Genomic DNA, 57,469 nt, shown 5'->3' on the forward strand with positions numbered 1-57,469 from the left:
GGCTTGGTCACGAGCCCGAAGGGCGCGCCGGTCGAGAGGCCGAGCCACAGGCGGTCGTTCAGCTGGTACGAGGTCGCGCCCGCCGGCACGAGGGCGCCCTGACCGAGCTCGCCCGAGCCGCCCAGCCGCGCGAAGCCCGAATTGGTGCCCGGCGCCGGGCGGATCTCCGAGGACAGGCCGATATAGGTGAAGTTCTGCTCCGCGACGAAGCCCGGGTTCATCGTGATGGTCGCGGGGTTCCAGAACATCGACGACACGCCGCCCGATCCCGAGGCCGCACCCGCAAACGCCAGCCCCTGCGCCTGCGTGCTCTGCTCCCGCAGACCGAACGCCCCAGCCTGAACCTCGGCAATCGTGGCGACAGACGCACAGAGTGACGCCGTTCCGGCGGCCACCAGAAACCGAAATCTCATCACGATCCTCCCCAAGGTTTACCGCGCATCCACTTCCGGTTTCGGGCGGATGTCATGTTTTCTGAGTTTTGTGCCGCCAGAACCATCGGCGACACCGACACTTTGCGCGGCCGCCACTATCACGATACTGCCGGTACGCGCAGGCATTACCCCTTCCCAATAGGTCAGGACGCTGCCGAAAGCGGCAAGAAAATGCAAGCGCGAAGCGGTGCGCTGATGAACTCCGGCGTCCGGCCGGCGCAGGGAAGGCGCTGGTGTGACAAATCGGTTTCACGCCGCGACGCGGAGGCGCTGGATGGCGAGCGGCGGACCGCGTCGAGGACGCCGATGGGCCGCCTTGTACGGCACAGGGCTTCGGGTGCGGCGGCGCGAATACAAAGCTTCGCCGAGTGTCACAGCGGCCCTCGCGACATCGTCTAACCCGCTTGCGACCGGCTGACGCTTTGGGATAGAAGCTAACCTATACGTCAATCCTGGCCCGGCCAATCACGCACGCTCCGCGAGAGAGCGAGGCCGGTGAAGGGAGGGGAAGGTGGGAACCCAGCAGGGCATAAGGAAATGGGCCGGCGAAGCCGACGCTCAGGGTCCGCGCCATCGACGGACGCTTTGCGACGACGCTCCGGAGACGCTTCCGGCGATGGGCGATCGAGATCCGCACGACCCTGCCCAAGACCGGGGTCGGCAGGCTGTCGGAGACGGAGCGCGTGGCGGACGAGCGCCGGCGGGCCGATGCGGGGCCCATCAACATCCGAGTATCGGCACGACGTTGACCGCTCGCGCGCACCGGGAATACGGTGAATTCTCCGAAGAGAAGGTCACCTGTGTCCGATACGCTGTACACCGTGACCCAGCTCGCCAAGGACCTGGGGGTGACGGCGAGAACGGTCCGCTTCTACGAGGACAAGGGTCTCCTGACGCCTCAGCGGGCCGGGAACACGCGGGTCTATACGCATCGCGACCGGGCGCGACTGATCCTGATCCTGCGCGGCAAGCGGCTCGGGTTCTCACTGCGCGAGATCAAGGAATATCTCGACCTCTACGACGCCGATCCGACCCAGCAGGAACAGCTGCGCGCCCTGCTGAAGCGGATCCAGACCCGGATCGGCAGCCTCGTCGATCAGGAGCAAGCCCTCGTCGAGACGCTGGCCGAGCTGCGCGCCATCGAGCAGCAGGCCCAGGACGCCCTCGCGGCTCTGGCCTCATCCGAGGCGCCGGCGAAATCACGCCGCGCCCGCTAGGGCATACCGCGTCGTCAGGGCGACCGGTTCCGCGGGCCGAGGCCGCGCGGCCGGAATCGGCCCGCGCGTCTCACAATCGCCTTCCCCGTTCTCGTGCGTGCTCCCACGCCGGACTTGTGCGCGCCGGGTCAGGGCACGTCCGGGTCGGCGGGCCGCCCGTGTCGCAGATCCTTCGTGATCGTTCCGAGAGGACAGCATGACCAACGCGGTTATCGTGGGCTACGCCCGCTCGCCCTTCACCCTCGCCAAGAAGGGCGCCCTGGCCCGGGTCCGCCCCGACGACCTCGCCGCGCAGGTCGTGCGCCGGCTCGTCGCCGAGGCCGGCATCTCGTCGAACATCATCGAGGACCTGATCGTCGGCTGTGCCTTCCCGGAGGGCGAGCAGGGGTTCAACGTGGCCCGCCTGATCGGCATGCTGGCCGATCTCGATCTCAGCGTCGGCGGCGTCACGGTGAACCGCTTCTGCGGCTCCTCGATGCAGTCGGTGCACATCGCCGCCGGGCAGATCCAGCTCGGCGCCGGCGAGGCCTTCATCTGCGCGGGCGTGGAGAGCATGAGCCGCGTGCCGATGATGGGCTTCAACCCGATGCCCAACCCCGCGCTCCATGCAGCGCACCCTGGTGCCTACATGGGCATGGGCGACACCGCCGAGAACGTGGCGCGCCGCTGGCAGATCAGCCGGGCCGACCAGGAGGCCTTCGCGGTGACGAGCCACCGCAAGGCCGCCGCGGCCCAGGCCGCCGGACGGCTCGCCGCCGAGATCGTCCCGATCGCCACGAAGGCCGGCACGGTCGAGACGGACGGCTGCATCCGGCCGGAGGCCAGCGCCGAGGGGCTCGCCGCCCTCAAGCCCGCCTTCCAGCAGGACGGCAGCGTCACGGCCGGCACCTCGTCGCCGCTGACGGACGGTGCCTCGGCGGTCCTCGTCTGCAGCGAGGCCTATGCCCACCGCCACGGGCTGAGGCCGCTCGCCCGGATCGCCGCGATCGGCGTCTCGGGCTGCGAGCCGGAGATCATGGGCATCGGTCCGGTGGCCGCGTCCCGGAAGGCGCTGGCCCGCGCCGGCATCGCCGTCGACGCGGTGGGCGTCGTCGAGCTGAACGAGGCCTTCGCCAGCCAAGCGCTCGCCTGCATCCGGGAACTCGGCCTGCGCTCGGAGACGGTCAATATCGACGGCGGCGCGATCGCGCTCGGCCATCCGCTCGGTGCGACGGGGGCGCGCATCGTCGGCAAGGCAGCGGCGCTGCTCGACCGCGAGGGCGCCCGCTTCGCGCTGGCGACCCAGTGCATCGGCGGCGGCCAGGGCATCGCCACCCTTCTGGAGCGTGTCTGATGAGCGGGATCCGCAAAGTCGCCGTCATCGGCGCCGGAGTGATGGGCTCCGGCATCGCCGCCCATGTGGCCAATGCCGGAGTGCCGGTCCTGCTCATGGACATCGTGCCGGAGGGCGCAACCGACCGGAACGGTCTTGCGGCGGCTGCCATCGCCCGGATGCTCAAGACCGAGCCGGCGGCGTTCATGACCCCGCGGGCTGCCAAGCGCGTCGAGGCCTGCAACGTCGAGGACCATCTCGGCCGCCTCGCCGAAGTCGACTGGATCATCGAGGTGGTCATCGAGCGCCTCGACGCGAAGCGGGCGCTCTATCGGCGGATCGACGCCGTGCGCCGGCCCGGCACGGCGGTCTCGTCGAACACCTCGACGATCCCGCTCGATGCGCTGGTCGACGGCATGCCCGAATCCTTCCGGCGCGACTTCCTGATCACCCACTTCTTCAACCCGCCGCGCTACATGCGGCTGCTCGAACTGGTGACCGGCCCGCAGACCGATCCGGCCCTCGCCGAGACGGTCGCCGACTTCGCCGACCGCCGGCTCGGCAAGAGCGTCGTGCGCTGCAAGGATCGGCCGGGCTTCATCGCCAACCGCCTGGGCATCACGTGGATCCAGAACGCCATCGCGGCCGCCGACGACCTCGGCGTCCCGGTCGAGGAGGCCGACGCCATCATGGGACGCCCCTTCGGCATCCCGAAGACCGGCGTGTTCGGCCTCGTCGATCTCGTCGGCCTCGACCTGATCCCGCACACCACCGCGAGCCTGCGCGCGGCGTTGCCGCCGGAGGACGCCTTCCACGACTCCTATCGCGAGATGCCGCTCGTCAGCCGGCTGATCGCCGCGGGCTTCACCGGGCGTAAGGGCAAGGGCGGATTTTACCGCCTGAACCGCACGGGCGGGCAGAAGACCAAGGAGGCCATCGATCTCGCGAGCGGCGCCTACCGGCCCACCCGGAAGGCGGACCTGCCGGAGCTGAAGGACGCGAAAGGCCCCCGCGCGGTACTCGACCTGCCCGGCCGGGCGGGCGCCTACGCGTGGCGCGTCATCGGCGCGACCCTGTCGTACGCCGCCGGGCTCGTCGGCGAGGCGAGCGACGACGTCGCGGCGATCGATGAGGCGATGCGCCTCGGCTACAATTGGACATGGGGACCGTTCGAGCTGATCGACCGGATCGGCGGCGCCTACTTGGCCGATCGCCTCGCCCGCGACGGTCGGCCGGTCCCGCCGCTCCTCGCGGGTCTCGACGGCCGCAGCTTCTACCGGGTCGAGAACGGCCGCCGGCAGGTGCTCCAGCCCGGGGGCGGCTACCGCGACATCATCCGACCCGACGGCGTGCTGCGGCTCGCAGACATCAAGCTCGGCCGAGAGCCGCTCCTGACGAACGGCACGGCGGCCCTGTGGGATATCGGCGACGGCGTGGTGTGCTTCGAGTTCACGTCGCAGAGCAACGCCCTGGACGAGCAGGTCATGATCCTGCTCGGCAAGACGATCAAGCTCGTGAAGGACCGCTACAAGGCGCTGGTCGTCTACAACGAGGGCACGAACTTCTCGGTCGGCGCCAATCTCGGGCTGGCCCTGTTCGCCGCCAATATCGCGGCGTGGGGGGAGATCGAGAAGCTGGTCCGTCTCGGCCAGCAGACCTATCGGCAGCTCAAATACGCGCCGTTTCCGGTGGTGAGCGCACCCTCCGGCATGGCGCTCGGCGGCGGCTGCGAGATCCTGCTGCACAGCGATGCCGTCCAGGCCCATGCGGAGAGCTATATCGGCCTCGTGGAGTGCGGCGTCGGCCTCGTGCCGGCCTGGGGCGGCTGCACGGAGATGCTGGGCCGCTGGCAGGCCTCCAGTACGCTGCCGAAGGGGCCGATGCCGGCCGTCGCCAGGGTGTTCGAGACGGTCTCGACCGCAACCGTGGCGAAGTCGGCCGAGGAGGCGCGGGACCTCCTGTTCCTGCGCCCGGACGACGGCATCACCATGAATCGCGACCGGCTTCTCGCCGATGCCAAGGCCAGGGCGCTGTCCCTGGTCGCAGACTATGCGCCGCCGAAGCCCGTGCCTCTGACCCTGCCGGGTTCCGCGGGCGGCCTCGCCCTGCGCATGGCCGCCGAGGGCTTCGCGCGGCGCGGCATCGCCACGAAGCACGATCTCGTGGTGGCGGGCGAACTCGCCTCCGTCCTGTCCGGAGGAGAGGCCGACATCCTCGATACCCTGGATGAGGATGCCATCTTGGAACTCGAGCGCGACAGCTTCATGCGCCTCGTCCGCACCGAGGCAACCCTCGACCGGTTCGAGAGCGTGCTCGAGACCGGCCGGCCGGTGAGGAACTGACGATCATGCAGACCTACAAGGCCCCGCTGCGCGACATGCGCTTCGTGCTCCACGAACTGCACGCCGATCCGGGTTCCGAGCCGCTGCCCGGCCTGGAGGAGATCACGCCCGACGTCGCCGACGCCATCCTCGAGGAGGCGGCGAAGTTCTGCACCGAGCGGCTCCTGCCGCTCAACGCCTCCGGCGACGCGGAGGGCTGCCGCCTGGAGAACGGCGTCGTCCGGACGCCGAAGGGTTTTCCCGAGGCCTACGCGGCGTTCCGCGCGGGCGGTTGGACCGCGATGGGCTCCGACCCCGCCTATGGGGGCCAGGGCCTGCCGGAGACGATCAACAAGCTCGTCGAGGAGATGATCTGCTCGACCAACCTGTCCTTCGGGCTCTATCCGGGCTTGAGCCACGGTGCCTACAAGGCGATCGCCGGTCATGCGTCGGAGGCGCTGAAGGCGGCTTATCTGCCCAAGATCGTCGACGGCACGTGGTCGGGCACCATGTGCCTGACCGAGGCCCATTGCGGCACGGATCTCGGCCTGCTGCGGACCCGCGCGGTGCCGCAGGACGACGGCTGCTACCGGATCACCGGCTCGAAGATCTTCATCTCGGCGGGCGATCACGACCTCACCGAGAACATCGTGCACCTCGTCCTCGCGCGGCTGCCCGATGCCCCCAAGGGCGTGAAGGGCATAAGCCTGTTCCTGGTGCCGAAATTCCTGCCCGCGCCGGACGGGACGCCGGGGGCGCGCAACGGCGTCACCTGCAGCGCCCTCGAGCATAAGATGGGCATCAAGGCCTCGGCCACCTGCCAGCTCTCCTTCGACGACGCCCTCGGCTGGCTCGTCGGCGAGCCGCACAAGGGCATGCGCGCGATGTTCACGATGATGAACAGCGAGCGCCTGTCGGTGGGAATCCAGGGGCTGGGCGCCGGCGAGGCGGCCTACCAGGGCGCCGTCGCCTATGCCCGCGAGCGCCTGCAGGGGCGCGCACTCTCCGGTGCCAAGCGGCCGGACCTGGCCGCAGACCCGATCATCGTACATCCGGACGTGCGGCGCATGCTGATGACGATCCGCGCCTACAACGAGGGCGCCCGGGCGCTCGGCGGCTGGGTCGCCCGGAGCCTCGACGTGATGGAGCGCCATCCCGATCCGGCCGAACGGCGGCGGGCGGAGGATTTCTCGGCCCTGATGACGCCGGTGGTGAAGGCGCTGTTCACCGATCTCGGCTTCGAGGCGGCCAGCATCGGCCTGCAGGTCTACGGCGGCCACGGCTTCATCCGAGACCACGGCATGGAGCAGTATGTCCGCGATGCCCGGATCTCGATGATCTACGAGGGCACCAACGGCGTGCAGGCCCTCGACCTCGTCGGCCGCAAGCTCCCGGCCCATGCCGGCCGGCTGCTGCGCGGCTTCTTCCACCCGGTCCTCGCCTTCCTCGACGCGGCGCTGGAGGACGATGCCCTGGCGCCCCTCGCCCTGCCCGTGTCCAAGGCGTTCGGTGCGCTCCAGCTCGCCACCGCCCACATCGCGCAACGGGGCCTCAAGGATCCGGACGAGGCCGGTGCCGCCGCGACCGATTACCTGCGGCTGTTCGGCCTGGTGGCGCTCGGCTTCATGTGGGTGCGCGCCGCCAAGGTGGCGCAGGCGGCGCTGGCCGACGGAACGCCGGAGCGGGACTTCTATGAGGCCAAGCTCGCCACCGCCCGCTTCTTCATCGAGCGCATCCTGCCCCAGGTGGCCGGCCTGCTGGCGGCGATCAAGTCCGGCAAGGGCGCGATGATGGCCCTCGACGAGGCGATGTTCTGACCGCCCCGGACCTCCGGGGAATCCTCATGCGACTGATGGAGTGGAACGGATGGCGGATCTCGGCTTGCTGGTCGACTCGATCGAGGAACGGTCGGGGGCCTTGAGCGCGCTCGGATATCGGGTGCGGTTCGACCTCACCGATGGCGGCGGCATCCTGCTCGACGCCACCGGCGGCACGGTCGCCGTGTCGATCGCCGAAGAGGGCGAGGCCGATGCCGTGATGCGCTTGAGTTCCGACAATCTGCTCAAGCTCGTGGAGGGCCGGCTCAGCCCGATGATGGCCTTCTCGACCGGCCGCCTGAAGGTGCAGGGCTCGCAGGGCGTGGCGCTGAAGCTCGCCGGTCTGCTCGATCAGTAGCCGTTCCTGCGGGTGCGCCCCCCTCATCCGCACCCGGCCATCGCGGGAGGCGCCACCGGAGGATCCGCGAGACCGTCCGAAGAATGAGCCGTGGCGGTGCAGGTGCCCGCCGTTTGGGTCGCGGTGGCGACATCGAGACCCGCGTGAAGGCCGGCGGCTCCGGGGGCCCATCGCCGACACGACGATGGCCATGCTCCCATTAAGGGGGAGCGCCGCCGAGCCGACCGGCGCCGGTCTGCGACCGCTACGAAACTTTCCGTCCGGCGCCCCCGTAAGGGCGGGTGCTACCCCTGCGTCGGGGTCGGATGGAAGGAAAAACGATGCCCACAGCGAACAGCCACCGCATGAAGGCGCTTGCTCTGGCCCTCGCGCTCGGTCTCGGAGCGAGCAGCGCAGCCTACGCCAAGAACCCGATGGTCGGCGGCGCGCCGATGTACGCCCAGAAGACCATCGTCGAGAACGCGGTCAATTCAAAGGATCACACCACGCTGGTCGCCGCCGTGAAGGCCGCCGGCCTGGTCGACACGCTGAACGGTCCGGGTCCGTTCACGGTGTTCGCCCCCACGAACGCCGCCTTCGCCAAGCTGCCGCCGGGCACGGTGGAGAACCTCGTCCAGCCGCAGAACAAGGCGACGCTGACGAAGATCCTGACCTACCACGTGGTCCCGGGTGTCTACACCGCCAAGGATCTGATGGCGCTCGCCAAGAAGGGCGGCGGACAGGGCACGCTCACCACGGTGGCGGGCGAGCCTCTCGCCGTCGAAGTGCAGGGCAAGAAGGTCTATGTGACCGACGTGAAGGGCAACACCGCTACGGTGACCATTCCGAACGTCATGCAATCGAACGGCGTCATCCACGTCGTCAATGCGGTGCTGATGCCCTGATCCACCCGGACGGTCCGGCGTCGGCGGCCCTGATCCGGCTGCCGACGCCGATTTCTCGCAAACGTTGACCGCTGCGGCTGCCGAGATCGCGTCAGTCCGCGATGAGTTTGCCGGTGTAGACCACCGGACCGGTCGGCTGGCCGGTGGGCGAGCCGCCGGGCGGCTCCACCGAGACCGCGATCACGCCATCCGGAGCGGCCCCCGCCGGCAGCCTCATCTGGCTCACCGCCGTGCCGACAAGGCCGAGCGGCCGCGGCCCCTGGGCACCGACATACCACACTTCCAGGCTTCGATCCGCGGGTGCCTCGGCGCTGACGGGCCTCACCATTGCGACGCCGGTGCGTGTGTCGACGCGCACGATCAGCGCCGGGAGCGTACCCCCGCCCTGCACCACGGCCAGATAGCGGCCATCCGACGGCCTCTGCCAGGTTCCGAGCGTCAGGACCAAAGCGAGGCCAGCCGCCAGCAGCCCGGCCCCGCCCGCGGCAACCCGCCACCGCCGAAGCTGGGAGCGCAGGGCTTCGATTTGATGCAACTCCGCGCGTCCCGCCGCCGGAAGCCTCCGCAAGAGTGCAGCGCGGACATGCAGCGGCGGTGTCTCGACGGGGATCACCATCGCGAGCGGGCCGAGGCGGCGTTCCCAAGCCTGGATCCGTGCCCGTGCGACCGGATCGCGCGCGGCCTCGCCCTCCATGGCCGCACGCTCCTGCGCGTCGAGCGTTCCGAGGACGTACTCGGCCGCACGCAGATCGGGATCGTCGGGGTCTGGCGCCCTCGTACCGCTCACGACACCGTCTCCAGGCAGGTCTTCAAGGCGGCGAGCGCCCGGTGGAGCCAGGTCTTGATCGTGTTCACGGGACGATCGAACCGTGCGGCCAGTTCCTCACGCGAGCGCCCCTCACAATAGGCCAGCACGACGCAATCCCGGTGCGACGGTTCGAGTCGGCCGAGACATGCCACGAGGGCATTGCGGTCTTGAAACGCGCCCGCCTCGTCGTGCGGATCGATCAGCAGGTCCACCCAATCCTCGCCGCTGTCCAATTCCGGCCCCTGCACCTCCGCCTTCCGGCGTACGCTATCGATGGCGCGGTTCCGTGCGATGGTAATAAGCCAGGGCAGCGGCGGCCCGGCTTCCGGCCGATAGCTGCCCGCTGCCTGCCAGATCCGCATGTAGACGTCCTGGAGTACGTCCTCGGCCAAGCCGCGGTCGCGTTGGATACGCAGGATCAGCCCGTAAAGTTTCGGGCTTGAGACATCGTAGAGTTCAGCGAGCCGGTCCGCCTCACCTCGAGCGATTCCTGCAAGCAGCCGGCGCAGCGTGGCGTCGTCGGCCAACATGGGCCCCCGCATAGTTCGAGGCGCCTGCCATCGGACGCCCTCCCGGATGATGCTCTTAGACCAAGCCTCGGGACTCTGACGATCCCCCTCGCATGCGGCCGGAGGGGGCGCCACAGACGGACGATCCGGCCGCCGGTCCAAGTCACAGGGCGTCGGCGTGCTTGTTCGCCCGCTGCCGGCGTGGCCACCCAGGGGCGGAGAGATATCGATCTTCGCTGAAGGCCGGTTCGCGGCGCAAATTCGCGCAAGCCTCGAATCGTCCCAAGACGCGGCGCGTGACACTGAGCCATGGCCCTCCCGGCATCGCCCGTGCGTCAATCCATATTTCGCGTTGTCTGAAGCACTGATCCATATAAAATCGAGATTGACCGGTTCGACTCATCAACGATCAGAGCCGCGCCTCCCCTCAGGTCGCTTCATGGCTATCGATATCGACAGCGGCGTCACCGCTGTGCCTCACCCCGCCGGCCCGCCCATTATCGGGGACGGCGCACCGAACTTCCGGGCCCGCACCACGATGGGCCCGCGCACGCTGTCGTCCTATCGGGGCCGCTGGCTGGTGTTCTTCTCGCATCCCGCGGACTTCACGCCGGTCTGCACCAGCGAGTTCGTGGCTTTCGCCCGGGCCCACGAGGCGTTCCAGGCCCTGGATTGCGACCTCCTCGCCCTCTCCGTCGACAGCCTGTCGTCGCACCTGGCGTGGCAACAGAGCATCGAGCAGCGTTTCGGTGTGCGGATGCCGTTCCCGATCGTCGAGGATCCGGCCATGGGCATCGCCCGTGCCTATGGCATGCTGCCGGCGGGAGCGGCGTCGAGCGCCACGGTACGCACCACGTTCGTCATCGATCCGGAGGGGATCGTGCGCGCCCTCGTGACCTACCCGCTGACGGTAGGGCGCAGCGTCGCCGAGATCCTGCGGCTTGTGAGGGCGCTTCAGGCCTCCGACGCGGCCGACGTCTCGACGCCCGAGGGATGGCAACCGGGCGAGCCGGTGCTGGCGAATCCACCGATGACGAGCGAAGAGATCGGCGGCTGCGGGACCGACTGGTATTACAGGTTGGAAAGCGTCTGATGGCACCCGGCACGGACGAGACCAAGGCGAGCGCGGCCGCCGAGTTGCTCAAGCTCGTCGCAAACCCCAACCGGCTGCGCATCCTCTACCTGCTGACGGACGGCGAGCGCTCGGTTTCGGAGATCGAGCAGCGCCTCGGCATCCGTCAGCCGACCCTGTCGCAGCAGCTCGGCGAATTGCGCAACGCCGGGACCGTCACCACACGGCGCGCGCACAAGGTCGTATTCTACAGCCTGACGGAGGCCCGCACGCGTGCGCTCCTCGATGCAATCGAGGATATCTTGATCGTCAACCGGCCGCAGCGGCGCCTGGCGGCGCGCGGCCCCGACGCGCGAGAACGGGCCCTCGGGCAGGCCGCGATGTTCGGCCAGATCGGAGACGCGCCATGAATGCCTTTCTCGCCCCCCTCGCCGGTGGTGCCCTGATCGGCGCCTCGGCGGCCCTGCTGCTCCTCGCCAATGGCCGCATCGCGGGGATCAGCGGCATCGTCGGCGGATTGCTCGGCCCGGCCTCTCGGGATTGGGCTTGGCGGGTGGCCTTTCTCGTGGGGCTCTTCGCCGGCCCTGCCCTGTTCAGAGCGACGGCGGGCCATTGGCCGCAAATCCGCATCGATGCCTCCTGGCCGATGCTCGTCGGGGCCGGGCTTCTGGTCGGGTTCGGGACGCGTCTGGGGTCGGGGTGCACCAGCGGCCACGGGGTCTGCGGCCTCGCGCGGCTCTCGCCGCGTTCCCTCGCAGCGGTCGCGACGTTCATGGCCGCCGCGATCATCACCGTCTTCCTCGTTCGGCACGGCCTGGTCCGATGAACACCCCGCGCCTCCTCGCAGCCTTCGCGAGCGGCCTGCTCTTCGGAGCGGGGCTCGCCCTTTCGGGCATGATGGACCCCGCACGCGTGCTGGGCTTCCTCGATGTCGCGGGGGCCTGGGATCCCAGCCTCGCCTTCGTCCTGGCCGGGGCCGTCGGCGTCTCGGCCCTCGGCTACGCGGTCAAGGCCCGGATGCCCCGGCCTGCCCTCGCGGACCGGTTCGAGATACCGGCGAACCGGAGCGTCGATGCCCGCCTGCTCGGGGGCGCCGTCCTGTTCGGAATCGGCTGGGGACTCGCCGGCTTCTGCCCCGGCCCGGCCCTGGCCGGTCTAACACTCGGCCTGCCGGAGGTCGCGCTGTTCGTTGCGGCCATGCTCGCGGGGATGCTGCTCTTTCGGTTCACCGCCCCGCGCTCGACGGGACCGATCACGGTGAGCCGCTGAGGGCGGAGGCGCCAGCCCGTAGGCGGGCACCGGCCTCCCCGATCAGGCGGTCCGTTCGGCTCGCTGCGGTTTCGCCATCCACTCTCGGCCCTTCAGCATAGCCTTCCAGTACAGCGGGGGCAGCATCCGTTCCTTGAGCAGCCACGCCACGCGGCTCGGCTTCGTGCCGTCGATCAGCCAAGCCGGGAAGCTCGGCATCAGCGTTCCGCCATATCCGAATTCCGCGAGCAGAATCTTACCGCGCTCAACCGTCAGGGGGCACGACCCGTAGCCGTCGTAGGCGACCTCGGCCCCGCGCAGATGCCCCATCTCGACGAGGAGATTGTGGGCTACGACCGGGGCCTGTTTGCGCGCGGCGGCGGCCGTCTTGGCATTGGAAGCGCCGATCGCATCGCCCAAGGCGTAGATCGCGGGAAAGCGCGCGTGGCGCAGGCTCGCGGGATCAACGGCGATCCAGCCGGCCGCGTCGGCGAGCGGGGACGCACGAATGAAATCGGGCGCCTGTTGCGGCGGCACGACGTGGATCATGTCGAAATCGGTCTCGATCGTCTCGCAGATGCCGATCTCGGTCTGGCGGGAGAACCACGCGCGCTTGGCGGGGCCGTCGATCCGCGTCAGCGTATGGCGAAAGTTCAGGCGCGCATCGTAACGATTCACATAAGTCATCAATGCGGGGACATAATCCTCGACGCCGAACAGCGCCGGACTGACCGTGTAGAATTCGACGTCGATATCTTTGAGCCGGCCCTGGCGTAGCCAGTGATCGGCCGAGAGATACATCGCCTTCTGCGGGGCGCCGGCGCATTTGATCGGCATGGGCGGCTGCGTGAACAGGGCGCGGCCGGCGCGCAGGGTCTGTACGAGTTCCCAGGTGTAGGGCGCCAGATCGTAGCGGTAATTGGAGGTGACGCCGTTCCGCCCGAGGGTTTCGGTCAACCCCGCGACACCGGCCCAATCGAGCGTCAGACCGGGCGCGACGACGAGTCGATCGTAGCGCACAGTTTGGTGCCCCTCCAGGATCACGGTGTTCCGATCCGGCTCGAAGGCAGCCACAGCGTCCTTGATCCAGCATACGCCTGTGGGAATCAGCGAGGCCATGGTCCTGGCTGTGACGGCGGGCGAAAAGATTCCGCCGCCGACCATGGTCCAGCCTGGCTGGTAATAGTGCACATCGGCGGGCTCGATCAGCGCGATGTCGAGATCGGGCTTGCGCGCCTTGAGACTGGCCGCCACGGCGATGCCGCCGGCCCCACCGCCGATGACGACCACGCTGTGGAACAGATCGGCCGATGCCTTCCGGATTCGGCCGCCCGCGGCGATGCGCCCGACAACGCCGGACAAGTCGTAGCCGGCTGCCTTCGCCGTTGACAGGATCTCCGGCAGAGGACGGCCGCGGGCCGCCTCGTCGAACGACCACAGCGTCGCCGAACGCATTCCCGTGCGGCAATAGGCGAGGAGAGGCTTGGGCAACGCCGCGCGCGCGACGCCGAATGCCGCCGCGTTCTCGTCGGAGACCTCGCCGGACACGACGGGCAGATCGTGGGCCTCGAGCCCCGCGGCGTGAGCAGCGGCCTCGATCTCCGCGAAATTCGGCTGATCCACGCCCTCTCCGTCCGGGCGATTGCAGATTACGGCCCGGAAGCCGGCCTGCGCGATATGCACGAGATCGGCAGGAAAGATCTGCCCCGCGACCGACAGATCCGGCGTCAGGCGCTTTGATTCCATCGTCGCATCCATCATTCTATATTATACTTATACGATAGGCTGAATCGATAAGATCACATATTGACAGCAGCGGCAACAGATCGTCATATGCGCGGAGAGACTAGGGCTCGGGCCTATCGATATATTCTTATGTTAAATGAACGACGGCTCAGGGCGTGTCCTGCCCTGCCGCCCGCCAGATGTCGGTCTAGCGGAAGATCGGAGAGACACTGCCGATGAGCGCCCTTCCTGCTGTTCTTTCCGGCGCAGGGGTCGGATTTACGCTCGGGCTGATCGGCGGCGGCGGCTCGATCCTGGCAACGCCGCTGCTGCTTTACGTGGTGGGCATTGCCCAACCGCACCTCGCCATCGGGACAGGAGCGCTCGCGGTCGCAGCCAACGCGTTCCTGACGCTCATCGGGCACACCAGGGCCGGCAACGTGCGCTGGCGCTGCGCCCTTGTCTTCGCCCTCGTCGGTATCCTGGGCGCCCTCGTCGGGTCATCCCTGGGCAAGGTCGTGGACGGACAGCGCCTGCTGTTCCTCTTTGCGCTTCTGATGGTGATCGTCGGCATCCACATGCTGCGGGGCCGGACACGACAGGGGGGCTCGGCCGAGCCGGTCGGCTGCGGCCCGACACCGAGCGGAAGAGTGGTGGCCGTCGCCTTTGCGGTCGGCATGCTATCGGGATTCTTCGGGATCGGAGGCGGGTTTCTGATCGTGCCGGGCCTCGTCTTCGCGACCGGCATGCCCCTCATCACAGCGGTCGGCACCTCGCTGCTCGCGGTCGGCGCCTTCGGCCTCGCGACCGCGCTGAATTACGCCCTGTCGGGCCTGGTCGATTGGGCGGTCGCGGGCGAGTTCATAGCCGGTGGCCTTGCCGGCGGCGTCCTCGGCATGCGCCTTGCCAACCGACTCGCCGGCTACAAGGGCGCGCTGAATACAGTCTTTGCCACCGTGATCTTCGGCGTCGCCGGTTTCATGCTCTACCGCAATGGCAGTGCCTTGGCCGCAGCTCCGTGAGCGTTGCGGGCGCGGGACTTGCGCGGGGCCGGGCTGGCGGGCGCCAGCCCGGCCGCCACGTCCGCTGAGATCCGCATCTGCCGCAGCCAGATCCGCCACGCGTCAATCCCGGAACGCCCGACGCCGACAGGAGAGATCACATGACCGAACCCGTCATCCGCGCCTTCTTCGATGAGCCCACCAATACGGTGAGCTACATCGTGGCCGATCCCGAGACCAAACAGGCCGCCTTCATCGATCCCGTGCTCGACTACGACCACAATGGCGGCAGCGTCGACACGCGCTCCGTCACGGCGATGCTGAAGGCGGCCGAGGAGGCGGGCTTCTCGGTGGTCTGGACGCTGGAGACCCACGCCCATGCCGATCATCTGTCCGGCTCTCCCTTTGTGAAGGCGAAGACCGGCGCGCGGATCGGCATCGGCGAGCACATCAAGGACGTGCAGAAAATCTTCCGTCCGGTCTTCAATGCCACGGACCTGAAAACCGATGGCAGCGATTTCGATTGCCTCTTTGCCGACGGGGAAACCTTCCACATCGGCAATCTCGCCGTCGATGTTCTCTACACGCCCGGCCACACGCCGGCCGATATCTGCTATCGCATCGGCAGCCATATCTTCGTCGGCGACACGCTGTTCATGCCCGATTTCGGCACCGCGCGTGCGGATTTCCCCGGCGGCGACGTACACGCCCTCTACCGCTCGATCCGCAAGCTCCTCGCGCTGCCACCGGAGACGGTCTTGCATCTGTGCCACGACTACAAGGCACCCGGGCGCGACGTGTACGCCTGGGAGACCACGGTGGGCGAGCAGCGCGCACGCAATGTCCACGTGAAGGAGGGCGTGACCGAGGCGGAGTTCACCGCGATGCGAACCGCCCGCGACGCCACGCTTGCGGCGCCGCGCCTGCTGCTGCCGTCGATCCAAGTGAACATCCGCGCCGGCAAGTTCCCCCCGGCGGAGGCGAACGGCGTCCGCTACCTGACCATCCCGGTCAAGCTGAAGGGCGGGGCCGAGGCCGGGCTGTAACGGCACGCCGGGCTCGTGAGCCCGGACGGCCAACGGCCTCCGATGTCGCGATCCACGGAGCCGGCCGGAGCGGCCGCCGATCGGAGCTTCACGGAGAAACCCGGGTGACGGCGCGGTCGGCATTCACGCGTTGGGCCCAGCCTTTGGCGCTGGCCTCGCCCTTGAGGTCGATCAGTTTGGCGCCGCTGACATCGACGTTCTTGAAGTCCGCGCCGGCGACCGTGGCACCGGTCAGGTTCGCACCGGACAGGTCCGAGCCCATCAGCACCACGTCGGTCAGGTCGGCATCCTTGAGGTCGGCATATTCCAGGCGCGACCGGCCCAGGTCGGCCCCTTTGAGATTCGCCCCCGAGAGGTTCACCGAAGTGAACACCGCCCGCATCAGGCCCATGGACTGGTTCCTGATGTCGGCACCGCCTTTGAGGTCAACCAGCGTCGCACCGCTCATATTGGCGCCTTTGAAGTCGCCGATCGGCGTGGATCGGCTGAGATCGGCGCCGCTCAGGTTGGCATCCCGGGCGGTGATGCCGAACATCCTCGCGTCGGCGAGTTTCGCGCCGAAGAGATCGGCTTTCAGGAACCACGCCTGTTCGAGGTTCGCCCCGCTGAGATCCGCCCCGCGGAGATTGGTGCCGTTCAGGCGCGCCGTCCGCAGGTTGGCGCCCCGGAGGTCCAGCCCGGACAGGTCGAGGCCCGACAACGCCTTGTCGTGCAGGTCGAGGGGCTTGCCGTCCGAGGCCCTGATCATCGCCTCGATGTCGGCGCGGCCCATCTCGGCCTTCGTCATCGCGGGGGAGGCCATGTCGGCTCCGAGCAGCAGATCCTGTTCGGCCGCGGCAGGGCCGGCGGCAAGGGCAGCGATCATGAAGCTGAAGGCGAGACGGCGCATCGGTTCACTCCCGGCAGACGCCACGCAACGCTGGCGTCCATATCGTGTTCAGTGTGCCGCAATGCTATCCCGAGCCGCCGCGCCCGGTCGGTGACCCCGGTCACACAAGTCCGACGTGGCGGGAGAAACACGCACCACGTGCCGGACGATCAGCCCGTCGTCACGGCCGGAGAACGACGCCAGCCATGACGGACGCGCAGAAGCTCGAGCGCTGGATCGCGCGCTTTCCTCCGATTCAGGCGCTCAGTTCCGCGCATCTTCAGATCGCGCGGGGCACCGTGCAATTCCCGGTGCTCGAGGCCGGCGCGACGGCCTACGAACTCCATGGCGAGTGCGCCCACTACCTGATGTGTCTCGAAGGACGGACGCGTATCTTTCGCATGTCGGAGAGCGGGCGTGAGGTTCTGATCTACAAGGTCGGGCCGGGCGGCACCTGTGCGCTGACAACGCAGTGCCTCCTGTCCGGCGGCACTTTCCCGGCCCAGAGCGTGGCCGAGGAGAGAACCGAACTCGCAGCCCTTCCGGTTGGCACATTCCAACACCTGATGGGTGAAAGCGCAGCCTTCCGCAGCTTTGTTCTCGGCGACTACACCCGGCTGATGACCGGCCTGTTCACGCTGATCGACGAGGTCGCGTTCTCGCCGCTCAAACAGCGGCTGGCCCAGCGGCTTCTGTCCGAAGCCGGTCCGCAGGGCGTGGCCGCGGTAACCCACCAGAAGCTCGCGGACGACATCGGCAGCGTGCGCGAGGTGGTGAGCCGCATCCTGGCCCAATGGGCCGAGGCCGGTCTGATCGCGTTGCGACGGGGTGCCGTCGAGATCGTCGACCGAACCAGCTTGGCAGCGGCCGGCCGGCGGTGACCTGCCGGGCCATTCGGATCAGCCTGGCAGTCGGGCCCTGCGGGACGGACCGGCCGCTTCCAGTCCCATCCGATGACTTCCTCGCGCTGGCCCGGCACGGGATGTGACCGTCACGTGCCAACGCGTGGCGGGGCCTCGTATCGGCCAGTGCGATCATTGGCGCAGGTTGAACGTCGCACGCGCCTTGATCGCGACGGGCGGGACCGAGAAAAGGTGGATTGAAGACTTTATAATCGTCGCGACAGCTTGGCCCTGCTCGCATGTCTGCAAGCCCTGGGCGCGCACCGCCTCGTGGAACCGGATAAACACCTCTTGAGTATGCTCGTCCGTCCTGATAATATTTTAATGAAATCGCTTCGAACGGTGAAGCGTAAGGAAAAAATACTTTTGGAGGCGGATATGATTGTATTCGCTGGTATTTTTTCAGCCATGGCAGGCTTCGGCCTACTGCTGGGCCTCGGCGCGATCGAGTATCCTGTGGCGCCCCATATCAGCAGCTATGGCTGGGCCCTCTTCGTGAATGCAGCGGCGATATGTGGTTTGCTGCTGTTCAATCTCTATCATCGTCACAGTCAGCGCTTGCACTGATCCTGTGAGAGACACCCGAATTCGGGTCGCCGGACGAAGCTTGACCTTTGTCTCGCGACGGGCGGGCGTCACAATGCGATCGAACCGGCGCGCCGATCCGGGATCGCTATCGGCCACCCTTGGCCCAGGGCGGAGAGCGGCTTCCCGTCTCGAAGACCGGGCATCCGGCAAGGTCGGGCGGCCGAACGATCCCGTCGGTCGGGCCCCTGTTCCGGCTCGCGCCCTCGTCGCGCTGGAAATGGCTTGGTGGCCCCATCCCCGGGAGTTTCGACGGCGCGCCGCCCGACTTGACCCGTCAGGGAAGTTCCAGGCGCCGCGGATCTAGGCAGGTCCCTCCTTTCACCGACGGAGGACCTGTACGACCTGACGCGAATCCAGGTCGACGATGACCGCGCGATCATCGGGAGAGATGTAATAGCCGTAGTAGCCGACCGGGTTCAGGCCGGGCATCGCGACGTTCTGGAACGATCCGAGTTCCAGCCATCCCGGAATTTGACTGCCCCGGCCGACGCGCACACCGCTCGGATCGCTATAGCGCGGTCCCGTGTCGAAAAGCGTTTGGATCGTGCCGGGTTCGTTGCCGAACATGAGGACACCTTGCTGGGCCAGACGCGGATTGACCCTGACGATGAGCGGTTGGGCAGATGCCGGAAAGCAGGCGAAGCAGCTTACGGCCGCAAGCATGGCCCCGGACAAGGCCGACAGCGCAGGTGACCGACGAGCAATCATGACGCCCTCCGAAGCCTTGCAGCAAATGCCACGATCAGTACGAATGTTTACATAGAGAAAAGCCGAATTTGATGCTTGATGATTTGGGACAATCTTGATGTTTTGGTGTCGGCGCTCCCCAGGTAGCGCCCGGATGTTGCGGGGGCAAGACCGGTCCGCGGCGCCGTTCCGACAGGTTCAACGCACCCGTCAGACCCCGGCAACGCCTTGCCGAGCGGCGCTGCCGAACGCCGGGATGGCGCGGTCGAACCACATCGGCCGGCATACGATCGCGATCGGAGCCGGAAAGCAGACACGCCATGAATCGGGTGCTCCCTCGAATTCACGACGTCTCACCCGATCAAGCCGCCCACGCGAATGTCTGCAATCCTGAACAGGCTCGCGCTGCGTCAAATCCAACATGGGGCTTAGCCAATACCGCGGAGCGGCCAGACAGGAACCCTGTCGAAAATTGTCCGGCGGCTGTCGCATCCAGCCGCGCGTCCGTTCCGCGTCAGGCATAGATCGAGACGCGAGCCATCGGACGGGCTTCACCGTGAAACACCTTGAAAGGACGACACATCGCCCGAAGGCGCCGACAATAGCCTGACGCTCGGTCGCTGGATCGAACCATGATCACTTCACACCCTCGCATTTCGGAAGGCGATGCCGACGGATCAAATCATCCGAAATCCAACCGCCGCAATCGAATGAAAGGCATCGGAACAAGAATTTTAGCAGAACTAAAGAGTTTTATCGGTATATTTGTTTATTTATGGGTCATATTTGGCATTCTGATCCTGCACGAGCATGCCGTCCTGTCGCGTCACGGCATCGTCTATAGATTTTATGGGCTGGCCTTCCTCAATGCGTGGATCTTGGCGAAGATCATGCTGATTGCCGAGCATTTCGACACCCGGACAGCCGTTCGGAGCGGTCCACTGCTCTATCCGATCCTGACCCGGTCCGGCCTCTTCGCGTTGCTGATGGTCTGTTTCTACGCGCTTGAGGATATGGCAATCGGGCTCTGGCGGGGAAAGACGCTGGTCGATAGCGTGCCGATGATCGGCGGCGGGGGCGTCCTCGGCTGGGCGTCCGTCGTCCTGATCATGACCGTCGCCCTGATCCCATATTTCACGTTTCGAGAGCTTGGCCGCGTGCTCGGCCCTGGGCGGTTGCAGGCGCTCTTGTTTCGCGACGGGAGTCACCCGGACCTGCCGGATCAGGACAAGGCCGGACGGGGCTAAAGCGCCGGATGTCGCAGCAGCCGTCACGCGGCCAGCGCGCACGACCACGCTCACCCTGGCACGGGGCGTTTCATGCGGGAGCGTCGGTCACGGACCGAAACGCGCTGGGGGAGGCCGCAGCTTCGGCTCGGACGCGTCCTGCTCGATCAAGCGATCCCGCGGAAAGCTGCCAGAATACCACCCCGCAGCCGTGAGACGGTGCGGCAAGGCTTTGCGATGGTCCGCGTCCCCCTTCTCGTGCTGGTTGCCCTGCTGATCACCGGTCCCGGCCCCTCGGCGCGTGGCGAGGGAGAGCCCCCTGCCGCGCTGGCGGTCGGAACGGTGACGGCGCAGCGCAAGGCCTTGGACAGGGCGCTGGACTTCGTCGGCCGGGTCGAGGCGGTGGGGCGCGTCGAGGTGCGCGCCCGCGTGACCGGCTATCTCGAGGCGGTCCTGTTCAAGGAGGGCGATCCGGTGAAGGCAGGGGCCCCTCTGTACCGGATCGAGCGCGATCTGTTCGTAGCCGCCGTCAGGCAAGCCGAAGGCGCCCTGGAGCGCGGCAGGGCGGCGCAGGCTCTGGCCGCCATCCAACTGCAGAGGGCACAGGAGCTGCTCGACCGGAATTCGGGGACCGTCGTTGCCCGCGATCAAGCACGGGCCGCCCTCGATCAGGCGAAGGGCGCCGTGACGGGCGACGAGGCCAATCTCCAGACCGCCCGCATCAACCTCGGCTACACCGATATCACCGCCCCCATCGCCGGCCAGATCGGCCGAACGAGCGTGACGAAGGGCAACGTCGTCGGGCCCGACAGCGGCGTGCTGACCACGATCGTCAGCCAGGACCCGATCTACGTCACCTTCCCGGTGAGCCAGCGCGAGTTCCTGCGCTACCAGCAGGGCGCGAAAAGCCCCGACCGCAGCAAGGTCGGCATCCGGATCCGATTTCAGGACGGATCGGAATACGGTCAGGTGGGACGGGTCGATTTCGTCAACATCAGCGTCGACCGCACGACCGACACGGTCCTGGTGCGCGCCGTCATGCCGAACCCGGCGGGCGTGCTGCGCGACGGGCAGCTGGTCCAGGTCGCCCTTCAGATTGGGGAGCCCGAGCAGAAGATCGTCGTCCCGCAAGCGGCGCTCATCGCCGACCAGGGCGGGGTCTACGTCTTCGTCGTCGAGGATGGGCGGGCCGTGACCCGGCGCGTCAAACTCGGTTCCGCCGGTACCGGCCCGGATGCCGTCATCGACGAGGGCCTGTCGGCCGGGGAGCTCGTCATCGTCGACGGCCTGCAGCGGGTGCGGCCCGGAATCACCGTGCAGGCGAACCCGATCGCCCAGTCGGCCGGCAGGATCTGACGCCATGGTCTCGGCGATCTTCGTCGACCGGCCGCGCCTCTCGGTGGTGATCGCGATCGTCACGTCGATCGCCGGAGCGCTGGCGCTGTTCACCATCCCGGTGGCGCAATACCCCGACATCGTGCCACCCCAGGTCTCGGTGACGACGACCTATCCCGGCGCCTCCGCCGAGGTGGTGGAATCGACCGTCGCACAGCCCATCGAGTCTCAGGTCGTGGGCGTCGACAAGATGATCTACATGAAGAGCGTCAGCGGCAACGACGGCAGCTACACGCTCACCGGGTCCTTCGAACTCGGCACCGATCCGGACATCAACGCCGTCAACGTCAACAACCGGGTTCAGATCGCCTTGGCCAAGTTGCCCGAGGACGTCCGCAAGCAGGGCGTCACGGTCAAGAAGAAATCTTCCGCGCTGCTGGGCGTGCTGGCGGTCTACTCGCCCAAGGGCATGCAGGACCCGCTCTTCATCTCGAATTACGTGACGATCAACCTGCTCGACCGCATCAAGAGCACGCCCGGCGTCGGCGACGCGACCCTGTGGGGGCCGCAGGATTACGCGATGCGGGCCTGGGTGCGGACCGACCAGCTCACCGGTCTCAACCTGACCACGGGCGATGTCATCGCAGCGATCCGCACGCAGAACGTGCAGGCTCCCGTGGGCCGGATCGGCGCACGCCCGATTTCGGACGAGCAGCAGCTCCAGCTCAGCATCCAGACGCAGGGGCGCCTGAACTCCGCGGAGCAGTTCCGCAACGTCATCCTGCGCACGAATCCGGACGGGTCCGTGCTGCGGCTCGGGGACGTCGCCCGCATCGAGCTCGGCGCCGCCAATCTCGACCGCGAGACACGGCTGAACGGGAGCCCCGCCACGGTGGTGGCGATCTACCAGTCCCCCGGCGCGAACGCCCTCGCGACCCTGAAGGAAGTCCAGGCCCGGGTCGGCGCGCTGGCCAAGTCCTTCCCCGAGGGGCTCGCCTGGAAGGTCACCTACGACCCGACCACCTTCATCACCGAGACGGTGCGCGAGGTCCGCAAGACCCTGATCGAAGCCTTCGTGCTCGTCGTCGTGGTGGTGTTCCTGTTCCTCGGCAGCCTGCGCGCGACGCTCATCCCGACGCTCGCCGTGCCGGTGAGCCTGATCGGGACCTTCATCGCCCTGAAGGCGGTGGGCTACTCGGCGAACTCCGTCTCGCTCCTCGCCCTGGTGCTGGCCATCGGCATCGTCGTCGACGACGCCATCGTGGTCGTCGAGAACGTCGAGCGCGTGATGGAGGAGCATCCCGATCTCTCCCCGCGGGAGGCCACCAAGCGGGCGATGGCCGAGATCACGGCGCCGATCATCGCCATCACCCTGGTGCTGCTCTCGGTCTTCGTGCCGGTCGCCTTCGTCCCCGGCATCTCCGGCGAGCTCTTCCGACAATTCGCGGTCGCCGTCGCGGTCGCGATGCTGATCTCGGCCGTCAACGCGCTGACCCTGTCGCCGGCTTTGTGCGGCGTGCTTCTGCGGCCGCATCAGGGTCCCCGCCGCGGGATCATGGGCGTCGTCATGCGGGCGATCGACCGGGTGCGCGACGGCTACGGTGCCGTGGTGGCGCGGATCGTGCGCTTCTCGGTGATCGGGCTCGTACTCGCCGGCGCGGCCGCCTACGGCGCGCTGCAGCTGGCCAAGATGACGCCCACCGGCTTTCTGCCCGAGGACGATCAAGGCGCCTTCTTCGTCGTGGTGCAGCTGCCCGAGGGCGCCGCGGTGGGACGCACCGCCGAGGTGGTGGCGCATGCCGAGGCGATCCTGCGGCAGGAGCACGTGGTCGCCGACACGACATCGGTGATCGGCCTCAACTTCATCGACAACTATTCGCAGGGCAACGCGGCCTTCCTGGTCGTGACCCTCAAGCCGTTCGAGGAACGCACCGGAGCCGCGGACGGGGCGGCGGCCGTGATCGCCCGGCTCGGCCGTCAGTTCCGAGACATCCCGGGCGGGACCGTGGTGCCCCTGGCGCCGCCTCCCGTCATCGGCCTCGGCACCGGCGGCGGCTTCGCCTACGTCCTGGAGGACCTGCGCGGCGGCGATCCGAAGGACCTCGCCCAGGTCGTGCGCGGGCTGATCGTGGCGGCGAACGACGAGCCGAAGCTCAACCGCGTCTTCAGCACGTTCTCGGCCACGAACCCCTCGGTGTTTCTCGACATCGACCGCAACAAGGTCCAGATCCTCGGGGTGCCGCTGGAGAACGTGTTCCAGGCGCTGCAGGCCTCGCTGGGCGGCTATTACGTCAATGACATCAACCTGTTCGGCCGCACGTGGCAGGTGCAGGTCCAGGCCGAGGCCGCCGATCGCACGCGGATCGACGACATCTACCGCATCAACGTGCGCAACAAGGACGGCGAGATGGTGCCGCTGCGCTCCCTCGCGGAAGCGCGGATCGTGGTCGGACCACCGGCGCTGATCCGCTACAACAACCTGCGGGCGGTCACCGTGCAGGGCTCTCCGGCGCCGGGCATCTCGTCGGGCCAGGCGCTCGCCGCCATGGAGGCGGTCGCGGGCCGCACCTTGCCGGCGGGGTTCGCGGGCGAGTGGACCGACACGGCGTTCCAGGAGAAGCGGGCCGAGGGCAAGACCGCGATCATCCTCGGCTTCGCCGTCCTGTTCGCATTCCTGTTCCTGGTCGGCCTCTACGAGAGCTGGACGATCCCCGTCCCGGTGCTGCTGTCGGTCACCGTCGGGATCCTGGGCGCCTACGCGGCGATGGTGTGGGGCGGGCTCATCCTCGACCTCTACGCGCAGATCGGCATGGTGGTGCTGATCGGACTCGCAGCCAAGAACGGCATCCTGATCGTCGAGTTCGCCAAGGAGCAGCGCGATCGGGGCGTGCCGCTCCACGAGGCGGCGACCGAGGGCGCGCGCCTGCGTTTCCGGCCCGTGATGATGACCTCCTTCGCCTTCATCCTCGGCCTGTTTCCGCTGGTCATCGCCGCCGGCGCCTCGCAACTCGCGCGGCGCAACGTGGGGACGCCCGTGTTCGGCGGAATGATCGCCGCGTCCTTCATCGGGATCTTCGTGATCCCGCCCCTCTACGTGCTGTTCCAGAGCCTGCGTGAGCGGGCCTGGGGCCTTCTGGGCGGGAACGGGACGCGGCACGACGCGGCGGCGGAGCCGGCCGGAACGCAGGAGCACATGCCGGCCGAGTGACCGTGCGCGGTCGAGCCGGGCAGGATGAGGAGGCTGGGCGGTGACGGACGATGCGACGCGGGCACAGGAGCCCGAGACCGACGACGAAGCCACCGACGAGGGGCTGGCGCAGCCCAAGCTCAAGCGCAAGGCGTACGAGCGGGAACTCCGCGCGCTGCAGGTGCAGCTCTGCCATCTGCAGGACTGGGTCCGGAGATCCGGCGCGCGCATCGTCGTGGTCTTCGAGGGACGTGACGCTGCCGGCAAGGGCGGCACGATCAAGGCGCTCACCGAGCGGGTGAGCCCGCGGGTGTTTCGCGTGGCCGCGCTGCCGGCCCCCTCCGACCGGCAGAAGACCCAGATGTTCATTCAGCGCTACATCGAGCACTTCCCGGCGGCCGGCGAGATCGTGATCTTCGACCGGAGCTGGTACAACCGCGCGGGCGTCGAGCGCGTCATGGGGTTCTGCAGCGACGCTGAATATCGCCGCTTCCTCGATCTGTGCCCGCGGATCGAGCGCTTCATCGTGGGCGGCGGAACGCAGCTGATCAAGTTCTGGCTCGAAGTCGGCCGGAAGGAACAGAAGCGCCGCTTCCTGGCCCGGATCGATGACCCTCTCCGGCAGTGGAAGCTCAGTCCCATGGACCTCGAGTCCTACAGTCGCTGGTACGACTACTCGATCGCCCGGGACGAGATGTTGGCGGCGACCGATATCGATGAGGCGCCCTGGCATATCGTCCGCTCAGATGAGAAGCGGCGCGCCCGTCTCAACTGCATCGCCCATCTGCTGAGCCTGATCCCCTACAAGGAGGTGAAGCGCGAGGCCGTGGTCTTGCCGAAGCGCCTCAAGGACAAGGCCTACGACGACACTCTCACCAAGGGGCATTTCGTTCCGGAACTGCACTGAGGGGAGGCCGCGCGCCCGGACATCGACCCTTCAAAGCCCGAGCCCGGCCTTGAACTCTTCGAGCCGGGCGATCGAGACATCGAAACGGGCCCGCGTCGCCTCGTCACGCGTCGCATCCCGCTGCGTCTGGAGCTTCAGATTTCCGCGTCGATCTGGCCGCCGTTCAGCTCCTCGACGGAGAGAACCCGCGCGGCCAGGATCGTCACCCGCTTCGCCGTGACCTCAGCCAGCGCTCAGCAACGCGACGAGATCCGGGAGCGCAGGTCGTTCACCCGCTGAGGTGGCGGTCTGTGTCCGCTGCTCGGTCATGATCGCCATCCCGGGGCGTCCTGAATCACACGTGGAGTTTTACCCAGGTCAGGAAGAAACCAACATCGCCCGGCATGCCGTCGGGCCAGTCGACGATCATCGCCGACAAGCCATAGCCGAGGGGGCGCAGTCGCTCGCGCCAGAACTCGTATGCCTGCCGGGGCCGCCCGGTCAGGGTGTCGGGCCAGTCCGCCTCGGCATTGTTGATGGCTCGCCCGCTGTCGGTGCACATCGCGTTCGGAAAACGCATGACCAGCAACTCGTTCTTGCCCTGCTCGGCCGCGACCCGGAGCTTGTGCAGGAGAGGCCGCGTGATCTCCTGGACCTTCTCGGGCGTGAGCTCGATGGTCTTGGACAGAGTCTTGATCAGCTCGGCCCGCGCCTGGCTCGCTTGGTCCTCGGCCTTCAGCGCCTTCATGGCTTTGGCGGCCTTCAACTTGGCCGTGTAGGCACCGAGTTCGGCGGCCGACATGAAGGTCTCGTCGGCGAGTTCGAGATCGGCCGGCGACCTGGTTCTCACGGCGTCCATGGTAAGCTCCCGTTGTTCAAAGCGCCGGCTGCGGCCGGCTGCTCCTGGGCCGAGACAACACGGCGCGCGTGCCGCGCGCGATCATCAGTTCCTCGTCCGTCGGAATGACCCAGGCGGTCGGCCCGGGACCCCGGGTCACGCGGGGGCCGCCGGAGGCGTTGGCCGCGTCGTCGAGTTCGAATCCCGCCCAGGCGGCACCCCGCAGGACCTCCGCACGGGTGGCGGCGTCGTTCTCGCCGATGCCGGCCGTGAAGATGAGGGCGTCGATGCCGCCCAGTGCGGCGACGAGGGAGCCGAGTTCACGACCGATCCGGTAGACGAACAGGTCGATGGCTCGGCGGGCATCGGGCTCGCGCGCCGCGACGCGGCGCAGCGTGCGCATGTCGTTCGAGATCCCCGACACGCCAAGCAGGCCCGACTGCGTGTAGAGCATGCGCTCCGCCTCGTCCGGGCCGAGCTTCATCTCGCGGAGCATGTAGAACACAATGCCGGCATCGAGGCTGCCGCAGCGCGTCCCCATGGGCAGCCCGTCGAGGGCGGAGAAGCCCATCGTGGTGGCGACGCTGGCGCCGCGGTTCAGCGCACACAGGCTGGCGCCGTTGCCGAGATGGGCCACGACCACGCGTCCGGCCGCCAGGGCGGGATCATACTCCGCCAGCGCGGAGGCGATGTAGGCGTAGGACAGGCCGTGGAAGCCGTAGCGGCGCACGCCGCCCTCGATCATCGCGTGCGGCAGGGCGAAAAGCCGGGCGATCTCCGGTTGACCGACATGGAAGGCCGTGTCGAAGCAGGCGACCTGGGGCAGATCGGGGAAGCGCCGCCGGAAGATGCGGATCGGCTCGAGATTGTGCGGCTGGTGGAGGGGAGCCAGCGGCACGAGGCGCTCCAGGGCCTCCAGGACCTCCGCAGTCACGCGCACGGGCTCGCAATAGGTCATCCCGCCATGGACGATCCGGTGCCCGACGGCGACCAGCTCGAAGCCGCCACTGTGCGCGCGCATCCAGGCGGCCACGTGCAGGAGCGCGTCCTCGTGGCCGAACGCCCCGTCGCTGCCGAAGTCCTCGTCGGCCACCGTCGTGCCGGTCCGATCACGGATCCGCAGATGTGGCGCTTCACGGAGCCCCTCGAACAGGCCCCGGAAGATACGCTGCGGCTCTTCGCCATCGCCGAGGGTGAAGACTTGGAACTTGAGGCTCGACGAGCCCGCATTCAGGACGAGCAGGACCGGGGTCATCGGCTAGACCTCGGGCATCAGACGCGCCGCCCGCTGCCCGGCGACCAACAGGGAGGCCAGGGCGCAGGGATGGGCGACCGCCACCCGAAGCTCCGGCAGCGCCTGCGCGGCCGCGATCAGCCGATCGTCCTTCTCGTGGCGGCGCGTGTCAGACGATGGCCGTGCGGGAGCCAAAGTCGGCATCGTGAATTCTCCTGGCCGGAGAGACAGTACGCCGCTTCGCCAGCGCCCCCTTGAGCGAGATCAAGGATCAGGCGCCCTTGCTCGCCGAAGCGCACCGCAGTGTATGGCGTCAGCGGTCGCCCGCTTGATCGGCCGAGACAGCATGTGGCCCCTGTCGGCGCGCGACGCTCCGTTCAGGGGCCGTCTCAAGACCGGCCGAAGGAGGCTTGCCGGCTTGCCCCGGATCGGCGGCATTGGCGCGGCGCGCGAAGGCTGCGGTGAGCGCGTTCGCGGTCAAGCCGTGCGCGAGGATGCTGAGGATGATGGTGGCCGCGACGGTCGTCGTCAGGGCCTGACGTCCGGGAAGATCGGCCGCGAGCACGATGACGGCGAAGACCACGCTGGCGAGCCCTCTCGGACCGAACCAGCCGATGAACAGCTTGCCGTCCGTCTTCAGGCCCGTGCCCGTCAGAGCCAGCCAGACCGGAAGCATGCGGATCACGGTGAGGCTCAAGACCGCGTAGACGATGACCGCCCAGGTCAGCCGCTGCGGGACCTGCGCGATCACGACGGCCCCGAAGAGCACCCAGGTCGACAGGGCCAGGACGTCGCCGGCCCCCTCGGCCGCGCAGAGCAGCTCGTGCTTGACCACGCGGTGCCGCGCCATGCCACCGGCGACGAGGCCGCCGACGAAGGATGCAATGAAGCCGCTGCCGCCCAGAGCCTGCGCGGCCGCGAACGCCGTAAGCGCGAGCGCCACCGTGGGGAGTTGCCGCCAAGCCGAGTCGATCCAGCCGCGATTGCCGGCATAGCGCAGGGCCCCGACGCCCAGAACGGCCAACCCGCCGCCCACGACGAGGCCGACACCGATCTCCGTGCCGAAATTGTGGACCGCAAGATCCAGCGGGGGCCGCCCCGGATCGGATCCCGCGGCGAGCGTCAGGAAGATCAGAAGGACCGGGACGCAGATGCCGTCATTCAGGCCGCTCTCCACATTCAGCCCTTCGCGCACCGGGCCCGGGAGGTCCGGATTCGTGACCAATGCCTTTCCGAGGGCCGCATCCGTCGGCGCCAGGATCGTCGCGAGAAGGGCGCATTCGAGGAAGCCCAATTCCGGGAATAGAATGGTACCGACCAGGAAGCCGAACAGGATTGTAAGCGGCAATCCGATGAGCAGGAGACGTCCGGGGATCGCGTATGAGCGTCGCAGCACGCCGAGGTCGGCTTTGGCGGCATCCGTGAACAGTACGAGGGCCAGCGTGAACTCGGCCAACCGTTGAAGAAGATGGGCCTCGGCGTTCACCGTGATGATGCGCAACCCGGCCGGCCCTGCAGCGAAGCCGAAGGCGGCGAAGATCACGGCGCCGGCCAGTGGACTGCGCTCCAGCGGGACCGCCACGAGGCTGTAGGCGAAGACGAATGCGAACAGGACCGCGATGGTCTGGTACATCAACAAAACCGATGGAGCCGCCGTTGTCTTGCGGCGGTGACCGTTGTCGGATTACGGTTTTGACATTCCGGAAAGCGTATTTATCGGGGACATGATTTGATTTAGGTCAAGGCGCGAGAAAAATTGTTTCGCAATTTGGAAATGACAGCGCAGGAGCTGGACTTAAAAAATTTCGCGTGAAACACGATAATAAGTTTCTTTCATCAGCCTCATAAGCCAGTCGCGATCGATATTCCGGCTCCGCTTGAATCGTTTCATTTGGCAATGTGCCGCTTCGAGCGCGGTGCGGAAAAATTCGGATCGACCGCGTTTTCGACGGCGGGAGGACGGACACTCTGAGGTCAGCCCCCGCCGAGATGGCGGGAGGGCAGCCCGGATCGATCCGGATGCCTCACCGGGCCTGCGTCGGAACGCTGTCTGCCCGTAGCCAGGAAGGCGCGTCAGATGTCGCGACATCATACCGGCCGGATATGCCTGCTGGCTCTGATCGCGCTTGCGCGCACGGCAACCGCCCAGGAGCTTCGCTCGCCGCTCATGGACCGCGGAAATTCCGTGATCCAGGAAAACGCCGCGTCTCTGATGCCCACGCTGCGCGGGCGGCATCTCTATGCCGATCAGGGTGTGCGCGTCGGGCGCGTCCGCGAAGTCAGGGTCGGGCAGGACGGAACCACGCTCCTGGCGATCGTCGCCCGCCGGCGCTTGTTGGGAGGCGGAGAGATCGGCGTTCCTGTGTCCACTCTCAGCCAAGTCGGCCCTGTGCTGACCATGCAGGGTACGCGAGACACCATTCGGGCCATTCCACCGTTGTGAGACGGGGATGGATCAGTTCTCGATGCCCATCGGCGCGGCCCGCTCGACCGAGCGCGTGCAATCGATCTTCTGTCCGGCGAAAGCAGGGCGCGACTTCGGACGACAGGGAAGCGTAGCCCGTATGGGAGGCCCATGAGCCGAAGCACGCGGATCCGGCGGATCCTCCCGGCGGCCCGGGAGGCGAAAGTTCGATCGTTGCGCTGGATCAAAGACTGGGACGCCGGTGTTCCGCCAAAAGGGCAATCCTGAGGGAGGGCCCTGCCGATGCGAGAGCAACTGCGCGACGCCTACAACGTGTTTTGCCGCAAGCATAAGCCAGGCCTGTGCTGCGCCGTGCGCGAGGACCGTCCGGTTCCGAGCTTCCTCGACGCGGAGAGCTGGGCATTCGGCTACACGGTCCGCAGCAAGTCGGATGGGCCGGTCAGTTTCCAGTCCAAAGCGGCCCAGGAGGCGAATAGCCGCCTCGGCTTCTATCTTTTCCACGACGTCTGCGCCTGAGCCCTGCGGAGAATGGGCACAGCCCGGGGCGATGATCCGTACCGACACGGACTTGGCCGCACATCGAACATCGTCAGATGCCGGGCGCGCACAGGACCGGCACAACAAGAGCCGGCCATCACGCCCAAGCGGCTGAGCCCGATCGCCGAGCACGGACACAACGCCGTTCGGCATAATCCGCGATGACGCGCCGCTATAGAGGGGCGACCGAAGCGGCCCCGTCGACCCTGTATCGAAAGAGTGCCCCTCGGGGTTGCGCTTGAGCGTCGCACAAGCCTTGGCGGCAACGGCGCCGATCATGTCCCGTCTGCAGAGCCTTCAGAGCCCTGGCACGAGCCGGCTTTCCCACGCCCGCCTTCGTATTGAAGTCGGTCGCACCGTGATCGCCCGCACGCCCGCAACCAGCGCGCGACGGGTCGCGATCAGGCGGGGCGGTCGTGCGCAGGGATGCCGTTTGCTTCAGACGCAGCACCCCTCAATGCAGGCCCAATCGATAGCGCACCGACGAATTCCGATAACCCACGAACAGATCCCACCGAGGGTGGGACTTTTCCGCTGAAAATCTCGAGACACCACACCGTCTGCAAGATGTCCTGTCCAGTGCAACGCGCCCGCAGATCGCAGAGACGAGCATCGAGACCCAGACCATTCTGCGCCCACGGCTTGAGACCGGCCTGTCCGCGGCGTCTGCTCGAGCCCTGGCCGACCTGACGCGCGTCCAAACCGCAGCCTCTGCCAGCAGCCTGCTTTCTGCGCCACTGCGATCGCGATCTACGGGCCCGTCCCGTCACCAACCACAACGGTCAAGATCGGACCCGTCGAGACCTCCGTGAACGGCCGTTCGAGGCTGGCGAGGAGATCCGCGATGACATCGTCGAGTTCGGAGGCTGCGGTACCGTAGAGCTGAAAGGCGCACCGGTGCGCCGCACGCGCGGTGGGATCAGAGAGGTGGGCCATGGCGGCTGCCTCGGACCGGCCTTTCTGTCGAAGCGTCGCGGCAAGTTGGCGATACAGGGCCAAGACGTCGGCACCGACGCGGGCGGCTTTGGACTGCACGACGGCCTGATCGATATCGGCTGAAGGTGATGCAATTTTGCCTGTCACGGGCCCCTCCGATTATTGTATATGCAACCGATCCAAATATTCTCGCGCTGATCGGCACCGAATTTTATTCGTCGAGACTGCATCGATTGCATATCCCGAACCCGTCTGCACGCGTGCCGTCGATGGTTCGGACGAGCCGGCCGAGAGCCGTTCGAAGCCGGGCCGCTCTCTCCCGTATCAGGAGAGTCTTCTGTTAGACGATCGACGTGCAGGTCTTCGGCGCGAAGCGCCGCGATCTCTGCAACTGCGCCTGCAGGATGAGGCGCACATGCGCCGTGCCCGTGCCCGTGCACCCCGCGCGCTTCGCCGCCCCGGCCTCACCCTGGGCTGCGCTGGACGGACACGTCGACTTGCGCTGCCGCGGCGGAATGGCTGGATGCGGGCAGATACTCCGGAGGGGGCCTGTGTCGGCTCGGCGCCATGATCAAGGTTTCTCCTCGCGGCGGAAGAAGACGGGTCTCGTGCGAGAAGCTGGCCTGAGCGCCCTGCGGCGCAGATCGCTTGAACAGCCACGCCGGGTCGCAACTCGCAATCGCGGCATCCTTGATTGTGATACTACAGCTGAGCATTGATCTCTCTCAATATACTGCGCCGCCGCCCACCCGTCGGATTCAGACGAGCCGGCAGCATGCGCCCCGCGACATCGGCCGACCGACAGGCCGACCGACAGGCCGACCGACCGCTCGGAATGCATCCGATGTCTTCGATGACCGCGCCGGCCGACCGCGCCGAATGGATCTGCGACAGCCGGAGCTGAGCCCGGAGCGCGAGACGCGCGAGATTGGACGGCGCTCATCACGGCCTTGCCCGCAGCCAGGTTCGCCGACGCGCACCGGCGGGACGCGCCGGCAGATCCGACTGAACCCGGCAGCATTCTATTGACGCGATTCATGGATTGGGTAGAAATCCCGAACCCATGTCGGATATCAGATCGATTGCGCCCAATCTTTATTGCCTCTCATCATGGTTATATCTGGTCCAATCTCGGTCTCCACGTTGACTGATCATCCGCGTGGCCAGCCTATTGGCTGGGCGCACGGCCATCGTGCCGACGACACTTCAGGAGCGAGCCATCGCCGAGGAAACGTCCCTGCCAGAGCGCTCGCGTATGCGCATCCTCGCGAGCCTCATCGCGGCCACCGTGTTGCTGCCCCTCGCAATCCTGCTGCTCGGACTCTGGCAGGGCCAGCGCGGAACCGACGATTGGAGGGAATTCGCGACCGAGCATGACCGGCTCGCCGCGGCTGTGGCGGATCTGGAGGCCCGCGCTCCCCGGGACGGGCGCCCCGATTTCCGCCTGCAGTTCCGCCACGACGGCCACCTCTATGGCGGCCCCTACGCCGTGGTGAAGGCGCGCGAGGCCCGCGACGAAGCCGGCACCCTCGCTGCGGTGATGGATTGGCGCCGCACGCTGCCGCCGGTGGCGGTCCTCGGTGGCGGCATCGCGGTAACGCTCTCCCTGCTCGTCCTGGCCGTCGGCGGTGTGCTCGGGCAGGTCGGACGCACCTCCCGCCAGACGCTGGTTCATGGCTTTTCGCTGGTGCGGCGGCTGCTCCCCGTCGTGCTCGCCGCTCAGATCGTCGCGGCGACCGCAGGCTTCGTCGCCATCGTTCTCTTCGAGGCAGGCTTGCTCATCCAGGGCGGCTTCACCGGCGGGGGCGCAAAGCTCCTGGGCCTCGCGGCCGCTGCGGCCGGCGGCACGATCATCGCCGCGGGGGGCGCACTGATCGGCCTGCGCCAAGCGCTCGTTGCCTTCGAGCCCGAGCCTCTGCCGATCCTCGGGCGCCAGATCGCGCCGGCCGAAGCTCCGGGTCTCTGGCGCCTCGTCGAAGCGATTGCCGATCGGATGGGCGCGCTTAAGCCCGAGGCCCTGGTCGTCGGCCTCACCGAGGGCTTCTTCGTCAGCGCGGGTCCGGCTGTACTCGAACCGGGCGGCACGCGTCTCGAGGGCCGGATCCTCTACGTACCGCTTCCCTATTTGGCCCTGATGCGCGTGGACGAGACGGCGGCGATCATCGGGCACGAACTCGCTCACTATGCCGGCGGCGACACCGCCTACAGTCAGCGCTTCCTGCCGATCTACACGGGCGTCGGGCGTTCCCTCGATGCGCTCCTGGAGCGCGAGCGCGGCGGTCTCGGCCTGCTCGGACCGTCGGTGCGGCTGGGCCTGTTCGTGATGGAGCGCTTTCACCTTGCCGTGCGCCATTGGAGCCGGAAGCGCGAATTCGCCGCCGATGCAGCCGGCGCGGCTGCGACCTCGTCCGCCGCCTCTGCCCGGGCGCTCCTCCGCTCCGGCGCCGTGCGTCCGGGCATCGTGGACGTTCTGGAGACCGCTGCCGCTGCGCCGGCCGCGGCTTCCTCCGATCTCGTGGCGGCGGCTCTCGACCGGGCGATGGCGCGCGGCCTCGACGACCCGGCAGCGCGTCTCGAAGACGGACAGGCCCACCCGACCGACACCCATCCGCCGACCCGCGAGCGCATCGCGGCCCTCGGCCTGGCGGTCAATGCGGACCTGCTGACGGCCGCTGGAGCCCCGCCTCCGGCTCGCGCCCGCGAACAGCTCGCAGCCTATTTCACCGATCCGTCCGGCCTGTGCCGGGCCGCAACGCAGGACTTCCTTGGCGCAGTCCAGGCGCGCGAGGCAGCCGCGCGCGCCCATCTGGAGGCCACCGCCGCGGAAGTCGGTCCCGAGGATCGGGTGCTGCGCGCCAGCCACCGTGCCCGTGGCCTCGTGCTCGCGGTGAGCGGCGGCTTCTTCGCCGCCGCGGCGCTGCCGCTCGCGCTGGTCCGCATCCCCGGCCTGTCGCCTTACGAGGCCCGCGTACTTCTGGTCGTGATGCTGGCCCTTGCCGCTGTTTTCTGCGTTGCCGGCGCCTTCGTGCTGGCGCGGGGGGAGCCGATCACCTTGATCCTGAGTCCGACCGGGCTGACGGCGCCGGGCCTCGACCGCGTGATACCCTGGGCGGCCATCGCGGATCTCGACATGACGCTGAGCCGCGGCGGGATCGCAATACGGCTGTTGCTGCTGCCCGGCGCCGACTGGCCGGAGCGGGCACCGGGCCGGCACGCGATGAAGCTCGACCCCAAGCGCCGCATCGTGACCCTCACGGTCGGGCTGCCGCGCAAGATGAAGCCGCAGGATTTCGCCGATCTGATCGCCCGCTATCAAGCGGCCCATCAGGCTCGCCGCCTTCTGGCCGAACGTGCGCCGATCGCGACCCCCGCCGTCCCTCTCGAAACCCATCCTGCTTGAGGATCGCCATGACTCCCCCTGCGAAGACAGAGGCCGAGGAAACCCTGCGGCTGCCATCGGAGCGCACCAGCTGGACCGTGATCTTCGGAGTGCTGTTCGGCTTCGTCCTGTTCAGCGGCATCCTGGCAGCCAGCGCGCTCTACACGGCCCCTGTCTTGATCTCGGACTGGCAGGTCCGCGAGACGGCGCAGCCTGTCCCGCGCGCACGGGTGGCAGATGGCAAGTGCAACGCCAAGCTCGTCATCCACATCTGCAATGCGACACTGACGCTATCCACGCCTCGGGGCAGCACGACACGGCGGGTGAACTACGTCTTCTCCGGCCCGCAGGCCGCCAATTTCGACCTCGTGGTGATGGCCGACCCGGCGCGGCCCGACATCGTCACCACAAATCTCGGTCTCGACCGGTTATGGAATCGGACCATCACCCTTCTCGTGATCGATGGAGCCATCTTGACCTGTATCGTCGGAGCGTTGGTGTCGATCATCCGCAACGGGCGCGCGGCCTTCCGGGTCGCCATGTGACCGGCAAACCGCTCGGCCGAACCACACCGGGCGATCAGGGGGGCTGCCGTTGCGCAAGCCGTCATTGGGACAGGATGCTGGTCTTCGCCGCGGCGGATGGCGGCCTCCGGCTGCGAACGTCGAGCGGACGCTTCCGCCGCGCATCACGGCGGACAGGTGGAGCGACAGACCCGGACAAACCCTCATTGAAACGTATGGTCATCCAGTATTAACGCACATAAAACGAATTTGTTTAAATATTTTTGACGGACGGGCAGCCTGCGCAGCCAGTCTTAAAATCGCAAAGACAGCGTACAATTGTCCCTCGGCCTGATCCGGGCTCGGGAACGGCTCATGTCACGCGAAGGGTGAAATCTCGTTCGTGAAGGTCATGTTGACGGGCATCTTTTCCGTCAGGACTCTGCGCCGCGCAGCAAGCAGGGGTTTGAATAGGGCATTGCTCTTCAAGAACGCGCCGAGCTTCGAGCCGGACTGGAAAATCGTGGACTCGAACGGCTTCAAGGCGACGACATTCGGTGAAATCACGCGACCGCGGGTGAGTGCGCCGTTCTCGAAGAAATAGTTCCAGTTGTCTGACGTGACCACGACGGGTCGATTGACGCGCAGGATCCCCTCGGCCGCCTCTCGCGTGATTACATAGGCGGCCGTGGAGCCGAGACCGCTCATCTGCATGGGCAAGCACAGGCGGTGTTTGCCGATCTGCACCGCATCGACGGTACTGAAAACCCCGATGTTCTTCGGCCAGTTGAACATCAAGACGACATCGCCCGGCCGAAGGGCGGCCTCGATGCCAGCCACGATCCCGTGGATCTGCGGCGGCAGGACGATGTCATCCTCGACGATGAGCGCATAGGGCAGATCGCGGGCGATCAGGCGTTCGTAGGCGGCCATGTGGGACATCGCACAGCCGATCTGCCCAGGTGACAGATGAGGCGGGGGCGGAACGCGCGGATCCGGGACCACGCCCTCGTACCCGGCAACCTCGAAATCCGGCCCCCAGGCTGCGGCGAGATGACGGGAGATGTACGCGTGCCGTTCCGGAAAACGACGCAAGGAAATTCCAAAACAATACATCGTGTTCACCTCTGTGTGGTGCCGGCTCACGAGACGGGGGGCCGTCGGAGTTCGTGGCTGCGTCCGCGTCCAAGCCCCGCCGCCTCAGTCAGACACGGCTCAAGCCCGAAAGGCCGCACGCCCATGAATCATCCGCCCCGCGACGTTCCCTGACCCCATGACCGGCAAGAGCGCCGCGAACAGGAGTTGGTGCAGACCGTGATTGATGAAGAGCGGGCATTCCAGGCAGATGAGGACGCAGAGCTGGCTCATGAACAGGATCGGCCAAGCCTCCACATATCCGGACGAGCGCGCGAAGTGCGCGATAACCCGGCGCCCCATATCGAGGAACGTCACCGTAAAGACGATGAGACCGACGATGCCGAACGCGACGATGGCGTCGATGAAGTTGTTGTGGAAAAACCAAAGCTTTTGCTTGGTCACGAAATGCAGATATGCGGCCGTTGTGAGCGGGCTATCCCAGTAAGCTCTGTATCCGACACCGATCAGCGGCTCGCGCCAGAATTGATCGAGTCCGAACTGCCAGAGGATCGTACGGCCCGTCAGCGTCTTGTCCTTGCCGAGGTCTGAGAGCAGGCTCGCCGAGATGTCTGCGCCTCGCGCGGCGAGCACGACAATGCCAATGCCCGCGAGTGCGATGACGAGGCCGAGGCAGAAGCCCGTCACGTGCTTGCCCTGCCGCCACGCGAAGATCGCGGCAAGGGGCGCCAGTCCCACCATCGCCGCCACCAGCGCCGTGGCCGAGTGGGTTGCCACGAGAAGCGCCAGCGCGAGGCCGAACCCCACAGCGGTGAGGAGTCGGTTCCAACCCTGGAGGAACAGGCAGGCTGCGCACAGGATCTGCAAGCTCGCCATGGAGCCCAGAACGTTCTTGTGTGAATAGATGCCGGCCCAGTCGCCGTTCATCCCGCGTGTGAGGCTCGGGGCCACGACCGTGAGGATGGCCGACAGGATCTGAGCGAACAGAAGACCCAGGAAGACAATCCGGATAATGCGCGACAGCCCCATCGTGGTGCGCAGCGCAATTCCGGCCACGATGGTCGCGAGCAATTGCAATCCGTAATAGGCCGAGAGGCCGGGTGTCAGGGACCACAGAGCCGACACGATCGCCAGGAGCGGCCAAGTCAGCAGCAGCAACCGACTTCCGAACAGGGTCGCGGCAAGGTCGCGGCGCAGGACCAGGAACACCAGGGCGGCGAGATCGGCGCAGGCCCAGATCAGCCTTTCGAGACCCGGCAGCTTGATCTGCTCGCCGATCACGGGCGCGAAGACGAACAGGGCGATCCACGGGATGGCGGCGACGCCGAGCTTCGGCATGGCATCGGTCGCGCCTTCGTCGCGCGCCGCGCCGTTCCAGCGAGGACCGACGCCGGACGGGCCGAACGGTGACCACGCCACGCCCGCCGCATGTCCGGTTTCGAGGGTGGCCAAGTCGCGTGGAAACGCCATCGTTCGATCTCGGGTCCCCGGATGAGGCAGTGCCATCTCGGACGCGCGAGACCTCTACGGCCCGACGCAGCCGCGGACTCGGCCCCTCGCGATCCGACGCTAGCCCGACCGATGCGGGCGCTGAACTCGACCAAACGAGGTAGGGGCGGCTCGCGCGGCGGACGCCGTTGATCGGCCGAACCGACGCCGGATCACGCTCCGGCGGCACCGCCCGAGTTACGATGCCGCACCCAGGCCCGGCGGGGCGCCCCATGCGCGCGCCCCCTGCGACGAAGGTCTGTTTTCATCAGCTCGGGGCACGTCAAACGCGCAGATGTCCCGATCGGACCCGACCGTTTCGAAGATCTTAGACAATCGGCACGGAACTCATGGGACGATTAGGCACTTGGACGTTCGTTGAATCTTGGAGGAGCGTTTGATGAAGGTCTCACGTCTGGCGGGCGCGGTTGCGCTTCTGGCCGTCGCTGCCGGTCCCGCTTTCGCGGCCCCGTGCAGCACTGGAACCACAAAATCGAAGACCCCTGATCAGCAGGCTTCCAACCCGAACAGCTCCGATGTCGACAAGTCGAGCAAGAATCTGGCCGGCGGCCAGCAGCCCGCCTCGCCTGGCACGGTCGGCGCCATGAACAACGCCGGCGCGACGCAGACCGCGGATCGACAGGCCCCGACCGATGCGGGTGCGAAGTCGAAGTCGACGGACCCGGCTGCCGCGAATCTGGCTGGTGGCCAGCAGCCCGCCTCGCCCGGCACAGTGGGCGCCATGAACAAGGCCGCTGCTGACAGGCAGACCGCGCCGGTCTCCGACGACGGCTGCTGATCCGAATCGTACCCTTTCCCGCTCTATGAAAGCCCGCTTCGCAGTGTCGAGGCGGGCTTTTTCGTTCCTGCCTGCCGGCCGCAGCGAACCCGGGCTCCCGATTGAGCGAACCGGTTTGAACCGGCCAAGTTCGGGTGTATCTGGCATCGAAACCGGGTAGATTCGGCAATCGAGGTTAGGGGAGGAGTGCGACGTGGGTGGTCGCCGGGCGATGCTGCTCATCGGAGGGATGGTGCTCGCCGCGGCCGGTCTCGCCGTCACGCCACCGGGCGAAAGGCTGCGGGCGGATGCGGGCCCCATCATCGCGGAGATGCGGGCGCGGGCAACGGCGCTCGTCCCCGATTGGCGCGATGGTCCACCTGCAGCGGCACAGCTTCCGGCGCCGCGCACCGCCGTCGAGGATGGACGGACGGTGGTGCGGCTGACGGCAATCGAGCGCGCGCGGATCGGGCTCGTGGCCGAGTCACGGCCAGCCGTGCTTCACCGGCAGGAGCTGACCGCCTACGGCAGCGTCCTCGACCTTGCCCGGATCACCGAACTCACCAACAGCTATGCGGGCGCCGTCGCGGCGCTCCAGACGGCGCGCGCCCGTGTCGAAGTCTCGGCCAGTGCTGCCCGCCGGGCCCGTAACCTCGGCGCCGGCGTGGTGGCGGTGGCGCAGATCGAAACCGCCGAGGGCACGCTTCTGACCGATCAGGCGTCGATGACGGTGGCGGAGTCGCAATTGCGGACGCTCGCCGCCACGGCGCGCCAGGAATGGGGTTCGGTGCTCGGCAAGGCGATCATCGAGCGGTCTCCGCTGGTGACGCGCCTGATCGAGCGGACCGATTTCCTCATGCAGGTCACCTTACCGCCCGGGGAGACGCTTTCCGAAGCGCCGCAGGCCGCCTTCGCCGAGGTGCCGCCCCAGAGCGCGCGGGTTGCCCTCCGGCCGGTCTCGCCCGCGACGCGGACCGATCCGCGGATCCAGGGGCAGAGCTTCTTCTACCTGGTCTCCGGCGACAGCGGCCTCCTGCCCGGCACCAGCACGATGGCGTTCCTGCCGGCGTCCCGCGCGGTCAAGGGCGTCCTCGTGCCGGAGGATGCCGTCGTCCACGGAGAGGGCGGCACCTGGGTGTATCGCGGCACCGGCGACGGCGCCTACGTGCGCCATCCGGTCCGGCCGGATGCCCCGATGTCGGCCGATGCCTTCGTCGTCGAGGACCTGCCGGACGGCAGCGAGATCGTGCTGCGGGGGGCGCAGGCGCTCCTCTCGGAGGAGATGAAGAGCCGCATCCGCGTCGTGGGCGACGACGATGACTGAGCCCTCCCCTGCAGCCGGCCGCGGCGGCGGTTTGCAGGCCGCCCTCGTGGGCTTCGCCGTCCGCCTGCCGCGGGTGGTCCTCGCGCTGGCCTGCGCGGTCCTGGTCTTCGGGCTCTACGTCCTCGCGGGGGCCCGGTACGATGTCTTCCCCGAGTTCGCGCCGCCGACTGTGACGATCCAGACCGAAGCACCGGGCCTCGATTCCGAACAGGTCGAGGTGCTGGTCACGCAGCCCGTCGAGGTGGCAGTCGGCGGCCTGCCGGGCCTGGAGACCCTGCGCTCCACCTCGATCCAGGGCCTGTCGGTGATCACCGCGGCGTTCAGGCCCGGCAGCGACGTCGACCGGATCCGCCAGCGGGTCAACGAGCGTCTGGCGGCACTGGCCGGCCGCATGCCCGACGGCGTGGCAGCCCCCGCCATGACCCCGCTCACTTCTTCGACGCTCACCGTCCTCCTCGTCGGGCTGACCGCCGAGGCCCGCGACGCCATGGACCTGCGCCAGATCGCGGAATGGACCGTGCGCCGGCGGCTCCAGGCGGTGCCCGGCATCGCCCAGGTCTCGCTCTATGGCGGCGGCGTGCGCGCCCTGCAGGTTCAGGTCCGCTCCGACGACCTGATCCGCTTCCAGATCGGCCTCAACGACGTCCTGGCGGCCGCCCGAAAGGGGACCGGCGTGCGCGGGGCGGGCTTCGTCGACACGCCGAACCAGCGTGTCCTGCTCCGGACGGAGGGGCAGTCCCTCACGCCGGAGGCGCTCGGACAGATCGTGCTGCACAACGACGGCGGGGCGAGCGTCGTGCTCTCGGATGTGGCCACCGTCACGGCCGCCCCGGAGCCGGCGATCAGCGCGGCCCTCGTGGACGGCAAGCCCGGCGTGCTGCTGATGGTCGGCGCCCAGGTGGGCGTCGACACGCGCGCCGTGACGGCCCGCCTGGAGGCGGCCCTGGACGAGCTGCGCCCGGTTCTGAAGCGCGAGGGCGTGAGCCTGCGGGCGGACCTGTTCCGGCCTGCGAACTTCGTGGATGTCGCCACGGGCAACGTGATCCAGGCGCTGGCGCTGGGCGGCGTGCTGGTGATGATCGTACTCCTCGTCTTCCTGGCGGATTGGCGGGCGGCGGTGATCAGTGCAGCGGCAATCCCGCTGTCGCTGATCACCGCCGCGCTCGTTCTCCAAGCCTGGGGCGAGAGCCTCAACACCATGACGCTGGGCGGGCTGGCCCTTGCCATCGGGGAGGTGGTCGACGACGCGGTGATCGGCGTCGAGAACGTCTCCCGCCGCCTGCGAGAGGCGCGGGGCGGACGGCGCAGCATCCCCCGCGTGGTTCTGGCCGCGATGCTCGAGGTGCGGACGTCGGTCGCCTACGCGACGCTCGCGGTGATCCTGATGTTCCTGCCCATTCTCGCGTTGACCGGCGTCGCCGGCCGGCTGTTCGGTCCGCTGGCGCTGGCCTACATCGCGGCGGTCGTCGCCTCGCTTCTGGTCGCGCTCACGGTCACGCCGGCCCTCGCGATCCTGCTCCTCGGCAGTCGTTTGACGCGCCATGCGGGCGCCGCTCCGCCCGACCCGCCGGTGGTGCGCTGGAGCCGGGCGGCCTATCTGCGGCTGCTCGCCGGCATCGGGCGGGTGCCGCGGATCGCCATGGCCGGCGCGCTGCTGGTCACCCTTGCGGGGGCCGCCATCCTGCCGACCCTCGGAGCGGTGTTCCTCCCCGACCTGAAGGAGGGACACATGATCCTGCACATGGTGGCCATTCCCGGCACCTCCCTGCAGGAATCGCAGCGGCTCGGGACCCTGATCACCGGCGATCTGAAGGAGATCCCCGGCGTGCGCGCCGTGGCGGCGCAGATCGGGCGCGCCGAGGCCGCCGAGGATACCGCCGGGCCGCATTACAGCGAGATCCACATCGATCTGGAGCCCGGCCTCGACGGGGCTGCCCAGCGCCGCGTCGAGGCCGGCATCCGGACGCTGATCGCCGGCTTCCCGGGGGCGGCCTTCTCGCTCAAGACCTTCCTCACCGAGCGCATCGAGGAGACCGTCTCGGGCTTCACCGCACCGGTCGTGGTCAACGTGATCGGCAGCGATCTCGACCGGATCGAGGCGGCGGCCCGCTCGGTCGCGCAGGAACTCTCGGAGGTGAAGGGCGCCCGGGACGTCCAGCAGGCCTCGCCCGCCGGGCTGCCACAGGTCACGGTGGCGCTGCGCCCGGTGGATCTGCGGCATTGGGGCCTCGATCCCGTGGAGGTGCTGGAGGCGGTGCGCACCGCCTACCAGGGCGACACGGTGGGCCAGACCTATCGCGGCAACGCCGTGTTCAACGTGCTGGTGATCCTCGACGCACGCGTGCGGGATCGCCTCAGCGCGGTGGGGGACCTGCCCCTGCGGGCCCCCGGCGGGCGCTATGTCCGCCTGTCGCAGGTCGCCGACGTCTACGAGAGCGCCGGCCGATACCAAGTGCAGCATCTCGGAGCACAGCGCGTGCAGGCGGTGACCGCCAACGTCGCCGACCGCGATCTGGCGGGATTCGTGGCGGCGGCCAAGCGCAAGATCGCCCGCGAGGTTCGGCTGCCCGAGGGGGTCTACGTGACCTTCTCGGGCGCCGCCGAGGCCCAGGCGGCCGCCCGCCGCGACCTCCTCGTCCATGCCGGGCTCGCCGGCTTCGGGATCGTGGTGCTCCTCGCCATGGTGACCGGTTCGGCGGCGAACCTGCTGCTGGTGCTCGTCAACCTGCCCTTCGCCTTCGTGGGCGGCGTGGCCGCGGCGGCGCTGACCGGCGGGGTCTTGTCGCTCGGCTCGATCGTCGGGTTCGTGACCCTGTCGGGCATCTCGCTGCGTAACAGCGTGATGCTGATCGCCCATTACGAGCAGATGGTCACCCGGGACGGGCGATCCTGGGACGCGGCCACGGCGGCGGAGGGCGCCGCGGACCGGATGGTGCCGATCCTGATGACCTCCCTGGTCACGGGTCTCGGCCTGCTGCCGCTGGCGCTCGGCGCCGGCGAGCCCGGCCGTGAGATCGAGGGCCCGATGGCGCTCGTGATCCTCGGCGGCCTCGTCACCTCGACGGTGCTGAACCTGCTGATCCTGCCGGTGCTGGCGCTCCGCTTCGCCCGGTTCCGGCGCGTGGATCCCGCGGATCTGGAGCTGACCGCGATCGGGTCCTGACGGCGGGCCGATCCGGCCTCGCGCCGCAGGTCGCCGCTGGTCCTACCACCAGCTCGCGCGGGTCTCGGGGGCGGCCGGCCGGTTGGCCGAGGCCGGGCGCAGGGAGTGATCGAGGGCGGCCAGCACGCGGCGCACGGCGTCCTCGTAGGTCGCCGTCACCGGTTCGCGCGGCCGGGCGAGCCCGATCGGCACGGTCTCGTCCAGGCGTCCCGGCCGCGGCCGCATTACCACCACCCGGTCGGCCAGGGTGACGGCCTCTCCGACATCGTGCGTGACGATCAGGATCGTCGGCTTCGACTCGGCCCAGAGATCGAGGAGCTGCTCGTGCAATCCCTTCCGGGTGAAGGCGTCGAGGGCGGAGAACGGCTCGTCGAGGAGCAGGACCCGCGGCCGCGCCACGAAGGCCCGGGCGATGGCCACGCGCTGCTGCTGGCCTCCGGACAGTTCCCGGGGCCAGCGGCCACCGTGCTCGGCGAGGCCGACCCGCTCCAGAGCATGGGTCACGCGCGCCCGGCGCTCGGACCGCGGGAGGTCGGCGAGGCCGAAGCCGACATTGCCGGCCACGTGGAGCCAGGGCAGCAGCCGCGGCTCCTGGAACACGACGCCGACGCTCGGATGGGGCGCGCGGATCGTCTCGCCGTCGACCTGCACGGCGCCTTGGCTCGCCTGATCGAGCCCCGCGATCAGCCGAAGCAGCGTCGTCTTTCCGCAGCCCGAGCCGCCGATCAGCGCGACGATCTCGCCTTGCTGGACCGACAGGTCGATGCCCGACAGGGCCCGCGTGCCGTCGGCATAGGTCTTGGAGAGGTCGTCGACGGTCAGCACGGGCGTCTCTCGCGCGGTCGCGGGATGGGGATCGGATTGGAACCGCGGCGCGGGACCGTCCCCGGTTCCGCGCCGCGCGTCAGCCCCAATCCTGCGGTCACAGGCTGTCCCGCACGGTATCCTGCCATCGGGTCAGGGGCCGTGTCAGCGTCAGCAGGGCCATGTCGGCCGCCTTGCCCACGAGGGCAAAGGCGATGATCGCCGCCACGATCTGATCCGGCTTGCTGAACTGCTGGCCGTCCACGAGCAGATAGCCGAGGCCCTCGGAGGCGCCCATCAGTTCCGCCGCCACGACGAACAGGAAGCCGAGACCGAGCCCCGTGCGCAGGCCGACGAGGGTCGCCGGCAGCACGGCCGGCAACAGGATCCGGCGGGCGAGGGCAAGGCGGGACAGGCGGAAGATCCGCCCGACCTCGACCAGCTTGCGGTCCACCGAGGCGATCGCCCCCGAGACGCCGACATAGACGGGGAAGAACACGCCCACGGCGATCAGCAGCACCTTCGGCGTCTCCAGGATGCCGAACCACAGGATGAAGAGCGGCACCCAGGCCAGAGACGGGACGGCGCGCAGGGCCTGCAGGCTCGGATCGACGAGCCAGCGCAGCAGCGGGATCGTCGCGACGAGGGCACCCGCGATGATCCCGGCCGCCGCCCCGCACAGGAAGCCGAGGCCGACCCGCACGAGGGTCGCCTCGACGTGAAGCCAGAGATCGCCCGACACCGCGAGCTCCCAGAGGGTCGCGCCGATCCGGCTCGGCGGCGGGAGCAGCCGTCCGGAGGCCGCGCCCGTCGCCACCGCGATCTCCCAACCGATCGCCGCGACGAGCGGCAACAGAAGCCCCAAACCCGCGCGGCCGCCCCGCCGCAGCAGCGGCACGCTGCCGCTCACTGTCCGGCGACGGGATTGAAGCGCGCGTCGAGCAGGCCGTCGACGGCCGCGGCCACGTCGGTACCCGCCGGGATCACGCCCGCCTGCTGCAGGGCTGTTCCGGCCGCCTTGATCGACTGGGCCTGGGCTGCGCCGATCGCCGGCTGGGACAGGTCGGTCCGCTCGAGCTGGCGGGCGATCACCGGCTCGGGCAGCTTGGTGGCCGCAACGAGGGACGCGGCGAGGGCCTGGGGGTTGGCGAGCGCGTAGGCGCGGGCCCGCTCGTAGGCGGCGATCACCGTCCGGACGAGGTCGGGATGGGCCGTCGCGAACTCCTCCCGGACGTCCAGCAGGCCCCAGGTGTTCGCGGCGGCATCCCGGTAGAACAGCACATCACCGTTCTCGATCTCGGCGGCCGCCATCATTGGATCGAGGCCGGCCCAGGCATCGACGTCGCCGCGATCGAGGGCGGTCCGGCCGTCCGGATGCTGCAGCAGCACGAGCTTGGCGTCGCGCTCGGTGAGGCCGGCGCTCTGGAGCGCGCGGATCAGGAAGATGTGCGGATCGGTGCCCCGGGTGACGGCGACGCGCTTGCCCTTGAGATCGGCGGGCTTGGCGATGCCGCTGTCCTTGCGGGTGACGAGCGCCGTCCATTCCGGGCGCGAATAGGCGTAGATCGCCTTGATCGGATTGCCGTTGATCCGCGCCACGAGGGCTGCGGCGCCAGCCGCCGAGCCGAAATCGATGGCGCCGGCGTTCAGGAATTCGAGCGCCTTGTTGGAGCCGAGCGACTGGACCCAGCGGACTTTGATGCCCCGCGGCGCCAGCGCCTCCTCGAGGAAGCCCTTCTCCTTCAGGAGCAGGCCGACCGGATTGTAGGTCGCCCAGTCCAGGCGGACCTCCTTCGGATCCTCGGCCCGGGCCTCGCGCGGCGAGAGGCTGCCCAGGCACGCCAGGGCGAGGCCGGCGGCCAGGAGGGATCGGCGGTTCGGGATCATGAAGCGGGCCTGGCGTCTGTAGCGGGTGCGGCGGGAGGCGTTCGGTCTGCGGCGCCGTAGCACAGGTCCCGGTTCGCGGTGCGATCCGAGCCTGTTCCTTCGAGGCGGCCGCGTTCGGGGAGTCAGCAGCGGCGGCAGATCAGCCGGACGGGTCTTTCGGACCGCGGCGAGGTTCGGGCGCGAACCGTCCACCCGATCCGGACGGCGTCCCTGTTCGTCCCGGGGACATGACCGGACCGCCCATGCGTCTTCATCTTCCCTGCGCTGCCCTTACCGTGACAGTGAATACAAGATCCTGTCGGTCGGCCAAGGAGTCAACGAAACGGCTTTCTCTACTTTGCTGAATGAAAGCAAGAATGTTCGTCATTTTGCGACGGCACGAGAATATTTTGCGCTTGAACGGAGCGGCGATGCCACTGCGGTTCTCCGACCCTTCTCGGCGCCCATTCAGGTCAGCGAGACGCCCTGCGTCCGACGACGGGGGCCGCTCGGCGCCATCGGGGACGTGCGCGGCGCGCAAGCGTGTCGAGCCTCCTGGCGGTCGCGCATCCCGGTTCATCGCGGCCGGTCTGCGCCACGCCGAATCCCGGGCGGACGTCCGGCAGCCGGCGTGCCCCGGCCTGAACCGACGTCGGATTGGATGCGACCCTCCCGCATCGTCGATGGCAGAGCGGGCTGCGTCGTCCCCCCGGGGGCCCGGCACATGGCGTCGGGATCGGCCTTCGTCATTCATCGCTCGATCACGAGATGTGCCGACCCTTCGTGCGCGAATATTGATTTGCAGAAAGGCCGGTGAATATTATCGGTTTACGGGTTCGGGCGAGTCACGCGGCGATACAGGCGCGATCATGGGGACGAGCATGGGCGCGAACCGGCACGAGCGGGTCCCGGACTTCTCGGGCTATCCGGATCTCGTCGTGATCTATCTCGGCATGAAGGTCCGGACGCTCGCCGGCGTCAGGACTCTCCTCGGCTTCGGACCGCGCATCGCCACGGTCGGCGCAGAACGCCCGGACGGCCTGCTGCACTACGAGAACAACATCATCTTCAGCCTGCGCCCGCTGCATCTGGGCATGCGTTGGTACTGGCGCGACATCGACAGCATGGTCGCCTGGGCGAAATCCGAGCCCCATCGGATCTGGTGGCGGGATTTCCTGCGGGACACGCGCGGCGTCGGCATCTGGCACGAGACCTACCACATGCGCGGCGGCATGGAGGCGATCTACAACGCAGTCCCGGGCGCGGTCGGTTTCTCGGCCTTCATGCCGATGCAGGAGGCGCGCGGCTCCCTGGCGACGCGGCACGCGCGGCATGCCACGTCCGATCTGCACGACCTTCCCTCAGGGAATGCGCCGGAAACGTCCGTGTCCCGCTGACGCGCGCCACGGGCCCTGCCCCGGTGCCGGCCGGTACCGTCCCAGCGGAAGCGGGATGAGCCTCGCGCGTGCAACGCTGGGTTCGCGTGCACGGGTGGGTCGGCTAGACTCCGGCCCGCTCACGCGGCACGGAGCAGATCAGCCTCGATGACGGTCGGTTCGATGAGACAGGGCACCCTGCGCCTCGGCGCATTCTTCTACGCGACCGGCCACCATGTTGCGGGCTGGCGCCATTCCTCCAGCGAGGCCGACGGCGGTCTGGTCCTCGAGCGCTATGTCGGCTGGGCGCAGCGGGCCGAAGCCGCCAAGTTCGATCTCATCTTCCTCGAGGACGGCACCGGCATCCGCGACCTCGATCTCCGCTCCAGCGAGCGCACCGCGCGCTCCACCCATTTCGAGCCGGTGACGCTCCTGTCGGCACTCGCGGCGGTGACGAGTCGGATCGGTCTCGTCGCCACCACCTCCACCAGCTTCAACGAGCCCTACAACGTCGCGCGCCGGTTCGCGTCCCTCGACCACCTCAGCGGTGGACGGGCCGGCTGGAATCTCGTCACCTCCGCGACCGACGCCGAGGCGGCGAATTTCGGCGGCGACCGGATCGCCCGCCACGCCGACCGCTACGAGCGCGCGGAGGAGTTCGTGGACGTGGTCCTCGGCCTCTGGAACACCTGGGACGATGGCGCGGTGATCATCGACCGCGCCAGCGGGCAATTCTCGAAGCCGGATGGCTTCCGCCCGTTGAACCACCGCGGCAGCCATTTCGAGGTACGCGGCCCGCTCAACATCTCGCGCACCCCGCAGGGACAGCCCGTGCTGGTGCAGGCCGGCTCCTCCGGGCCCGGCAAGGATCTGGCGGCGCGCACCGCCGAGATCGTGTTCACGGCCAATCAGACGCTGGAGGAGGCGGTGGCCTTCTACGGCGACCTGAAGGAGCGGATGGCGCGGTTCAGCCGCGCCCCGGACGATCTGAAGGTGATGCCGGGCCTGTTTCCCGTCGTCGGCCGCAGCGAGGCCGAGGCGCGGGCGAAGTTCGAAGCCCTGCAGGACCTGATCGATCCCGTCGTCGGCCTCGCGCTGCTCGGACGCATGATCGGCGGCCACGACCTGTCGGGCTACGATCCCGACGGGCCCGTCCCGGAATTGCCCGAGACGGACGGCATCAAGTCCCGCCAGCAGCTGATGGTCGATCTCGCCCGTCGCGAAGGTCTGACCCTGCGTCAGCTCTACCTGCGCATCGCGGGCGCCCGCGGCCACTCGCAGATCATCGGCACGGCCGCCCAGATCGCGGACGAGATGGAGGAGCGGTTCCGGGCTGGCGGGGCGGACGGCTTCAACATCATGCCCCCGACGCTGCCCGGCGGCCTCGAGGATTTCATCACGCTGGTCCTGCCGGAGCTTCGCCGGCGCGGCCTGTTCCGCACCGAGTACGAGGGCCGAACCCTGCGGGACCATCTCGGGTCGCGCCCGCCGGCAGGATTCGGGCCTCATCCAGCCAGGACCTAGGGGTGGCGGCCGGTCGCCGCGTGCAGCGACCGGCCTGCGGCGTCTTGGCCATTAAGATGATTGCGCACAAGCGATAATCCCTGTGATACGAGGAGCCATCACGGTCGAAGGCCGCCATGTGCAGGTCGTGGCAGGGGCGACGGGGCATTGACGGATCAGCAGGAACGCACCCGCTTCGAAGCGGAGTTTGCGCGCATCGGCGCGAGTTCCGACCCGTTCGTATCCGCCGTTCGGGCGACGCGGATGCCGATGCTGATCACCGATCCCAATCAGCCGGACAATCCGATCGTCTTCGTCAATGCCGCCTTCTCCACGCTGACCGGTTACGCCCATGACGAGATCATCGGGCGGAACTGTCGGTTCCTGCAGGGGCCCGAGACCAACCGCGCCGATATCGCCAAGATCAGAGCGGCCATCGCGCGCCGGGTGCCGATCGAGATCGAGCTGTTGAACCATAAGAAGAGCGGTGAGCTCTTCTGGAATCGGCTCCTGATCTCGCCGGTCTTCGATCGCGACGGTGAGCTGACCTATTTCTTCGCGTCGCAGTTCGACGTGACCCTGGAGCGGGACAAGCTCGCGCGGATGCATCGCGACCGGCTGGCGCTGGAGCTGGAGGTGGAGCGTCGCACCAGCGACCTCACCCGCAGCGAAGAGCGGCTGCGCTTCATCCTGAAGGCCGGACGCTTCGGCTCCTGGACCCTCGATCTCGCCGACATGCGCCTGGTGGCCTCCGAAACCTGCAAGGAGAATTTCGGACGGGCGGCCGACGACCCCTTCAGCTACGAGGATCTGATCGCGGCGATCGATCCCGAGGACCGCCCGCGCATGCAGGCGGCGGTGCAGACCTCGATCCGCGAGCACAGCGACTACGACATCGAGTACCGGGCGCGCACGCCGCGTGGCGAGCTGCGCTGGCTGCAGATCCGCGGCCAGACCTTCTACGACGCGGTCGGCCAGCCGCTGAGCATGGCCGGCGTCTCCATCGACGTGACCGAGCGCAAGCGCGCAGAGGAGCATCGCACCCTCCTGGCCGACGAGCTGAACCACCGGGTGAAGAACTCGATGGCGACCATGCAGTCCATCGCGCACCAGACTCTGCGCAACGCATCCTCCGTGGAGGAAGCGCACAAGACCCTCGACGCACGGCTGCAATCGCTCTCGGCCGCCCACGACGTTCTGACCCGCGAGAGCTGGATCGGCGCCACGCTGACCGTGATCGTGGAGGGCACATTGCAGCCGTTCCGCGGCGGCGCGGGGCAGAGGTTCCTGATCAACGGCCCGGAGGTGTGGCTGACGCCGCGCCTGACCCTCGCCTTCACGATGGCTCTGCACGAGCTGGCGACCAACGCGGTCAAGTACGGCGCCCTGTCGAACGACAGGGGACGGGTGATCCTGAACTGGGACGTGGTGGATGGGGCGAGGCCAGCCCACCTCTGGTTCCGTTGGGAGGAAATCGGCGGACCTGCGGTGACGGCGCCGGCCCGCGGCGGCTTCGGCACGCGCCTGATCGAGCGGGCGCTGGCCGCCGAGATGGGAGGCTCGGCGGAAATCGAATACCGCCCCCGCGGCGTCGTCTTCACCCTGGACGCGCCGTTGCCCGACCGGAGACCCGCCGCAGCGGAGGACCCGACGGCCTGAGGACCTCGAGCGCCGGCGCGCCGCCGTTCACGTCATGCGCGTCAGGACAGCCTCGTTCCAGAACCTGCGATGCAGGAAGGCCATCGCGGCATGGCCGAGGACGACCGCCAGGAGCGTGAAGCCCAGCCAGTAATGGAACAGATCGGCGGGAAACATCATCCAGGCGATCTTCGTGTCCCGCTCCGGCATCAGGGGGAGGCCGTAGGGCGCGAAGGGCTTGCCCGAACCGTACTGGCGCAGAAGCGCGAGGCCGGGGACGAGGATCATCAGCAGATAGATCAGGCCATGACCGGCCACGGCGGCGCGCCCCGGAGCGCCCGGATGCGACGGGCGCCGGTGGAGATTCGCGAGTCCCCAGGCCCCGCGCAGGAGCACGAGCACGAACAGCGTGAAGCCAAGGGTGAAGTGGCTCCCGCCGACGAGGCGCGTGAGCGCGGTGTCACCGATCGCGACGTAGAGCAGCGCGCCCGTGAATTGCCACGCGAAGAGGGCGGCCATCAGCCAGTGGAAGCCGCGGCTGATGCGGCCGTAGCGGTGCGGGGTGTCCAGCCAGACACTCTGCGGCGCGGCTTCGCGGCTCATCGGGCTGGTCATGCCGCCGTCTCGGTCCACAGGTCTCCGGCCATGGCGTCGGCTTGCAGGATCTCGGACGCCGCGGCGGTGAGCGCATGATCCGGTCCGGGCTGGCGCAGATAGGTGGCGAGGTCGCGCGCGAGCCGCTCCAGCCTATGGCCGCGCATGAATCCCTGCAAGCCGACCGAGCGCTGGGCCAGCTGGAGGACATCGAGGCCGGCGCGCTCGACCGCGAGGCGGACCAAGTTGATGTAGGCGACCACGCGTGCGGGCGGCATCCCGGCGTCCGATGCGACCTGCGCGCCGCGCTCGATCCAGAGCCGCGCCCCCTCGACCGCGATGGCTCCCTCGCCGAGGCGGGCCAATTGGTGCGGGTCGCCGCCCCGGCCGGTCCGGTTCAGGTGGCCGCGCCAAGCATCGAACACGGCTTCGATGCCGCCAAGCTGGACCGCAGCAAAGCGCCACGCGCCGCCCGAGAAGGCCGGCTGCTGGAAATAATCGTCGGGCTGGCCCAGGATGTCGCCGGCATTGACGGCGAGACCGGTGAAATCGACCGTGCCGGTCGCCGAAGCGCGCATGCCCTGCGCGCGCCAGGCCGAGAGATCGGCCCGGGTGCCGGCTTCGAGCGGCACCACCATCATCGCCACGCCGGCCCGGTCCGGATGCCGGGCGGTCACGAGGGCGCGGGTGACGTAGCCGGCGCCCGACGCGAAGGTCTTCACGCCGAGGAGTTGTCCGTCGGTATCGCGCGCCTCGACCCGCAAGCCGCCCTCGGCCGGCTCCGTATTCCAGACTCCGAACAGATGACCGGCGCGCGCGTCGGCGAACAGGCGGCTTCGCTGGTCGGGCGTGCCGTACCGGGCAATGAGCTGGATGGCGTTGACGTGTCCCTCGTAGAGTCGGCCGAGGGCGAGGCTGCCGTAGCCGACCAACCGCAGAACCTCGGCCAGGGCGCCGGCTCCCGGCTCCGTCCCCAGGCCGGCCCCGCCCTTTTCCACCGGGACCGGGGCGGCGAGCAGCCCGAGCCGCGCGAGATCGGCAACATCGTCCTGCGGGAAGCCGCCGTCATGGTCCTGGGCATCCGCGCGCGCCGCGGCGGCGGCGGCAATGGTTCGGGCGGCCGCCTCGGAATCGTAGATCGGGTCCAGACGGGTCCACTGGTCCATGCGTCTTTCCCCTTCAGGTCGCGGCCGGGCGCGGCGGAGTGCGCAGACCGCACCACCGATCCATGCACGCTGAGCGCCTAGCATCGCGATCCGCGCGGCCCGTTACAGGAGCGCAGCTGCGCAGGGTCGAGCGCTCGGATGTCGTCACGTCTCGCCTCCTACCCGCACTGGATGCGGAAGATCATAGAAAGCTAACCTGAGAGTGAACCACCCTTTCCTCATCCGGGGCTGCGACCAATGCGACCGCACTCGGCCGGGTCGGCGGCTGCGCCGCGATGGTTCAGTTCAAAGTCCGGTTGGCGCGCAGCTGCGACACCGCGAGGTCGACGAAGGTCCGCACCTTCGCGGGTGCGCGCCGGCCTTCGGGATACAGCACGTGGACGGGTATCGGTGCCTCCTCGTACTCGTCGAGCACGATCCTGAGGCGGCCTTCGAGCAGATCCGGGCCAATCTGGTAGTGCAGGACCCGCGTCAGCCCCCAGCCTGACCGGGCGGCGGCGATCGGAACCTCGTTGGTGTTGCTCTGAAGGGTGGGATGGACGACCACCCGCTCGTTCCCCGCGAACCGCCATTCCGGCGACGCCCAGGCGCCGGTGGAGACTGCGATCCGGTGCCGCTTCAGATCCGCCGGCGTCGTCGGCACGCCGTGGCGCGCGAAATAGGCCGGGGCGCCGCAGATGACATGGCGGACCGACCCGACCCGGGCCGCCGTCAATCCGGAATCGGTCAAGCGGCCGATCCGGATCGCGACATCGATCCCTTCCTCGACGATGTTGACGGGCCGATCGACGAACAGGGTCCGCGCCGACATGGTCGGGTAGGTGTCGAGGTAGTGGGTCACGATCGGGAGGACGTGCATCTTCCCGAACAGCACGGAGGCCGTGACCGCGAGCGTCCCCGAGGGCGTCGCATTGGAGCCGGCCGCCGCCGACTCGGCCTCGGCGATGTCGGCCAGGATCCGCCGGCAATCCTCGTAGTAGCGGCTGCCCGCCTCCGTGAGCTTCACGGAGCGCGTCGTCCGGATCAGGAGCCGGGCGCCGATGGTCTCCTCGAGGGCCGCCACAGCACGCGTGACGGCCGGCGGGCTCATGTGCAGGAGGCGGGCGGTCTGCGCGAAGCTCCCCGTCTCGGCGACCTTGGCGAAGACGCGCATGGTTTGCCAACGATCCAAGGCCTCGCTCCTGGGCTTCGCGAAACGGACCGCGCCGCCGACGCCCGGTCCAGGCTCCCCTCACCCGCCGGGCCGGTGATCAGAACCCGAAATGGCTCAGGCCCGGATGATCGTCCGGCCGGCGTCCGAGGGGCCAGTGAAACTTGCGGTCCACTTCCGCGATGGGCAGCTCGTTGATGCTGCTGTGCCGGTAGCGCATCAGCCCGTCATCGGCGAATTCCCAGTTCTCGTTGCCGTAGGCCCGGAACCAGTGGCCGCTGTCGTCGTGGTACTCATAGGCGTAGCGCACGGCGATCCGGTTACCGGTGAAGGCCCAGAGCTCCTTGATGAGGCGGTAGTCGAGCTCCCGGTTCCACTTGCGGGTCAGGAAAGCCTCCACCTCCGCGCGTCCGTTCAGGAACTCGGCGCGATTCCGCCAGCGGGTATCGGTCGTGTAGGCCAGGGCGACCTTGGCCGGGTCGCGGCCGTTCCAGCCATCCTCGGCGAGGCGGACCTTCGCGATCGCGCTCTGCTCATCGAAGGGCGGCAGCGGGGGACGGGACATGGTGTACTCCTGGGGTGCGCGAGGTTGCGGGACCCGGGCCCGATATCGACGCCGCGCACAATGATCGGCCGCCGACGATCCCGGAAGGTGGAAAACGGAGTCGGGTGAAGCGTGCCGGGCGTCACAGCGCGAGCTGCACCCGGTCCGTGCCTTCGGCGGGCACGGCCGAGCAGATCAGCACTTCGTCCTCAGTTACGGCGGCGCTCGGTTCCTTGCGATAGGTCACGGCGCCGGCGAGCAGCTTTGTGCGGCAGGTCCCGCAACTGCCTTCCCGGCAACTGAAGGCGGGTGCGAGGCCGCGGGCTTCGGCGAGGTCGAGGAGGCTACCGGACTCGGGGGTCCAGCGCGCCTCCTTGCCGGTGTCGAGGAAGGCGACGGGCACCGGTTTCGTTGAGGGTGGCGGGCGGGGCGGCGCGACGCCCTCCGACCCCGCCGTCCGGACCAGCGCAGACGGGCCGAACGCCTCCGCGTGGATCCTGTCGTCCGACACGGTGTAGCCGCGCAACCCGTCATAGAGCGCCTGCGTGAAGGTCGGCGGCCCGCACAGGTAGAAGTCGTAATCGGCGAAAGCCAGGAAGCGCGTGAGCAGCGCCATGTCGATCCGGCCCGCGGCCTCGTAATCGACGCCGGCCCGGGCATCGGAGACGTCGCTCAGGACGCGCACGATCCGGACGGAGCCCTGTGCCGCTGCGGCCAGCTCGGACAATTCCGCGTCGAAGGCGCGATCGGACCGCGCACGTGCGGCGTAGATGAGCGTGGTCGGTCGGATGTTGCGGGTGCGCAAGCCCTCGTAGACCACGTGCCGGAGCATCGCCAGGAGCGGCGTTATCCCGACGCCGCCGGCCAGCAGCACCGCGGGGCGCGCCGCGTGGGCCTCGAGGGAAAAATCGCCGCCGGGCGCCCGCGCCTCGATGATGTCCCCAACCTGAAGGCGGTCGTGCAGGTGCTGCGAGACGATGCCGTCGCGCTTCACGCTGATGCGGTAGGTCGGGTCGGAGGGCGCGACCGAGAGCGTGTAGGTGCGGATCACCGGCGCGTCCGCTCCGGGCAGCGTCACGCGGATCGGGAGATGCTGGCCCGCACGGTGCGGGAGCCGTCCGGCTCCGTCGTCCGGAGCCAGATGGAAGGACCGGATGGAGCGGCTCTCGTCGGTGATCTTCGTCACCCGGAAGGGCCGCCAATGCGCGGCACGCTCGGTCGCCCGGACGCGATCGGCCGCCTCCACCCAGTCGCCGGTCATCAGCGCGTTCGGCGACCATCCATCCGCCTGGAACGACCACCGCAGCGGGAGGGCGCCCCGCCGACAGATGACCCGGCGCGGCCGGAAGCTCCAGAGACGCTCGGCGCCCTGGAAGGCGGCGAGCTCTGGCGAATCCAGGATCACGGCGGCGTCGCCGGTCAGGTGGAGAAGATCACCCGTCGCGAAATCGGTGAAGACCAGCCCTGCCCTGCCGTTGAGGTGGATGTTGCCGAGGGTGGCGAAAAACAGGTTTCCGGCGAAGTCGGGGATCGTGAGCGTACCGTCCGCAGCGACACGGACGAAGCCCGCCTTGCCGCCGCGATGCGAGACGTCGACCTGGCGCCGGCCCTCGCGGTCGGCATACGACGCCACGAAGAACGTGTCGGCCGCCGCGATCAGGGACCGCGCCGCCTCGTCGAGATCCGCGCGCTCCTCGACCGGGGCAGCGACGGGCGCGCGAAGATCCCCGAGGACGGTCATGTCGCGGAGCTGGATGTACTGCGGACAGTTTCCGAAGCTCTGATCGACGTCGAAGTGCAGGATCCCGCCGGCCGTGGACCGGACGATCCCGTTGACGCGGTTCCGTCGACGGCTGTGCAGCTCGATCCCGAGGAGACCGATCGCGTCGCCCTCCCCCGTACCCTCAGCCGCGGGATCGCCCGGGTCGGGCCGCACGGCGATGTCGAGGGCCGTCGGTGTCGGTGAGGTGATGAAGCCCGGGCCGCCGGCGAGAAGCGTGGCCCAGGCATCGCCGCGCCGGTCGACGCTGCCGAGAACGACGAAGGGAATCTGCGCATAGAAGGCGCGGTGCTGATCGGGCATGAAGTCCCGCACCACCCTCTGTCCGATCATTTCCATCCGTTCGGCGGCGCCGACCGTCTCCTGAATGGACTTTTCGCCGGCATGCCAGGTCGGCAGCTTCGCAAAGGTCTGACCGTCATCCATCATGGCGCCCTCCGCTCGATTCCGCTCCCGGATGCGGTTGCATCCAGGCCTGCCGGTCACCCCGCGGCCGTGAGGCCGGCGGGTGTCTTCGCGAGAGGGACGAAGCCCGGCAGGCTTTCGACCCGGCGCAGGAACGCCTCGACGTTCGCATAGCTCGACAGATCCACGTTGCCCTCCGGGGCCCGGGCCAGGTAGCTGTAGAGTGCCACATCCGCGATGGTCGGCCGCTCGGCCGCGAGCCAGTCCCGCCCGTCGAGATGCGCCTCGAGCCGCGCCAGAAGCGTGTGCGCCCGGGCGATCACCTCCTCCGGATTGAACGTGGCGCCGAAGACCGTGATCAGCCGGGCCGCGGCCGGTCCGTAGGCGAGTTCACCCGCCGCGACCGACAGCCAGCGCTGGACCGCCGCCGCACCCTGCGGATCCTCGGGCAGCCAATCCGACCGGCCGAGCCGTTTCGCGACGTAGACCAGGATGGCGTTGGAATCGGAGACGATTACGCCGTCGTCGTCCAGCACCGGTACCTGACCGAACGGGTTCATCGCGCGAAAGGCCGGCGTCCTGTGCTCGCCCGCCTTCAGGTCGACCTCGACCAGCTCATGCGGCGCGCCGACCAGGGACAGGAACAGGCGAGCCCGGTGCGCGTGGCCCGAGAGGGGATGATGGTAGAGCTTCATGGTGGCGGTTCTCCGTCGGGGGCCGGGATTGCCCCGCGCCGCGACGGTAGAATGCTGCCGTCGCGGCTTCGGCGGAATGCGCGTTCTGCGCAGCACATCATTCCGGAAATCGGAATAATCATCGGCGCCTGTCGCCGGCCTGGCGCGAGAGCCGGGATCGCGACCAGTCCTCAGATCCGTGCCGGCGCGCCGATGCCGCGCGCGAAGGTTCGGAGACGTGAGGAGCGGTTGGAGGGATGACGTCCTCTTTTCGGGTTGCACCTGCGGGATCTGCGTGCTCGTCTCACCCGCCTTCGCCTCCGCCGGGCCCGCGGACGGGTCGTCGATAGGATTCTCGCCATGGGCCATCTCTCGACGCACGTGCTGGACACCACCTCGGGCAGGCCGGCTGCCGGCGTGGTCATCGAACTGCGCCGCCTCGCCGCCGACGGGACGGCGGAGCCTATCGCCTCGGCCGTCACCAATGCCGACGGGCGGACCGACGGTCCCCTGCTGGACGACGCGACCCTGTCGGCCGGCACCTACGAATTGCTCTTCCATGTCGGCGCGTATTTCGCCCGGATGGGTCTGGACGGATCGCCACCCTTTCTCGATGTCATCCCCGTCCGATTCGGGGTCTGCGACCCGGACGGGCGCTATCACGTCCCCTTGCTCGTCACGCCGTGGAGCTACGCGACCTATCGCGGAAGCTGACGTGGTCCCGCGCCGGACAGGACCGGCGGCAGGGCTGAAGAGCCGCGTCGCAGGCCGCGCAGAGAGGATCGGGACGCAACCTCCGAAAGGACCGCGCGGGCCTTGACACGGGCTTCATAACCGA

Annotated in this window: 50 protein-coding genes and 1 pseudogene; 29 read left to right on the plus strand and 22 right to left on the minus strand. The window is 68.3% G+C overall.

What is annotated here, in order from left to right:
* The coding region (locus tag BM396_RS25715; RefSeq protein ID WP_244538956.1) for an OmpP1/FadL family transporter at positions 1-413 on the minus strand (413 nt) is incomplete at its 3' end.
* An 821-nt stretch (positions 414-1,234) separates the two neighbouring features.
* On the opposite strand from BM396_RS25715, the gene BM396_RS25720 reads away from it, so the two are divergent.
* The 6 genes from BM396_RS25720 (at position 1,235) to BM396_RS25745 (ending at position 8,343) form a co-directional block, all read left to right on the plus strand.
* On the plus strand, positions 1,235-1,651 hold the full coding sequence (locus tag BM396_RS25720; protein WP_078947327.1) for a MerR family transcriptional regulator: 417 nt from the start codon (positions 1,235-1,237) through the stop codon (positions 1,649-1,651).
* Between the two features lie 196 nt (positions 1,652-1,847).
* Positions 1,848-2,984, plus strand: a complete 1,137-nt coding sequence (locus BM396_RS25725) for a thiolase family protein (protein WP_043385847.1) — start codon at positions 1,848-1,850, stop codon at positions 2,982-2,984.
* Positions 2,984-5,305, plus strand: coding sequence for a 3-hydroxyacyl-CoA dehydrogenase/enoyl-CoA hydratase family protein (locus tag BM396_RS25730; protein WP_043385844.1), 2,322 nt, complete (start codon positions 2,984-2,986; stop codon positions 5,303-5,305). Before BM396_RS25725 ends, BM396_RS25730 begins: the two co-directional genes overlap by 1 nt.
* A gap of 5 nt (positions 5,306-5,310) precedes the next feature.
* Positions 5,311-7,101, plus strand: coding sequence for an acyl-CoA dehydrogenase C-terminal domain-containing protein (locus BM396_RS25735; RefSeq protein WP_043385841.1), 1,791 nt, complete (start codon positions 5,311-5,313; stop codon positions 7,099-7,101).
* A 49-nt stretch (positions 7,102-7,150) separates the two neighbouring features.
* On the plus strand, positions 7,151-7,459 hold the full coding sequence (locus tag BM396_RS25740) for an SCP2 sterol-binding domain-containing protein (protein ID WP_051044774.1): 309 nt from the start codon (positions 7,151-7,153) through the stop codon (positions 7,457-7,459).
* Between the two features lie 344 nt (positions 7,460-7,803).
* Positions 7,804-8,343, plus strand: coding sequence for a fasciclin domain-containing protein (locus BM396_RS25745; RefSeq protein WP_085987645.1), 540 nt, complete (start codon positions 7,804-7,806; stop codon positions 8,341-8,343).
* A gap of 91 nt (positions 8,344-8,434) precedes the next feature.
* Here BM396_RS25745 and BM396_RS25750 read toward each other — a convergent pair whose 3' ends face one another.
* Both BM396_RS25750 and BM396_RS25755 read right to left on the minus strand, forming a co-directional pair.
* Entirely contained in the window at positions 8,435-9,130 is a 696-nt protein-coding gene (locus tag BM396_RS25750; protein WP_043385838.1) for an anti-sigma factor, read from the minus strand.
* Positions 9,127-9,678 (minus strand): sigma-70 family RNA polymerase sigma factor, encoded by a 552-nt coding sequence (locus BM396_RS25755; protein ID WP_081948727.1) that lies wholly within the window; start codon positions 9,676-9,678, stop codon positions 9,127-9,129. The genes BM396_RS25750 and BM396_RS25755 overlap by 4 nt, the downstream gene beginning before the upstream one ends.
* A 421-nt stretch (positions 9,679-10,099) precedes the next feature.
* On the opposite strand from BM396_RS25755, the gene BM396_RS25760 reads away from it, so the two are divergent.
* From BM396_RS25760 to BM396_RS25775, 4 genes and pseudogenes are all read left to right on the plus strand, one after another.
* A complete protein-coding gene (locus BM396_RS25760; RefSeq protein WP_043385835.1) occupies positions 10,100-10,753 on the plus strand; it encodes a peroxiredoxin in 654 nt (217 codons plus the stop codon).
* A pseudogene (locus tag BM396_RS25765) lies at positions 10,753-11,025 on the plus strand (metalloregulator ArsR/SmtB family transcription factor); the annotation flags it as partial. The gene BM396_RS25760 and the pseudogene BM396_RS25765, both read left to right, overlap by 1 nt.
* 113 nt (positions 11,026-11,138) lie before the next feature.
* A complete protein-coding gene (locus BM396_RS25770; protein ID WP_043385829.1) occupies positions 11,139-11,558 on the plus strand; it encodes a YeeE/YedE family protein in 420 nt (139 codons plus the stop codon).
* Positions 11,555-12,001 (plus strand): YeeE/YedE family protein, encoded by a 447-nt coding sequence (locus BM396_RS25775; protein WP_043385825.1) that lies wholly within the window; start codon positions 11,555-11,557, stop codon positions 11,999-12,001. Before BM396_RS25770 ends, BM396_RS25775 begins: the two co-directional genes overlap by 4 nt.
* A 42-nt stretch (positions 12,002-12,043) precedes the next feature.
* On the opposite strand, the gene BM396_RS25780 is transcribed toward BM396_RS25775, so the two are convergent.
* Positions 12,044-13,726, minus strand: coding sequence for a bifunctional protein tyrosine phosphatase family protein/NAD(P)/FAD-dependent oxidoreductase (locus BM396_RS25780; RefSeq protein WP_043385883.1), 1,683 nt, complete (start codon positions 13,724-13,726; stop codon positions 12,044-12,046).
* Positions 13,727-13,941: 215 nt separating this feature from the next.
* Between BM396_RS25780 and BM396_RS25785 the strand changes: the two genes are divergently transcribed.
* Positions 13,942-14,727 (plus strand): sulfite exporter TauE/SafE family protein, encoded by a 786-nt coding sequence (locus BM396_RS25785; protein WP_043385822.1) that lies wholly within the window; start codon positions 13,942-13,944, stop codon positions 14,725-14,727.
* Positions 14,728-14,867: 140 nt separating this feature from the next.
* Positions 14,868-15,752, plus strand: coding sequence for an MBL fold metallo-hydrolase (locus BM396_RS25790; RefSeq protein WP_043385820.1), 885 nt, complete (start codon positions 14,868-14,870; stop codon positions 15,750-15,752).
* A gap of 88 nt (positions 15,753-15,840) precedes the next feature.
* On the opposite strand, the gene BM396_RS25795 is transcribed toward BM396_RS25790, so the two are convergent.
* Positions 15,841-16,641, minus strand: a complete 801-nt coding sequence (locus tag BM396_RS25795) for a pentapeptide repeat-containing protein (RefSeq protein ID WP_043385817.1) — start codon at positions 16,639-16,641, stop codon at positions 15,841-15,843.
* A 185-nt stretch (positions 16,642-16,826) separates the two neighbouring features.
* Here BM396_RS25795 and BM396_RS25800 point away from each other — a divergent pair, with 185 nt between their 5' ends.
* On the plus strand, positions 16,827-17,501 hold the full coding sequence (locus BM396_RS25800; RefSeq protein WP_043350376.1) for a Crp/Fnr family transcriptional regulator: 675 nt from the start codon (positions 16,827-16,829) through the stop codon (positions 17,499-17,501).
* Between the two features lie 312 nt (positions 17,502-17,813).
* On the plus strand, positions 17,814-18,089 hold the full coding sequence (locus BM396_RS32315; RefSeq protein ID WP_139239543.1) for a hypothetical protein: 276 nt from the start codon (positions 17,814-17,816) through the stop codon (positions 18,087-18,089).
* Between the two features lie 339 nt (positions 18,090-18,428).
* Here the strand turns inward: BM396_RS32315 and BM396_RS32320 are convergent, their stop codons facing one another.
* The gene (locus tag BM396_RS32320; RefSeq protein WP_139231656.1) at positions 18,429-18,818 is read right to left on the minus strand and encodes a hypothetical protein; all 390 of its coding nucleotides are present in this window, start codon (positions 18,816-18,818) and stop codon (positions 18,429-18,431) included.
* A 611-nt stretch (positions 18,819-19,429) separates the two neighbouring features.
* Here BM396_RS32320 and BM396_RS25810 point away from each other — a divergent pair.
* The 4 genes from BM396_RS25810 (at position 19,430) to ppk2 (ending at position 25,452) form a co-directional block, all read left to right on the plus strand.
* Positions 19,430-20,044, plus strand: a complete 615-nt coding sequence (locus tag BM396_RS25810; RefSeq protein WP_081948726.1) for a hypothetical protein — start codon at positions 19,430-19,432, stop codon at positions 20,042-20,044.
* Positions 20,045-20,260: 216 nt separating this feature from the next.
* Positions 20,261-21,379, plus strand: coding sequence for an efflux RND transporter periplasmic adaptor subunit (locus tag BM396_RS25815; protein ID WP_043385813.1), 1,119 nt, complete (start codon positions 20,261-20,263; stop codon positions 21,377-21,379).
* Positions 21,380-21,383: 4 nt separating this feature from the next.
* Positions 21,384-24,566 (plus strand): efflux RND transporter permease subunit, encoded by a 3,183-nt coding sequence (locus tag BM396_RS25820; RefSeq protein WP_043385810.1) that lies wholly within the window; start codon positions 21,384-21,386, stop codon positions 24,564-24,566.
* Between the two features lie 103 nt (positions 24,567-24,669).
* Positions 24,670-25,452: a polyphosphate kinase 2 gene (gene ppk2, locus BM396_RS25825; protein ID WP_051976182.1), complete on the plus strand. Its 783-nt coding sequence runs from the start codon at positions 24,670-24,672 to the stop codon at positions 25,450-25,452.
* 334 nt (positions 25,453-25,786) lie between these two features.
* Here ppk2 and BM396_RS25830 read toward each other — a convergent pair whose 3' ends face one another.
* The 4 genes from BM396_RS25830 to BM396_RS25845 all read right to left on the minus strand — a co-directional run bounded on the left by BM396_RS25830 (position 25,787) and on the right by BM396_RS25845 (position 29,136).
* Positions 25,787-26,290 carry a hypothetical protein gene (locus tag BM396_RS25830; protein ID WP_043385805.1) on the minus strand — a complete coding sequence of 168 codons (504 nt, stop codon included), beginning with the start codon at positions 26,288-26,290 and terminating at the stop codon, positions 25,787-25,789.
* 16 nt (positions 26,291-26,306) lie between these two features.
* Complete coding sequence (locus tag BM396_RS25835; RefSeq protein WP_043385802.1) at positions 26,307-27,524, minus strand: acetate/propionate family kinase; 1,218 nt, start codon at positions 27,522-27,524, stop codon at positions 26,307-26,309.
* A gap of 3 nt (positions 27,525-27,527) precedes the next feature.
* Complete coding sequence (locus tag BM396_RS25840) at positions 27,528-27,707, minus strand: hypothetical protein (RefSeq protein WP_043350350.1); 180 nt, start codon at positions 27,705-27,707, stop codon at positions 27,528-27,530.
* A 109-nt stretch (positions 27,708-27,816) separates the two neighbouring features.
* Positions 27,817-29,136, minus strand: coding sequence for a cation:proton antiporter domain-containing protein (locus tag BM396_RS25845; RefSeq protein WP_081948725.1), 1,320 nt, complete (start codon positions 29,134-29,136; stop codon positions 27,817-27,819).
* A 444-nt stretch (positions 29,137-29,580) separates the two neighbouring features.
* Between BM396_RS25845 and BM396_RS25850 the strand changes: the two genes are divergently transcribed.
* Both BM396_RS25850 and BM396_RS25855 read left to right on the plus strand, forming a co-directional pair.
* Complete coding sequence (locus tag BM396_RS25850) at positions 29,581-29,946, plus strand: hypothetical protein (protein WP_043385799.1); 366 nt, start codon at positions 29,581-29,583, stop codon at positions 29,944-29,946.
* A gap of 264 nt (positions 29,947-30,210) precedes the next feature.
* Entirely contained in the window at positions 30,211-30,444 is a 234-nt protein-coding gene (locus tag BM396_RS25855) for a hypothetical protein (RefSeq protein ID WP_043385796.1), read from the plus strand.
* Between the two features lie 771 nt (positions 30,445-31,215).
* Here BM396_RS25855 and BM396_RS25860 read toward each other — a convergent pair.
* Entirely contained in the window at positions 31,216-31,401 is a 186-nt protein-coding gene (locus tag BM396_RS25860; protein ID WP_091995024.1) for a hypothetical protein, read from the minus strand.
* A gap of 1,255 nt (positions 31,402-32,656) precedes the next feature.
* On the opposite strand from BM396_RS25860, the gene BM396_RS25865 reads away from it, so the two are divergent.
* Together BM396_RS25865 and BM396_RS25870 are read left to right on the plus strand one after the other, a co-directional pair.
* Positions 32,657-34,801, plus strand: coding sequence for a M48 family metallopeptidase (locus BM396_RS25865; RefSeq protein WP_244538957.1), 2,145 nt, complete (start codon positions 32,657-32,659; stop codon positions 34,799-34,801).
* Positions 34,798-35,325, plus strand: coding sequence for a hypothetical protein (locus BM396_RS25870; protein ID WP_244538958.1), 528 nt, complete (start codon positions 34,798-34,800; stop codon positions 35,323-35,325). Before BM396_RS25865 ends, BM396_RS25870 begins: the two co-directional genes overlap by 4 nt.
* 336 nt (positions 35,326-35,661) lie before the next feature.
* Here the strand turns inward: BM396_RS25870 and BM396_RS25875 are convergent, their stop codons facing one another.
* Positions 35,662-36,288, minus strand: a complete 627-nt coding sequence (locus tag BM396_RS25875) for a glycosyltransferase family 25 protein (RefSeq protein WP_280142414.1) — start codon at positions 36,286-36,288, stop codon at positions 35,662-35,664.
* A 210-nt stretch (positions 36,289-36,498) separates the two neighbouring features.
* A complete protein-coding gene (locus BM396_RS25880) occupies positions 36,499-37,848 on the minus strand; it encodes an O-antigen ligase family protein (RefSeq protein ID WP_244538960.1) in 1,350 nt (449 codons plus the stop codon).
* Positions 37,849-38,266: 418 nt separating this feature from the next.
* Between BM396_RS25880 and BM396_RS25885 the strand changes: the two genes are divergently transcribed.
* The 3 genes from BM396_RS25885 to BM396_RS25895 all read left to right on the plus strand — a co-directional run bounded on the left by BM396_RS25885 (position 38,267) and on the right by BM396_RS25895 (position 43,131).
* Positions 38,267-38,665, plus strand: coding sequence for a hypothetical protein (locus BM396_RS25885; RefSeq protein WP_043351879.1), 399 nt, complete (start codon positions 38,267-38,269; stop codon positions 38,663-38,665).
* Positions 38,666-38,858: 193 nt separating this feature from the next.
* The gene (locus BM396_RS25890) at positions 38,859-39,968 is read left to right on the plus strand and encodes an efflux RND transporter periplasmic adaptor subunit (RefSeq protein WP_170867505.1); all 1,110 of its coding nucleotides are present in this window, start codon (positions 38,859-38,861) and stop codon (positions 39,966-39,968) included.
* Positions 39,961-43,131: an efflux RND transporter permease subunit gene (locus BM396_RS25895; RefSeq protein WP_051976178.1), complete on the plus strand. Its 3,171-nt coding sequence runs from the start codon at positions 39,961-39,963 to the stop codon at positions 43,129-43,131. The genes BM396_RS25890 and BM396_RS25895 overlap by 8 nt, the downstream gene beginning before the upstream one ends.
* 42 nt (positions 43,132-43,173) lie before the next feature.
* Here the strand turns inward: BM396_RS25895 and BM396_RS25900 are convergent, their stop codons facing one another.
* From BM396_RS25900 to BM396_RS25910, 3 genes are all read right to left on the minus strand, one after another.
* Positions 43,174-43,956 carry an ABC transporter ATP-binding protein gene (locus BM396_RS25900; protein ID WP_043385787.1) on the minus strand — a complete coding sequence of 261 codons (783 nt, stop codon included), beginning with the start codon at positions 43,954-43,956 and terminating at the stop codon, positions 43,174-43,176.
* 97 nt (positions 43,957-44,053) lie between these two features.
* On the minus strand, positions 44,054-44,833 hold the full coding sequence (locus tag BM396_RS25905) for an ABC transporter permease (protein ID WP_236952970.1): 780 nt from the start codon (positions 44,831-44,833) through the stop codon (positions 44,054-44,056).
* An 8-nt stretch (positions 44,834-44,841) separates the two neighbouring features.
* On the minus strand, positions 44,842-45,822 hold the full coding sequence (locus tag BM396_RS25910) for an aliphatic sulfonate ABC transporter substrate-binding protein (RefSeq protein WP_043385867.1): 981 nt from the start codon (positions 45,820-45,822) through the stop codon (positions 44,842-44,844).
* Between the two features lie 848 nt (positions 45,823-46,670).
* Between BM396_RS25910 and BM396_RS25915 the strand changes: the two genes are divergently transcribed.
* From BM396_RS25915 to BM396_RS25925, 3 genes are all read left to right on the plus strand, one after another.
* On the plus strand, positions 46,671-47,198 hold the full coding sequence (locus tag BM396_RS25915; protein ID WP_236952971.1) for a DUF4188 domain-containing protein: 528 nt from the start codon (positions 46,671-46,673) through the stop codon (positions 47,196-47,198).
* Positions 47,199-47,345: 147 nt separating this feature from the next.
* Positions 47,346-48,701 (plus strand): LLM class flavin-dependent oxidoreductase, encoded by a 1,356-nt coding sequence (locus tag BM396_RS25920; RefSeq protein WP_244538961.1) that lies wholly within the window; start codon positions 47,346-47,348, stop codon positions 48,699-48,701.
* A 147-nt stretch (positions 48,702-48,848) separates the two neighbouring features.
* Complete coding sequence (locus BM396_RS25925; protein ID WP_043356402.1) at positions 48,849-50,339, plus strand: HWE histidine kinase domain-containing protein; 1,491 nt, start codon at positions 48,849-48,851, stop codon at positions 50,337-50,339.
* 27 nt (positions 50,340-50,366) lie between these two features.
* On the opposite strand, the gene BM396_RS25930 is transcribed toward BM396_RS25925, so the two are convergent.
* The 6 genes from BM396_RS25930 to BM396_RS25955 all read right to left on the minus strand — a co-directional run bounded on the left by BM396_RS25930 (position 50,367) and on the right by BM396_RS25955 (position 56,652).
* A complete protein-coding gene (locus tag BM396_RS25930) occupies positions 50,367-50,921 on the minus strand; it encodes a cytochrome b (protein ID WP_051976180.1) in 555 nt (184 codons plus the stop codon).
* Between the two features lie 8 nt (positions 50,922-50,929).
* Complete coding sequence (locus tag BM396_RS25935) at positions 50,930-52,078, minus strand: acyl-CoA dehydrogenase family protein (protein WP_043385782.1); 1,149 nt, start codon at positions 52,076-52,078, stop codon at positions 50,930-50,932.
* A gap of 280 nt (positions 52,079-52,358) precedes the next feature.
* The gene (locus BM396_RS25940; RefSeq protein ID WP_043356396.1) at positions 52,359-53,249 is read right to left on the minus strand and encodes a LysR family transcriptional regulator; all 891 of its coding nucleotides are present in this window, start codon (positions 53,247-53,249) and stop codon (positions 52,359-52,361) included.
* 79 nt (positions 53,250-53,328) lie between these two features.
* Positions 53,329-53,793, minus strand: a complete 465-nt coding sequence (locus tag BM396_RS25945) for a nuclear transport factor 2 family protein (protein WP_043385780.1) — start codon at positions 53,791-53,793, stop codon at positions 53,329-53,331.
* Between the two features lie 121 nt (positions 53,794-53,914).
* The gene (locus BM396_RS25950; protein WP_043385859.1) at positions 53,915-55,978 is read right to left on the minus strand and encodes a 2Fe-2S iron-sulfur cluster-binding protein; all 2,064 of its coding nucleotides are present in this window, start codon (positions 55,976-55,978) and stop codon (positions 53,915-53,917) included.
* 56 nt (positions 55,979-56,034) lie between these two features.
* Entirely contained in the window at positions 56,035-56,652 is a 618-nt protein-coding gene (locus tag BM396_RS25955) for a glutathione S-transferase family protein (protein ID WP_043356393.1), read from the minus strand.
* Between the two features lie 339 nt (positions 56,653-56,991).
* Here BM396_RS25955 and uraH point away from each other — a divergent pair, with 339 nt between their 5' ends.
* Positions 56,992-57,345: a hydroxyisourate hydrolase gene (gene uraH, locus BM396_RS25960; RefSeq protein ID WP_043385777.1), complete on the plus strand. Its 354-nt coding sequence runs from the start codon at positions 56,992-56,994 to the stop codon at positions 57,343-57,345.
* Positions 57,346-57,469: the final 124 nt, after the last annotated feature.

Source organism: Methylobacterium sp. UNCCL125 (assembly GCF_900116795.1).
Lineage (GTDB): Bacteria > Pseudomonadota > Alphaproteobacteria > Rhizobiales > Beijerinckiaceae > Methylobacterium > Methylobacterium fujisawaense.

Bases quoted from the DNA above. Each gene is read 5' to 3' on its own strand.
- uraH (WP_043385777.1), top strand. From the start codon at position 56,992: ATGGGCCATCTCTCGACGCACGTGCTGGACACCACCTCGGGCAGGCCG.
- BM396_RS25910 (WP_043385867.1), bottom strand. From the start codon at position 45,822: ATGATCCCGAACCGCCGATCCCTCCTGGCCGCCGGCCTCGCCCTGGCG.
- BM396_RS25885 (WP_043351879.1), top strand. From the start codon at position 38,267: ATGAAGGTCTCACGTCTGGCGGGCGCGGTTGCGCTTCTGGCCGTCGCT.
- BM396_RS25775 (WP_043385825.1), top strand. From the start codon at position 11,555: ATGAACACCCCGCGCCTCCTCGCAGCCTTCGCGAGCGGCCTGCTCTTC.
- BM396_RS25800 (WP_043350376.1), top strand. From the start codon at position 16,827: ATGACGGACGCGCAGAAGCTCGAGCGCTGGATCGCGCGCTTTCCTCCG.
- BM396_RS25730 (WP_043385844.1), top strand. From the start codon at position 2,984: ATGAGCGGGATCCGCAAAGTCGCCGTCATCGGCGCCGGAGTGATGGGC.
- BM396_RS25930 (WP_051976180.1), bottom strand. From the start codon at position 50,921: ATGAGCCGCGAAGCCGCGCCGCAGAGTGTCTGGCTGGACACCCCGCAC.
- BM396_RS25840 (WP_043350350.1), bottom strand. From the start codon at position 27,707: ATGCCGACTTTGGCTCCCGCACGGCCATCGTCTGACACGCGCCGCCAC.
- BM396_RS25725 (WP_043385847.1), top strand. From the start codon at position 1,848: ATGACCAACGCGGTTATCGTGGGCTACGCCCGCTCGCCCTTCACCCTC.
- BM396_RS25790 (WP_043385820.1), top strand. From the start codon at position 14,868: ATGACCGAACCCGTCATCCGCGCCTTCTTCGATGAGCCCACCAATACG.
- BM396_RS25860 (WP_091995024.1), bottom strand. From the start codon at position 31,401: ATGGCCCACCTCTCTGATCCCACCGCGCGTGCGGCGCACCGGTGCGCC.
- BM396_RS25880 (WP_244538960.1), bottom strand. From the start codon at position 37,848: ATGGCGTTTCCACGCGACTTGGCCACCCTCGAAACCGGACATGCGGCG.
- BM396_RS25735 (WP_043385841.1), top strand. From the start codon at position 5,311: ATGCAGACCTACAAGGCCCCGCTGCGCGACATGCGCTTCGTGCTCCAC.
- BM396_RS25740 (WP_051044774.1), top strand. From the start codon at position 7,151: ATGGCGGATCTCGGCTTGCTGGTCGACTCGATCGAGGAACGGTCGGGG.
- BM396_RS25780 (WP_043385883.1), bottom strand. From the start codon at position 13,726: ATGGAATCAAAGCGCCTGACGCCGGATCTGTCGGTCGCGGGGCAGATC.
- BM396_RS25850 (WP_043385799.1), top strand. From the start codon at position 29,581: ATGTCGCGACATCATACCGGCCGGATATGCCTGCTGGCTCTGATCGCG.
- BM396_RS25770 (WP_043385829.1), top strand. From the start codon at position 11,139: ATGAATGCCTTTCTCGCCCCCCTCGCCGGTGGTGCCCTGATCGGCGCC.
- BM396_RS25935 (WP_043385782.1), bottom strand. From the start codon at position 52,078: ATGGACCAGTGGACCCGTCTGGACCCGATCTACGATTCCGAGGCGGCC.
- BM396_RS25810 (WP_081948726.1), top strand. From the start codon at position 19,430: ATGATCACTTCACACCCTCGCATTTCGGAAGGCGATGCCGACGGATCA.
- BM396_RS25830 (WP_043385805.1), bottom strand. From the start codon at position 26,290: ATGGACGCCGTGAGAACCAGGTCGCCGGCCGATCTCGAACTCGCCGAC.
- BM396_RS25920 (WP_244538961.1), top strand. From the start codon at position 47,346: ATGACGGTCGGTTCGATGAGACAGGGCACCCTGCGCCTCGGCGCATTC.
- BM396_RS25795 (WP_043385817.1), bottom strand. From the start codon at position 16,641: ATGCGCCGTCTCGCCTTCAGCTTCATGATCGCTGCCCTTGCCGCCGGC.
- BM396_RS32320 (WP_139231656.1), bottom strand. From the start codon at position 18,818: ATGATTGCTCGTCGGTCACCTGCGCTGTCGGCCTTGTCCGGGGCCATG.
- BM396_RS25745 (WP_085987645.1), top strand. From the start codon at position 7,804: ATGAAGGCGCTTGCTCTGGCCCTCGCGCTCGGTCTCGGAGCGAGCAGC.
- BM396_RS25845 (WP_081948725.1), bottom strand. From the start codon at position 29,136: ATGTACCAGACCATCGCGGTCCTGTTCGCATTCGTCTTCGCCTACAGC.
- BM396_RS25915 (WP_236952971.1), top strand. From the start codon at position 46,671: ATGGGGACGAGCATGGGCGCGAACCGGCACGAGCGGGTCCCGGACTTC.
- BM396_RS25855 (WP_043385796.1), top strand. From the start codon at position 30,211: ATGCGAGAGCAACTGCGCGACGCCTACAACGTGTTTTGCCGCAAGCAT.
- BM396_RS25820 (WP_043385810.1), top strand. From the start codon at position 21,384: ATGGTCTCGGCGATCTTCGTCGACCGGCCGCGCCTCTCGGTGGTGATC.
- BM396_RS25815 (WP_043385813.1), top strand. From the start codon at position 20,261: ATGGTCCGCGTCCCCCTTCTCGTGCTGGTTGCCCTGCTGATCACCGGT.
- BM396_RS25955 (WP_043356393.1), bottom strand. From the start codon at position 56,652: ATGAAGCTCTACCATCATCCCCTCTCGGGCCACGCGCACCGGGCTCGC.
- BM396_RS25895 (WP_051976178.1), top strand. From the start codon at position 39,961: ATGACTGAGCCCTCCCCTGCAGCCGGCCGCGGCGGCGGTTTGCAGGCC.
- BM396_RS25950 (WP_043385859.1), bottom strand. From the start codon at position 55,978: ATGGATGACGGTCAGACCTTTGCGAAGCTGCCGACCTGGCATGCCGGC.
- BM396_RS25785 (WP_043385822.1), top strand. From the start codon at position 13,942: ATGAGCGCCCTTCCTGCTGTTCTTTCCGGCGCAGGGGTCGGATTTACG.
- BM396_RS25945 (WP_043385780.1), bottom strand. From the start codon at position 53,793: ATGTCCCGTCCCCCGCTGCCGCCCTTCGATGAGCAGAGCGCGATCGCG.
- BM396_RS25760 (WP_043385835.1), top strand. From the start codon at position 10,100: ATGGCTATCGATATCGACAGCGGCGTCACCGCTGTGCCTCACCCCGCC.
- BM396_RS25835 (WP_043385802.1), bottom strand. From the start codon at position 27,524: ATGACCCCGGTCCTGCTCGTCCTGAATGCGGGCTCGTCGAGCCTCAAG.
- BM396_RS25865 (WP_244538957.1), top strand. From the start codon at position 32,657: ATGCGCATCCTCGCGAGCCTCATCGCGGCCACCGTGTTGCTGCCCCTC.